This is a genomic window from Bradyrhizobium manausense (genome assembly GCF_018129685.1).
Lineage (GTDB): Bacteria > Pseudomonadota > Alphaproteobacteria > Rhizobiales > Xanthobacteraceae > Bradyrhizobium > Bradyrhizobium manausense_D.
In genome coordinates this window covers 162501-219305 of record NZ_JAFCLG010000002.1, presented here as the reverse complement: position 1 = coordinate 219305, position 56805 = coordinate 162501, and the positions used below count along the sequence as shown (strand labels likewise).

The following is a 56805-nucleotide window of genomic DNA, read 5'->3' as shown; positions in this document are numbered from 1 at the left end:
GGCTCCCGGGGATCCGTTTTCCGAACTGGCGACCAATCCGAACGTGCCACCCGAAGTGCAAGCTGCGCTTCGGGCCCGGTTCGGCCTGGATGATCCGATCTACCTTCGCTACCTGCACTGGCTGTCGGCCATGTTGCACGGCGACTGGGGTTTTTCGTTCGTCAGCCGCATGAACGTCGACACACTGATCCTCCAGCGTCTTCCGACAACGCTGTATGTGATCGGTTCGGCGCAGATCCTGGCGTTGCTGATCGCGATCCCAGTCGGGGTCTATGCGGCGACGAAGCCGTATTCTCTGTTCGACCAGGTCGCCAACACGCTCGCCTTTGTCGGCTTCTCTCTGCCGACCTTCTTCACCGGCATCCTGTTCATTCTGATCTTCTCGGTCACGCTGGACTGGCTGCCGTTCGTCTATTCCACCGACGTCAAGGGCACCGGGGTCCATTGGGTGCTCGAAATGATCCGGCAGGCGATCATGCCAGTAGCGGTGCTCGGCCTGTTCCAGGCGGCCTCGATGACGCGCTTCGTGCGTTCGGCGATGCTCGACGTCATCAGGCTCGACTACGTCACCACGGCGCGCGCCAAGGGCCTGGGACAGGCCACGGTCATCGTCAAGCATGTGATGCGCAACGCCATGATCCCGGTCGTCACGCTGATCGCGCTGCAGATGCCGGCTGTGTTCGGCGGTGCCATCGTCACCGAGCAGATCTTTCGCATCCCCGGCATCGGTTCCCTTCTGATCACTTCCATCCTTTCCAACGACACGCCGGTGGTGATGGCCGTGACCTTCGTGTTCGCGTGCCTCGTGGTGCTGTTCAATCTCATTGCGGACGTCCTGTATGGCTGGCTTGACCCTCGCATCTCCCTCCGCTGAGCGGGGCGTCTACTCGCCCTGGCGCGAGACGTGGCGGCGCTATAGCCGCCACAAGCTCGCCGTGGTCAGCGCGTTCCTGCTTCTCATTCTGATTTTGGCGGTGGTCGTCGGCCCCTTCATCTGGCGCGTCAAGATCAACGACATCGACATCCTGGCCGGCATGCAGGGGCCTTCGCTGGCGCACCCCTTCGGCACCGACGATCTCGGCCAGGACATCCTGGCGCGCATGATCTATGGCGGGCGGATCTCGCTTGCGGTCGGGCTCGCGGCGATGTTGGTCTCGGTGGTCATCGGCACGCTGGTGGGCGCGCTTGCCGGCATGTCACGTGGTGCGGTCGGACACGGTCTAATGTGGCTCACCGACCTCTTTCTGTCGCTGCCGCAGCTGCCGCTGCTCCTGATGCTGATTTATCTTTTTCGCGACGGGTTGAAACAGGTGTTCGGTCCTGAAGGCGGCATCTTCATCCTGATCGTGCTCGTGATCGGTGGCCTGCGGTGGATGCCCGTCGCGCGTCTCGTCCGCGCGCAGTTTCTGTCGATCCGCGAAAAGGAGTTCGTCGAGGCGGCGCGCGCGCTTGGCGCGAGCCCGGTGCGGCAGGTGGTGAAGCACATCCTGCCCAATGCGCTGGGTCCGGTAATCATCGCCGGCACCATCGACGTTGCCGCCGCGATCATCGCGGAATCGACGCTGTCCTTCCTCGGTCTTGGTTTTCCGCCCGACACCCCGACCTGGGGGCGGCTGCTCTACGACGCCAAGGATTTCCTCGACATCGGCCCGCACTGGGCACTGTTTCCCGGGGCTGCCATTTTCATCGCGGTGGTGGCCATCAACTTCATCGGCGACGGCCTGCGTGATGCGCTCGATGCGCGGCGGGTGATCTGATGGCGCCGCTGCTCGAGATCAAAGGTCTCAAGACTCACTTCTCCACCGACGACGGCATCCTCCAGGCCGTCGACGGCGTCGACATCACCATCAACAAGGGCGAAACCCTCTGTGTCGTCGGCGAGTCCGGCTGCGGCAAGACCGTCACCGCGATGTCGATCCTGAAGCTGATCGCGATGCCGCCGGGCCGCATTGCGGCGGGCGAGATCATCTTCGAGGGCCGCGACCTGGTGCCGCTGACGAGCAACCAGCTCGACGAAATCCGCGCCAAGGAGATCGGCTTCATCTTCCAGGAGCCGATGACCTCGCTCAATCCCGTGCTCACAATCGGCGAGCAGATCGCCGAAAGCCTGCGCCGTCATGAGAATGTCACCAGGAAGCAGGCGCTCGAGCGCACCATCGAGATGCTGAAGCTGGTGCAGATTCCCAACGCCGAAGGCCGTGTGTACAACTATCCCCACCAGTTCTCCGGCGGCATGCGCCAGCGGGTGATGATTGCGATGGCGCTGGCCTGCAAGCCCAAGCTGATCATCGCCGACGAGCCGACCACCGCGCTCGACGTCACCATCCAGGCGCAGATCCTTGACCTGCTCCAGGATATGAAGGAACGCTTCGGCATGGCGGTGATGCTGATCACCCATGCCATGGGCGTCGTCGCCGAAACGGCGCAGCGCGTCGTCGTGATGTATGCCGGCAAGGTGGTGGAGGAGGCCGGTGTCGACGATCTCTTCGCCGATCCGCGCCATCCCTACACGCAGGGCCTGATCCGCTCGATCCCGCGCATCGATCTCGACAGCGAGCACAAAACGCGGCTCGAGGCGATCGCTGGCACGGTGCCGATCCTGATCAATCCGCCGGTCGGCTGCCGCTTTGCTCCACGTTGCCGTCATGCCATGAGCATCTGCACCGAGAAGGAGCCGCTGCTGCGCGAGGTCACGCCCGGCCATCGCATGGCCTGTCATCTCGGCGATACGCAAGTGGGAGGCGCGGCATGAGCGAGCCCTTGCTCCGCGTCAGCGGCCTGAAGAAATATTTTCCCGTGCTGGGCGGCCTTTTGTCGCGTCAGGTCAGCACCGTCTATGCGGTCGACGGCGTGTCGTTCTCCGTCAATCGCGGCGAGACGCTTGGTCTCGTCGGCGAATCCGGTTGCGGCAAGTCGACGACCGGGCGCTGCGTGCTGCGCCTGATCGAGCCGACCGACGGCGAAGTCACCTTCGACGGCCAGGACGTTCGTAGCCTTGGCGGCAACGATCTGCGCGCGATGCGGCGGAACATGCAGCTCGTGTTCCAGGACCCGTTCGCCTCGCTCAATCCCCGCATGACGGTCGGTACCATCCTCGGCGAGGCGCTCGTCATCCATAAGCTCGGCTCATCTGCCAAGGAGCGCGAGGAGCGTGTCGCCAGCCTGCTCGTCAAGGTCGGCCTCAAGGCCGAGCACATGCGCCGCTATCCCCACGAATTCTCCGGCGGTCAGCGCCAGCGCATCGTGATCGCGCGTGCGCTCGCGGTCGAGCCGAAGCTGATCGTCTGCGACGAGCCGGTGTCCGCGCTCGACGTCTCGATCCAGGCGCAGGTCATCAACCTCCTGGAGGATCTCCAGGCCGAACTGAACCTCACCTATCTGTTCGTCGCGCACGACCTCTCTGTGGTCGAGCACATTTCCGACCGTGTCGCCGTGATGTATCTCGGCCGCATCGTCGAGATGGCGAAGGCGAGCGACCTCTACCGCAATCCGCAGCACCCCTATACCAAGGCGCTGCTCTCCGCGGTGCCGGTGCCGGATCCCAAGCTGAAGCGCAACCGCATCCGCCTCAAGGGCGATGTGCCGAGCCCGATGAAACCACCGTCAGGCTGCCACTTCCACACCCGCTGCCCGATCGCCCAGCCGCGTTGTGCTGAGGTTGCGCCCGAGCTCAGGGAAGGGTCGGCGGGTCATGCCGTGGCATGTCATCTGGCGTAGTGGCTCTACGAGATCCGTGCCCTAGCCTTCCAGCGTGAACCCGACACGCAGCGTCACCTGGTAATGGCGGACTGTGCCGTTCTCGATGTGGCCGCGCGTCTGCACGACCTCGAACCATTTCATCTCGCGGATGGTCTTGGAGGCGCGCCTGACCGCATTCTTGATGGCATCCTCGATCGAGGTCTCGGACGATCCGACCAGTTCCAGGATCTTGTAGACATGGTCGTTCTCGGCTGCGGGCATCATGGCCTCCCTCGGTTACGTCGTGGCGTCGACCGCCGTGTGGACGTTGAACAGAACGGGCCTCGGTGCTCTCGGGTTCCGTGTGCGCGTGAAACTACGCGGGTTCGCGGCGCAGGCGGACTTCGGCGGACCTGACTTCGCGCAGCAAGATCCAGAGCAGCATCACCAGCACGGCCATGAGCGCGAAGCCGCCGACCGCCGGCGCCACATAGCGATCCAGACCGCTCGCACCGACGCTCCCCGTGGACAGCCGCGCTGATTGCAGCAGCCCGTAGGCGTTGGCCAGCAGCAGGAGGGCGTAGATCGCACCACGTTCACGCGGGCTCGCCAGGCTGACAAGGTCCGGAAGCAGCAGCGCGAGGCCGATTCCCACGATTGGCAAGTCGTAGTCGTAGGCGTAGGGGCTGATCATCACGGAGGCGACCGCGACAATGCCGAGCGAGAAGCGGGGGGACGGTCCGCGGGCAACCGCGAGTGCAACGGCGACAAGCGCCAACGCTGCCATCGCCATCTGTCCCCAGAACGCTCCGGCCGGGGGTAGTCCGGCATTGAACAAGGCGGCATAGGCCGAGATCATCCGGAACAGCTGATAGCGGCCGTCCTCCAGATAGCCCGCGGCTTCCCGGACGCTGCCGAGCCACGCCATCCAGATCTGCGGGCCGAAAGCGAGCGTGCAGACGAGCGAGCTCGCGACCACAACGATCGCGGCGCTCAGCACCGCCGGCCAGCGACGGGTCAGCAGCATGTAGATGCCTGCTGCGACCGCCAGATGCGGCTTGACGACCATGACGCCGAGCGCGATGCCGGCCAGCACAGGACGCCGTTCCGCGGCGATGCAGATCAGACCAATCAGCGCGCCGGTCAGGAGGCCGTTCTGGCCGGTGCTGATCGTGATTGCGATGGCCGGAAAGAAGACGACGAGCACGAGCGCGAAATTGTTTCCGGCGATGGCGCGAAGCGTCATCAGATAGGCAATGAGGGTGACAGCCGTGAAGACAAAATAGGCCGCCCAGCCCGGCAGGAATGCCAATGGCGCCAGCAGCAGATCGAATTGCGGCGGGTAGGTCCAGGGCATGACGCCGGTGGTGCCGCCGGCAGCTGCCATCTGCATCTTCGTGAACGCGGCGAACTGGTACGTCAGGTCGAGACCGCCGAGCCAGATCCGCTGTGCGACAATATGGAAGGCAGAGAAATCCGCGGTCTGGCCGCCGTACCAGAGGCCGCCTTCGAAGAAGCGGAAGGTCTTGAAACCGAGAATCGCGATCAGCAGCAGGAGAATGACGCAGACATAGATCGTGCGTTTCTTCGGCGAGGCCTGGATCTGCTCCAACGTTGCGGTGAGCATCGGTGACGACCTTGGGACGGAGATGGCTGGCCTTGCGCCTCGGCCGCCCAGATTGCCGAGCGAGCCTTAAGGGACGGTAACGAAGGCATAAGGTGCTTCCATTCGCGATGGGAAAGCCGATCCGTGCCCTTGTCGGCGCGGCGTTTCCCCTCGTCTCCGCCGAGGTTCCCAGATCGACGGGTGAAGAAGATTTTCAAACGCCGGCGCTTCTGGCCGCTCAGCTTCTACATCGACTGGGATCGCGCCAAGCCGGCTCGGAACGAATTGGAGGACGTCGTCGCGCCGCTCCTACGGATCCAGCTCCGTATCCCAGTAGAGGTAGTCCAGCCAGCTGTCGTGGAGGTAGTTCGGCGGGAACAGCCGGCCGTTGCGGTGGAGCTGGTGCACGGTCGGTGCAAACGCGCTCTGCCGCGGAAACATCTTGGCCTGCGCCGGCGTCAGATTGCCCTTGCGCAGGTTACAGGGCGAGCACGCCGCGACCACGTTCTCCCACGTGGTCTGGCCGCCTTTGCTGCGCGGGATGATGTGATCGAAGGTGAGGTCTTCCGGCGAGCCGCAATATTGGCAGGCGAAACGATCGCGCAGAAAGACGTTGAACCGGGTGAAGGCGGGGTGGGTGGTCGGCTTGACGAAGGATTTGAGCGAGACCACGCTCGGCAGCTGCATTTGCAGCGTGGGACTGTGAACCGCCTGATCGTAATGGGCAACGATATTGACGCGGTCGAGGAACACCGCCTTGATCGCGTCCTGCCACGACCAAAGAGACAGTGGGTAGTAACTCAGCGGCCGGAAGTCCGCGTTCAGGACCAGCACCGGCCAACTGCCTTGCGAGACATGTGCGTTCAAGTAACGCTCCCGGCCTCCAACATACGCTGCGAAGCAGCAAGTACTGACATACTACATGCAGCGTGACGGGATTGTGAAGCCCGTTGAGCGACTTATTCAGGCGCAAGCAATACGGCGGCGGGGTGGCAGAAGCTCAAAAACGCCGCGATTGGGGAGCTTGGAGTTGGGGGCGGGGGCCGCTTGCGCCTTGCCTCGCTGTGCCGCTCGCGGCCGTATTTGGCACCATGCCGATTCGCTGGGCTGACTAATCCCGCACCCGTTCCAGCTTCTGCAAGCATCGCGTCGCGCGCACCACGGCCGGCATCTCCTCGTTGGGGAAGCTGGTCGTCCAATTGGTGACGCCGACTTCGCCGACATAGATGTCGCCCTTCGAATCCAGCGCGATGCCGTGTGGCGCGAGGAACCTGCCGCTGGCAACGCCGGGGCCGTTCTCGCCGCCGAGCCGGGCGATGCGGTTGCCCGTGGCGTCCACGATCGAAAGCCGCGGGCCGAGATTGGGCACGTTGCGGTTGATGTCGAGACCAGGACCGAGCTCGCCGATCACGAAGGTCGGGCTCCTGCCCTCACCGCAGCAGCACAGCGCGCAGGGGCGGTGCAGATTGTTCCACTGCGTCTCGTATTGTCCTTCGCCGTCGAACACCTGCACGCGGTGGTTTTCGCGATCGGCGACATAGACCCAGCCTTCGGCATCGGTGGCGATGTTGTGCACGATGTTGAACTGGCCGGGATCGGTGCCGGGCTCGCCCCAGCTTTTAATCAGCTTGCCGTCCGGCGTGTATTTGTGCACCCGGGCATTGCCGTAGCCGTCGGACACGTAGATCTCGCCCTTCGGCGACAGCGCGGTGTGGGTGCAGCGGTGAAAGGGTTCGCCGCTCATGAACGGCGCCGGCTTCCTGGGGATACCGATCGTCAGCAGCACCTTGCCGTCGGTGGTGCATTTGCGCACGGTATGGTCGCCGTCGTCGGTGCAATAGAGATTGTCGTCGGCGTCGATATGCAGGCCATGTGCGCGCGAGAACAGGCCCTCGCCAAAGCTGCGCAGGAAATTGCCCGCGCGGTCGAGCACCACCATTGGATGTTCGCCGCGGTTGAAGACGTAGACCCGGTCCTTGCTGTCGACCGCGACGGAGGCGACGTCGGTGAGCTGCCAGCCGTCGGGAAGCTTTGCGAAGTCGTCGACGACGCGGTAGCGGTGCTCGCCGCTGCCGAGGATGGCTGGCATGGGTGGTCCCTTCATTTAACTCTCTGTAGAGCTCATCAGTATCCGCGTCGTCATTGCGAGCGCAGCGAAGCAATCCAGGGTCTTTCCGCGGAGGCAGTCTGGATTGCTTCGCTGCGCTCGCAATGACGCGAGGCTTAAGCTGTGCCTACCTCACGCCCCAAAATCCCTTCCTCGATCGCCTTGATCTGAAGTGCGAGGAATTTCGAGTTGATCCGGCACTGTGCGAGGCTGCCGGCGATGAACCACAGGCCGGGCTGGTTCGTGCGTACGTACATGTTGCGCAGCTCATAGCCGTCGCCAAAACCCCAGACCGGGCCGAGGCGGTCGGCGACGGCATCGCCGAACAGGTTTCGCACGAGATATTCCTGCGGCTTGTAGCCGGTGGCGAGCACGATCAGGTCGGCCGGAACGGCCGTGCCGTCCTTCATCTGCGCGCCGTCGGCCGTGAAGCCTTCGATGTCCTCGAATTGCTTCAGCTTGATCGCGCCCTCGACGATCAGGTTGGAGCAGCCGACGTTGAAATAGTAGCCGCCGCCGCGGGTGAGATATTTGAACTGCCAGCCGGTGCCGGCCTCGCCGAAGTCGAGCCTGAAGCCGACGCGGCGCAGGCCGTCGAGCAGCTCCTTGTCGAGCTCTTTCGATTGCTCCGTCAGCATCACATGGGTCTTCTTCGCGAGCGGCGTCGGCATCGAGGCGGCGATCAGATCGTTGTCGTCCAGCGTGCCCTCATTGTAGGTCGCGTAGGCCAGCTGTGCCGACGGCTCGATATTGGTGACCAGCGTCGGCGAACGCTGGACCAGCGTCACGTCGGCGCCGCTGGAATAGAGATCCTGCGCGATGTCGTGGCCGCTATTGCCGGTGCCGATGACGATCGCGCGCCGACCGCGCCAGTTCTCGCCATCCTCGTAGCGGCTCGAGTGCACGAGCGTGCCCCTGAAACGATCGAGCGTCGGAATGTCGGGGATGTTCGCGATCCCGCTGACGCCGGTCGCCATGATCACATGGCGCGGATGCATCGTGCGCCTGTTCCCGTCGGCACGGCGCAGCGTCACCGTCCATTGCCCCTTGACCTCGTCATAGGCGCCGCCTTCGAACTCGGTGCCGGTCCAGAAATTCAGCTCCATGGCGTCGACATAGGCTTCGAACCAGTTCGCGAGCTTGTCCTTGGGGATGTAGGTCGGCCAGCTCGGCGGGAACGGCATGTAGGGCATGTGATTGACCTGCACCTGGTTGTGCAGGGTCAGCGCGTGATAGCGCTTGCGCCAGACATCGCCGATCCGCGCCCCGCGATCGACGATCAGCGTGTCGATCTGCAACTGCTTCAACCGCGCCGCCACCGCAAGCCCGGCCTGGCCGCCGCCGACCACCAGCACGTTGGGGTCGCGGTCGGCATAGTCGCGCGAGGCGTTGCGCAGGTCGAGCCAGTTCGGCCCGCGGAAATCGCGCGAATAGGCTTGTCCCCGCGGTCGTGACATGCCGAGCTGCTCTTCGAACCCTTTGAGCTCTTCGAGCGCCGTCAGCAGTGTCCAGGCCTTCAGACTGTCACCGTCCGCGGTATCGGGCGCAAGCCGTACGATACCGCTGCCTCGGCCGAGCGCGGTTTCGAAATTGAAGATGGCCTCGATGGAGTTCGTGCCGGCGCGCGTGACCCAGCGCGGCGCCGCGCGGGTTGGCGCGATCCTGAACTTCGTCGGCACCGCCTTGGGCGCGAACGTCGCCAGGGCCTGTGTGACGGCATCGCGGCCGGCGAGCGTCTGCAGGTTCCAGCTCAGCGCCAGCACATCGCGCCAAAAGCTGTCGGTGAGGAAGAGGCGGTCCAGCGATGCGCGATCGGGCTGGCCCAGCGTGCGCTCGAACTCGTCGAGCCAGGCTTGTACGGAGACGGAAATATCCTTCGTCCTGTCCAGCATGCTCGACCTCGTGCCGTCTTCGCGGCGTTTCCTCTCGAACATGATCCGTAAACGTGCAGGGCCGTTTTCCGAAGCGATCATGCTCCCATCATAAAGATCGAAGCTATACCGGTTCGACCGTCGTCCAAAGCGATTTGCCCGAGCGCTGAGAGCATGTGGCCGTGCTCAGGCGGAATGCGACAGCGTTACGCCGAGAGCGCGCCCTCGCGCTTCTTCACCGCGCGGTAGTAGCTCCACCACAGATGTGCAGCGGCGCCGCGCAGGGGGCGCCAGGGTTCGGCAAGCGGTGCCATCTGCTTTTCCGTCGGTCGCGCCTTCAGGCCAAGGCCGATTTTGACGCCCTCCTGCACCGCGAGGTCGCCGGCGGGCCAGGCATCGCCATGGCCGAGGCAGAACAGCAGATAGACATCGGCGGTCCAAGGCCCAATGCCGGGCAACGAGATCAGCGTGTGATGCGCGGCATCCGCGTCCTCCTCCGCAAGCACGTCGAGGTTCAGTCGCTCCGCGGTGATTTCGCGCGCGAGGTGTTTCAGCGTCTTGATCTTTGCGGCGGAAAGACCAAGCCGTCCCAGCCGGTCGGTGCGGGCGCGGCGCACCGCCTCGTGGTCGAACGGATCGAACGCCGCGGACAGCCGTCCCCAGATCGCCGCCGCGCTCGCGGTCGAAAGCTGCTGCCCGCAGACGATGTGCGCCAGGCCCGCAAAGCCCGGCTCGCGCCGTCGCAATGCCGGCATGCCCGCAATCTCCAGCACGGGCTTGAGCCGCGGATCGCGCTTGACCAGCGTGTGAACAGCTTCTTCAAGGTCGGACTGGGCTTCGAGGTGGATGGTCATGGTGATTTGGCAAACTCTCTCCGGCGTCATGGCCGGGCTTGACCCGGTGTCGAATATCTTACTCCGTCATTCCGGGGCGATGCGAAGCATCGAACCCGGATTCTCGAGATTCCGGGTTCGGTCCTGCGGACCGCCCCGGAACGACGGCCGCTGCGGTCAAGCCCGGCCATGACCAGATCTGCTGCATGATGCCACCCGTTTTCCGATTTGCTCCCAGCCCGAACGGCCATTTGCATCTCGGCCACGCCTATTCCGCGCTGCTCAATTTCGACCGCGCACGCGAGAGCGGAGGGCGGCTGCTGCTGCGCATCGAAGACATCGACGCGACGCGCTGCCGGCCGGAATATGAGACCGCCATCTACGAGGACCTCGCCTGGCTCGGGATCGAATGGGAGATGCCGGTGCGTCGCCAGTCGGAACATCTTGCCTGTTATCGCGCCGCGCTGGACAAGCTCTCCGAACTCGGTCTCGTCTATCCCGCCTTCGAAAGCCGCGCCGAGATCGCAAGGCTCATCGCCGCGCGCGAGACCAATGGGCCATGGCCGCGCGATCCCGATGGTGCGCCGCTCTATCCTGGGGATGCGAAATCGCTGCCGGCCGACGAAAGGTCGCGTTTGATCGAGTCCGGCTTGCCTTACGCGCTGCGGCTCGACATGGCGGCGGCCTGCCGGCGGGTCTCCGGCCTCAGCTGGAACGAATTGGGCGAGGGGCCCGATGGCGAGCGCGGCCCGGTTACCGCGCGGCCCGAAGCCTGGGGGGACGTGATCCTGGCCCGCAAGGAGACCCCGACGAGCTACCATCTGTCCGTGGTGGTCGACGACGCGCTTCAGGGCGTGAGCGAGATCGTCCGCGGCCAGGACCTGTTTTACGCCAGCTCGGTCCACCGTCTGCTCCAGATCCTGCTCGATCTGCCCGAGCCCGCTTACCGTCACCACGCCCTGATTCTCGGCGTGGATGGCCGAAAGCTGTCGAAATCAGATCGCGCGACCGGCCTCCGTGACTTGCGCGCCGCGGGTGCTTCGCCCACCGGTATCCGCATGTCCGTGGGATTAGGCTAAGTTTCTCTGGGGGTTAGCAATACGCCGCCGTGACTCCGGGGGCTATGCCGTGCCATTCTCGCGGTCGAGTCCGGGGTTCGAAGAGGTACTCCGAAGGGGATTTATGGCGGCGAAAACGCGCCTAGCGCGCACCACGCGAAAGTCCAGGCAGCCGCCCCGGAAGCGGTCCGGGGCGGTCGGCAAAGTGCGCAAGCGCAGCACCGGGGACGTCGCACCCGACGTGATCCAGGCGGCGCTCGCCGCCTTTGCTCACGAGGTTCGCACGCCTCTGACCGGTATTCTCGCGATCAGCGACCTGCTTGCGACCTCCGATCTCGGCGAGCGGGAGCGTCGCTGGGCCGACACCATCAAGGCCGGCGCCGAGCATCTGGCCAACCTCGCCACGCTGTTCGTCGATGCCGCCAAGACCGGCAAGGGCAAGAGCGCCGGCATGCTGCGGCAGGATTTGTTCGACCTGCGGGCGCTTGCCCGCAGCACCGGTGATTCGCTCGCTGGCCGCGCCGCCGCCAAAGGTCTGCAGGCTACGGTCGAGATATCCGACAAGCTCGCGGGGCTCGTGGTCGGAGATCCCGTGCGCCTCCGTGCTGCGCTCGAGAACCTGATCGACAATGCGGTGAAGTTCACCGAGCGGGGCGGCGTGGCGATCTCTGCCGCGCCCTGGCGTTCCGCCAAGGGCAAGGCAGGCGGAACGGGCGGAGAGAGGGACAAGCGCCGGATTGGCGTCGCCTTCTCGATCTCCGACAGCGGCATCGGTCTGACCGTGGCCGAGATCAAGCGGCTGTTCCGCCCGTTCACCCAGGCCAATGTCACCATCGCCTCGCGCTTCGGCGGCGCCGGGCTCGGTCTGTCTTCAGTGAAGCAACTGGCGCGCGCGATGGGCGGCGACATCACGGTCGCGCCGCGGCGTGGTGGCGGCGCCACCTTCACGCTGACTGTCACGCTCGATGCGGCGGGGCCGGCGAAATCGCACAAGCCCGACGATGGCGAGGTGGGTGCGCTGTCGGCGCTGCGTGTGCTCAGCGTCGAGGACAATCCGTTCGGCCGCGTCGTGCTCAACACGATCCTGACCGAACTCGGCCATCAGGCCGAGTTCATCGGCCGCGGCGAGGACGCGGTGAACAGGCTCGCGCAGGGCGGTTTCGATGCGGTGCTGATGGACATGGTGTTGCCCGGCATCGACGGGGTCGAGGCCATCAGGCGAATCCGGACGATGCCGGCGCCGCTGGCTCAGATCCCGATCATCGGTGTATCCGGCCGCGGCGAGGACGAGGCTGCGTCGCGCGAGGCCGGCGCCGATGCCTTTCTGGTCAAGCCTGTGTCTCCGCGCGCTTTAGCGACTGCGCTGCTTGAAGCGAGACGCCGTGAGGAAGCCGAAACTTGATGATCGCGGCGTTGAGCTCGCCGCCGAAAACGAAGATCGCGGCGATGAAATACAGAAACACCAGCGCGATGATCACCGAAGCGAGCCCCGCATACATCGTGACGTAATTATTGGCGAAGCGCGCCAGGTACTGGCCGAACACGATGCCCGAGATCAGCGACGCCACGATCGTGAAGACGATGCCGGGAAGGATCTGGAAGAAGCCGCGCCGCCCGGCAGGCAGCCAGGCGTGCAGGATGAGCAACGCCACCACCAGCGCGCCGATGGTGATGCCGTAGCGTAGCCAGTTGAGGATGCTCTCGTTGGATTCGACGAACAGCGGAATGTGGCGCCGAGCCGCCTCGATAAAGAGCGGACCGAGCACGATGAGGAACGCCATGGCAAGCGCGGTGAAAGCTGCAACCAGCGTATAGCCGATCGATTCCAGCCGCAGCCAGTACCAGCGCCGCATCTCCACCACTGCGTAAGCGCGGTTCAGTGCGACCCGCAATGCCTCGACGCCGTTGGAGGCGAAGTAGACCGAGAGCACGGCGCCGATCGTCAGCACACCGGAGCGGGTGGTCGTCAGCACGTCGTGGATCTCGCCGGAGAGCGAATCTGCAACTTGCCGCGGCCAGACCTGGAGCATCAGTCCGGCCGCCTGGTCGGCGAGCTCCTTGGAGCCGAAGAATCCAGCCAGAGACGTCAGCACGATCAGGAACGGGAACAGCGCCATCAGCGTCGACAGCGCGATGTGGCTCGCGATCGCCCAGCCGTCATCGGCCAGAAACGTGTAGAAGGCGTCTTCCACGACGACATAGATGTAGCGGATTGCTTTCACAGCTTGCTCCGGATCCGCCTCTCCCCGCTTGCGGGGAGAGGCCGGAATGCGCGCGTAGCGCGGATTCCGGGTGAGGGGGAGCTTCCGCGAATCCCTCGATCTCCGTCCTCGCGGCGAGCCCCCCTCACCCGCCGCGCGTTCCGCGCGTCGGCCTCTCCCCGCAGGCGGGGAGAGGCGAAGAGGGCCGGCGGCGAGCGCAAATTGGAAATCATCTCAAGAGCTTCTGATATTATTGGCCTAAAAGCCAGATTGGGAACGCCATGGCGGAGCGCCGCACACGGTGTTATCACCCCCAAATGGCACCTCTCCTGAGTACTTTCATCCTGCCGATCGCCGTGGCCGCCGTCGCGGTCGTGCTGCTGCTCGGCCTCGTCAACATGATGCGCGGCGGCTCGCCCAACACCTCGCAGAGATTGATGCGCTGGCGCGTGCTGCTTCAGTTCATCGCGATCGTCATTGCCATGACCGCTGTGTGGGCGATGGGGCGCTAACATGGTCCTGCTCAACCGCATCTATACCAAGACCGGTGACGACGGCACGACAGCGCTTGGAACCGGCGAGCGCCGTCCGAAATACGATCTGCGCATCACGGCCTATGGCACCGTCGACGAGACCAATGCCGCGATCGGCGTGGTGCGCCTTCATACCAGGGACGCCGTGGAGCTCGATGCGATGCTCGCCCGCATCCAGAACGATCTGTTCGATCTCGGCGCCGATCTTGCGGTGCCCGAGCGGGACGGCAAGGCGGAACGGCTGCGGGTGGTGGCAAGTCAGGTCGAGCGGCTCGAGCATGACATCGACGCACTGAACGACAAGCTCGCGCCGCTGACCTCCTTCGTACTCCCGGGCGGCACGCCGGCCGCCGCCTACCTCCACGTCGCCCGCACGATTTGCCGCAGGGCGGAACGTGTGATGGTGGAACTGGCAGCCCAGCCCGGCGAGACGGTCGGCGCCGCTGGCATCCAATATATGAACCGCCTGTCGGACTTCCTGTTCGTGGCCAGCCGCACCGCCAATCATAATGGCGCGGGCGATGTGCTTTGGGTTCCAGGCCAGAATCGCTGACCCCATTGAGATCAGCATTTCAGGGGGCTAAAATTAGCTCCCTTCGCGCGTTGACCAGGCCGGATCAGGCCTTTAGGTTCCGCGCCAGTTGAAATACCCCCCTCCCAAATTGAGTGAAAGAGGATCGATGAAGGTCTTAGTGCCGGTAAAGCGGGTGGTCGATTACAACGTCAAGGTCCGCGTCAAGGGCGATGGATCGGGCGTTGAACTCGCCAACGTCAAGATGTCGATGAACCCGTTCGACGAAATCGCGGTCGAGGAAGCGCTGCGCCTCAAGGAAGCCGGCAAGGCAACCGAAGTCGTGGTGGTGTCCATTGGAGCTGCGCAGGCATCGGAGACAATCCGCACTGGTCTTGCCATGGGCGCCGATCGCGGCATCCTGGTGAAGGCCGAGGGCACCGTCGAGCCGCTCGCTGTCGCCAAGATCCTGAAGAAGGTCGCTGAAGAAGAGCAGCCGGGCCTGATCATTCTCGGCAAGCAGGCGATCGACGACGACAGCAATCAGACCGGCCAGATGCTGGCCGCGCTGCTCGGCTGGTCGCAGGCGACTTTCGCCTCGAAGCTCGAGGTCGAAGGCGCCGACTTCAAGGTCACCCGCGAAGTCGACGGCGGCTTGCAGACCGTCAAGCTGAAGGGACCGGCAATCGTCACCACCGATCTTCGTCTCAACGAGCCGCGCTATGCCTCGTTGCCCAACATCATGAAGGCCAAGAAGAAGCCGATCGCCGAGAAGACCGTCGCGGATTACGGCGTCGATGTTACCGCACGTCTCGAGGTTCTGAAGACGACTGAACCGGCAGGCCGCAAGGCTGGCGTCAAGGTCAAGGACGTCGCCGAGCTGGTGTCGAAACTCAAGAACGAAGCCGGGGTGCTCTGATGACGACGCTGTTGATCGCCGAACATGAACACGAAGTCCTCAAGGACTCCACCAACAAGGCGTTGACCGCAGCGTCCCAGCTCGGCGGTGACGTCCATGTGCTGGTCGCCGGCGGCGGGCAGGGCACCAAAGCGGCGGCCGAGGCGGCCTCGAAGCTCGCAGGTGTTGCCAAGGTGCTGCTCGCCGAAGGCGAGCCTTACGCGCACGACCTCGCCGAGCCGCTGGCCGCGCTGATCGTCTCGCTGGCGCCGTCCTATGACGCGATCGTTGCGCCTGCGACCTCGCGCTTCAAGAACGTGATGCCGCGCGTCGCCGCGCTGCTCGACGTCATGCAGGTTTCGGAGATCACCAAGGTGGTCGCGCCCGACACCTATGAGCGCCCGATCTATGCCGGCAACGCCATTCAGACGGTGAAATCGAAGGACGCCAAGAAGGTCATCACGGTCCGCACCTCGACCTTCGCGGCGGCCGCTGCCGGTGGCAGTGCGCCGGTCGAGAGCGTCGCCGCAGTGGCTGATCCCGGCCTGTCGACCTTCGTCGGCGAGGAAGTCGCCAAGAGCGACCGTCCCGAGCTGACCTCGGCCAAGATCATCGTCTCCGGTGGCCGCGCCATGCAGAGCCGCGAGAACTTCGCCAAGTATATCGAGCCGCTCGCCGACAAGTTGGGGGCCGGTGTCGGTGCCTCGCGCGCGGCGGTGGACGCCGGCTATGCGCCGAACGACTGGCAGGTCGGCCAGACCGGCAAGGTCGTGGCTCCTGAGCTCTATGTCGCGGTCGGTATTTCCGGCGCGATCCAGCATCTGGCCGGCATGAAGGACTCCAAGGTGATCGTCGCGATCAACAAGGATGAGGACGCGCCGATCTTTCAGGTCGCCGATTACGGCCTGGTCGCCGACCTCTACCAGGCGGTTCCGGAGCTGACGGCCGAACTCGGCAAGCTCGGCAAGTAAAACGCGTTCAAAACACCGGCCGGAGGTATACACTCCGGCCGGTTTTTCTTTTTCGAGGCGTTTTCTTTGGCGTGGGGCGCGCTGGGGGAGCGATCCAATCTAGGTTTCGAGCCAGGGTTCTGATTAAATCAGACCTCCCGGCTCGGGGGATAGGCAGGGCGCGATATGCGCGCCGTTCCGGTGGATGACATGATGGCGGCAGTAATCAAGAAGGTCGGCGTGATCGGCGCGGGTCAGATGGGCAATGGAATCGCGCATGTCGCGGCCCTGGCCGGCTTCGATGTGGTGCTCAACGACGTCTCGGCCGACCGCCTCAAGTCGGGCATGGCCACCATCAACGGCAATCTGGCGCGCCAGGTCTCCAAGAAGGGCGTCACCGAGGACGACAAGGCCAAGGCGATCGCGCGGATCAAGCTCGCCGAGAAGCTCGATGACCTCGCCGATTGCGATCTCGTGATCGAGACCGCGGTCGAGAAGGAAGAGGTCAAGCGCAAGATCTTCCACGACCTCTGTGCGATCCTGAAGCCGGAGGCGATCGTCGCCTCCGATACGTCGTCGATCTCGATTACCCGCCTTGCGGCCGCGACTGATCGGCCCGAACGTTTCATCGGCATTCACTTCATGAATCCGGTGCCGCTGATGGAGCTGGTCGAGTTGATCCGCGGCATCGCCACCGACGATTCGACATTCGAGGCGTCCAAGGAGTTCGTTGCCAAGCTCGGCAAGCAGGTCGCCGTCTCCGAGGATTTCCCGGCCTTCATCGTCAACCGCATTTTGTTGCCGATGATAAATGAGGCGATCTACACGCTGTACGAAGGCGTCGGCAATGTCGAGGCGATCGATGCGGCGATGAAGCTCGGTGCGCACCATCCGATGGGCCCGCTGGAGCTTGCCGATTTCATCGGCCTCGATACTTGCCTGTCGATCATGCAGGTGCTGCATGAGGGGCTTGCCGACTCCAAGTACCGCCCGTGCCCGCTGCTGGTGAAATACGTCGAGGCCGGCTGGCTCGGCCGCAAGACCCAGCGCGGCTTCTACGACTACCGCGGCGCCAAGCCGGTTCCGACCCGCTGATCCATGTGACAATTCATGTCGCGTTAACCCATCGCGCCTAGGCTGCCGCCGGTACGAGGGTTTTTCGTAATGGACACGATGGCGATGGTCAGCACCATGCTGGCCTCTCAGCAAGGCGCGCTGCAGTCGAACATCTCGGCGACGCTCATGAAGCAGAACGCGGATGCGGAGAAATCCGCCGTCCTGACGCTGCTGGGCGCCGGTCAGCCCTCGCTCGCCAATGTCGGCCCTGGCGTCGGCGGCAATCTCAATATCTCGGCTTAAGGAATCAAAGCGACGCGGCAGCCGGGCCTAAGGCCGCCCGAAGCAGCTTGAGCGCATCTTCGCTCGCCCATTCGGCTGGTCCCGCGATCGTCGCGATCTCGCAACCCTGCGGGTCGACCAGCACCGAGGTCGGCATGCCCAGCGCCCGACCTATCGACTTAAGATCCTGGAAAACTTTGGCTTTCTGGTCGGTAAAATAGCCGAGCCTGGTCAGATTGGCATCTTTCAGGAAGTTCTTCGGCTTCTCGGGGTCGCGGGTGTCGATATTGATCGCCACCACCTCGAAATTTGGCCCCGACAGCTTGGTCTGGAGCTGGTCCAGCGCCGGCATCTCTTTTCGGCAGGGCACGCACCATGTGGCCCAGAGGTTGACCAGCAGGGTCTTGCCGCGGAAATCGGACAGCTTCTTCGGTTTGCCCTCGGCATCCTCGAAGGTCAGGTCCGGCAGCTTCAAGGGCGCGCTCGCCATGGTCAGCGCCGCCACCTCGCCATGGGCGAGCGGGGCGATCTTCCGGGCCGTGGCCACCGCCGCCCGGCAGGCCGGGTCGCCTGACGGAGCCCGGCTCAGGCCGAGCCCGTACAGCGCGGCGAAACCGGCCAACCCGCCGACCACCACGGTGGCGATGACGATGGGGATCCGGCGCGTGGCGGAGGGCTTCTGGTCCAGCATATCGTTTGTCATCCGGTCGCAGATATGGCTATCAGGGGCCTCTTAATACGGCTGGCCTCCGCCAGCAAACATGCGGCAAAGCAAGGCGTGAGCAGGGGATCATGAGCAACAAGATGTGGGGCGGCCGGTTCTCGGAACGTCCCGATGAGATCATGGAAGAGATCAACGTCTCCATCGACGTCGATCGTCACCTGTTTGCCCAGGACATTGCCGCGTCCAAGGCCCACGCCGCGATGCTTGCCAGCCAAGGCATCATCACGGCCTCTGATGCGAAAAATATCGGCAAGGGTCTAGACACGATTTTGTCAGAGATCGGCAACGGCCGCTTCGAGTTCAAGCGCGCGCTCGAGGACATTCATATGAATGTCGAGAGCCGCCTGTCGGAGCTGATCGGCCCCGCTGCCGGCCGTCTGCACACCGCTCGCTCGCGCAACGACCAGGTCGCGACCGATTTCCGTCTCTATGTCCGCGACGTTCTCGATGAGACCGATGCCGCGCTCGCCGCATTCCAGCAGGCGCTGGTGGAGCGCGCGCTCGAGCATGCCGGCACGGTCATGCCCGGCTTCACGCATCTGCAGACCGCGCAGCCCGTGACCTTCGGCCACCATCTGATGGCCTATGTCGAGATGGCAGCGCGCGACCGCGGCCGTTTCCAGGATGCGCGCAAGCGGCTCAATGAATCGCCGCTGGGTGCCGCTGCGCTCGCCGGCACCTCGTTCCCGATCGACCGCCACGCCACGGCCAAAGCGCTCGGCTTCGATCGTCCGATGGCGAACTCGCTCGACGCGGTCTCCGACCGCGACTTTGTGTTGGAGACGCTGTCAGCCGCATCAATCTGCGCCGTGCACATGTCGCGCTTTGCCGAGGAGATTGTGATCTGGACCTCGCCGCTGGTCGGCATGATCCGCCTCAGCGACAAGTTCACCACCGGCTCCTCGATCATGCCGCAGAAGCGCAATCCCGACGCCGCCGAGCTGGTGCGCGCCAAGACCGGCCGCGTCATCGGCGCGCTCAATGGTCTCCTGATCGTGATGAAGGGCCTGCCGCTCGCCTATCAAAAGGACATGCAGGAGGACAAGCAGGGCGCCATGGAGGGCTTTGCCGCGCTGTCGCTCGCGATCCGCGCCATGACCGGCATGGTCCGTGACCTCGTGCCTGATGAGGCCAGGATGAAGCTTGCTGCCGGCGAGGGCTATGCCACCGCGACCGATCTTGCCGACTGGCTGGTGCGGACGCTGAAGATGCCGTTCCGCGAGGCCCACCACGTCACCGGCCGCATCGTCGCCAAGGCCGCCGAGGGCGGCGTGGTGCTGCACGAGCTGCCGCTGAGGGAGATGCAGGCGATCGAGCCCAGGATCACCAAGGACGCGCTCGGTGTGCTCTCGGTCGAATCGTCGGTGAAGAGCCGCACTAGCTTCGGCGGCACCGCGCCGAAGAACGTGACGTCGCAGGCGAAGGCCTGGGCGAAGCGGCTGGAAAAAGAGCGAAAATTGGGCTGAAGGCAAAATTTCGCTTATGTTTCATGATCATCCGGCTCTCGCCAGAGCGCGCCAATCTCTGTATGGTGCGCCCCGCGTAGTGGGGATTTCGTCGTGACGTCAAAGTTTCGCCCGGCCGGCTCGGGTTGGGCCATCATTGTCTTGAGCCTGAGCGCGCTTGCGCTCGCCGGCTGTGGCCGCAAGGGCCCGCTCGACCTGCCGCCGACCGCCTCCAACGCGTCCACGGCCAATATCGCCGCGCCTGCCGATACCGAGACCGAAGCCCAGAAGACGCCGAGCGTGTTCAATCCGACCTATGGTGCGGATGCCCCGCCGGCGGCGACCAAGGGCAAGAAGAAACCGTTTATCCTCGATCCGCTCCTGGACGAAAAGCCCAGCCGATAGGCTGGGGTAACTGAGCCAACGCCATGAACCATTTCGACTATCGCAACGGCGTGCTGCACGCCGAGGCGGTGAACCTGTCCGAGCTGGCCGCGACAACAGGCACGCCGTTCTATTGCTATTCGACCGCGACGCTGGAGCGGCACTACCGCGTCTTCGCCGATGCCTTTGCCGGCGAGAAGGTGCTGATTTGCTACGCGATGAAGGCGAACTCCAACCAATCGGTGCTGCGCACGCTTGCGAAGCTTGGTGCGGGCGCTGACGTCGTCTCGGGCGGTGAGCTGAAGCGCGCGCTGGCCGCCGGTATTCCCGCCAGCAAGATCGTGTTCTCGGGCGTCGGCAAGACCGAGACCGAGCTGCGCGCGGCGCTCGCCGCCGACATCCTCTGTCTCAACGTCGAATCCGAGCCCGAGCTCGAATTGCTGTCGCGCCTCGCCACCGAGACGGGCAAGACCGCGCGCATTTCCATCCGCGTCAATCCGGACGTCGATGCCGGCACGCATGCCAAGATTTCGACCGGCAAGTCCGAGAACAAGTTCGGCATCCCGATCGTGCACGCCCGCGAGGTCTATGCGCGCGCTGCGAAGCTGCCCGGCATTCAGGTGACCGGCACCGACGTTCACATCGGCAGCCAGATCACCGATCTGTCCAAGATGGAGACGGCGTTCCGCATCCTGTCCGAATTCGTGCAGACGCTGCGCGCCGACGGCCACAACATCAGCCACGTCGATTTCGGCGGCGGGCTCGGCATTCCCTATGACATGGACCGCGAGGCGCCGCCGGCGCCGGATGCCTATGCCGCGATGGTCAAGCGCGTCAGCCACAATCTCGGCTGCACGCTGATGTTCGAGCCGGGCCGCATGATCGTCGGCAATGCCGGCATCCTGGTCGCCAAGGTGATCTATGTGAAGCATGGCGACGGCAAGAACTTCGTCATCATCGACGCCGCGATGAACGACCTCATTCGTCCGACGCTGTACGAGGCGCATCACGACATCCTGCCGGTGACGGAGCCGGCGAAGGGCGCAGCGACCATCATGGCCGACGTCGTCGGACCGGTGTGCGAGACCGGCGACTACCTCGCGCTCGACCGCACGCTGCCGACGCCCAAGCCGGGCGATCTCATCGCCATCATGACCGCAGGCGCTTACGGCGCCGTCCAGGCCGGCACCTACAACACGCGGCCGCTGGTGCCGGAGGTGATGGTGAAGGGCGATCAATACGCGGTCGTGCGCCCGCGCATCGAGGTCGAGCAGCTCATTGCGATGGATACGCCGGCGCCGTGGCTGTGAGCCGGCGCCGCGCCGGTTCGCGCGGCCAACTCAAAACGCGAAAACAACCCCATGCACAGTAGCCTTGGGAGACCCGCCTGACGCCGGGTGGTCCTGCGAAACTGCTTGATAGGCCACGCGAATCGGCCGCCTCGGCGCAATCGCTAGCTTTTTCGGCCCACGACGACCCCGGCCTTCTGCTCGATCGGCTTGATCGCCGCGGTGAAATCGGATCCCGCGCCCTCCGCGGCGATCACGGTCTCCCAGAGTCGACCAACGGCGTCCGCAACCTCCATCGACAGGCCGAGCTGTTTCATCTCCTCCAGCGCCAGCCGGACGTCCTTCACCATCAATCCGGTGGCGAAGCCGAAGTCGAAGGTCCGCGGCAGCACCGAGCGCGGAAACTTGTCGCGGCTCGCCGTGTTCATGCCGGAGCCCGCATTGATGACGTCGATCATGACGGCGGGATCAAGCCCGGCCTTCACGCCCATCACCACGGCCTCCGAGGTCGCCACGATCGCGGTGGCCGAGAGGAAATTGTTGGCGAGCTTCATGGTCTGCGCAGCGCCCGGCTTCTCGCCGATGAAGAACACCTTTCCGATCACGTCGAGCGCGGGCTTGAGCAGCTCGAACTCCGCTCTTGGCCCTGACACCATCACCGCGAGCGTCCCCTTCTCGGCGCCCCCGACGCCTCCCGAGACCGGGCAGTCGATCTGCACGATGTTTCGTTTCGCCAGCAGGCCGTGAATCTTCGCGGCCATCGCCGAGCCGACGGTCGACAGATCGATGAAGCGTTTGGCGCGGCTGCCCTCGATCACGCCGCTGGCGCCTGTGGCCACCTCGAGCGAGGCCTGCAGCGACGGCAGGCTCGCCATCACCGTCTCGACCTTGTCGGCAACGTCCTTCGGCGACGTCGCAGCGGTTGCGCCGCGCGCGACAAGCATGTCGACGGCCTCCTTGCGGGTGTCGAACACGACGAGCTTGTGCCCGGCCTCGATCAGCCGCCGCGCCATCGGGAAACCCATGTTTCCGAGGCCGATGAATCCGATGTCCATGGTGTTTCCTTGTGTTCTTGTCTTCATTATTTTGTCGAACGACCCCGCGCAACTCTCGGTGTCGTCCTGGCGAAAGCCAGGACCCATTACCCCAGGGAGAAGTTGTGGCGCGAAGTGGTCACTCCGAGTCCCCATAACCACATCCGCCGGTGGCTATGGGTCCTGGCTTTCGCCAGGACGACGAGGGGGAGGGATGCTGGGTCCCTCACTCTCATCGTCCCTCACGCCTTCCCATCGATCTCCGCGAACACCTCGCGCGCGATGCGGAAGCTGTCGACGGCGGCCGGCATGCCGCCATAGATCGCGACCTGCATCAGGATCTCGCGGATCTCGTCGCGGCTGACGCCGTTGGTCAGCGCGCCCTTCAGATGCGCGCGGAACTCGTGCTGGCGGTTCAGGATCGCGATCATCGCGATGTTGAGCATGCTCCGGGTCTTGCGCGGCAGCTCCTCGCGGCCCCACACCGTGCCCCAGCAATATTCGTTGAGCATCTCCTGGAACGGCCGGTTGAAGTCGTCGACGTTCTTCAGCGCGTTGTTGACATAGGCTTCGCCCAGCACCGCTTTGCGGACCTCCAGGCCCTTGTCGTGCATCTTCTTGTCCATGGCGTTTCCTTATTCCCCTCAGGTTTTCTCTTGGGATGGCGCCGCGGAAATTACGGGGTTGCCCCTTGCCAGTCACGTCCTCGTGTTATGCGGGAAAAGGGGTGTCTCCCGTACAGGAACGGATGCCTCAGTGCTGCCGTTGTGGTACGCTCCTCTCCGCCGGGTAACCTGGAGAGTTGATTGAACGGCGTCACCCCCGACCCGTCAGACCCGATCCGCGATGGCGATGCTCTGTCGCGGCTGAAGCTGGCGCAGGCCCTCGAGCGGTCCACCTATGCCATCGCGTGGGAGCGTGCCTGGCCCGGTCTGGCGCGTGTTTTCACCGTTATCGGCCTGTTCCTGGTGGTGTCCTGGGCTGGCATCTGGCTGGCGCTGCCCTCCGTCGCGCGTGCGATCGGCCTCGTCCTTTTCGCAGGCCTTGCGGCCGCCGCCCTGTTCCCCCTGATTCGGTTTCGCTGGCCGAGCCGCGCAGAGGCGCTCGCCCGGCTCGATCGCGGTTCGGGCATCCGTCACCGCCCGGCCACCACGCTCACGGACACGCTGACGTCGCAGGACCCTGTCGCGCAGGCGCTCTGGCAGGCCCAGCGCGAGCGCACGCTGGCCTCGCTCAAGCGCATCCGCGCCGGTTTGCCGCGTCCGCGCCTTGCCATCCACGATCCCTGGGCGCTGCGTGCGCTGGTCATGATCATGCTGGTCGCGACCTTCTTTGCCGCCGGCGACGAGCGCGCGATGCGGCTGGGCGCAGCCTTCGACTGGAACGGAGTGCTGGCGCCGACCAACATCCGCGTTGATGCCTGGGTCACGCCGCCGCTCTACACCGGCAAGCCGCCGGTGATCCTGTCGGCGGCCAACAAGGAAGCCGCGGCCCTTCCGTCCTCCGGCCCGCTCTCGGTTCCCGCGGGCTCGACCCTGATCGTGCGCTCCTCCGGCGGCAGCCTGGATGTCGTCGTCTCCGGTGGCCTCAAGGAGGCCGAGCCGAAGGAGGCTGCGCCGAAGGGCACCAACGAGAAGCATTTCACCATCACAGGCGACGGCACTGCGCATGTCCGTGCGCCCTCGGGTCAGCCGCAATGGGCGTTTGCGGCGAGCCCGGATCGTCCGCCGACGATCGCGCTCGCCAAGGACCCGGAGCGCCAGGCGCGCGGTGCGCTCCAGCTCGTCTACAAGATCGAGGACGATTACGGCGTCACCGGCGCCGAAGCGCAGGTCGCCGCGCGCAGCAATGATGCCGGCAAGGACGGCGATGGACGAACCGCGGCGCGGCCGCTGTTCCAGCCGCCGCAATTCCCGCTCGTGCTGCCGAACGCGCGCACCCGTAACGGTGTCGGTCAGACGGTGAAGGATCTCAGCGAGGATCCCTATGCCGGCGCCGACGTCACGCTGACGCTGACCGCCAAGGACGAGGCCGGCAACGAGGCTCGAAGCGAACCCTTCAACATGCGCCTGCCCGAGCGGCTGTTCACCAAGCCGCTCGCACGCGCGCTGATCGAGCAGCGCCGCATCCTCGCGCTCGATGCCAACAGGAATTCCGACGTCTACACGGCGCTCGACGCGCTGATGATCGCGCCCGAACTGTTCACGCAGGAGACCGGGCAATATCTCGGCCTCTACAGCGTCACCCGCCAGCTCGAGGCGGCGCGCACCGACGATGCATTGCGCGAGGTCGTGGCAAGCCTGTGGGCACTCGCGGTGACGATCGAGGATGGCAACATCTCCGACGTCGAGAAGGCGTTGCGCGCGGCGCAGGAGGCGCTGAAGCAGGCGCTGGAGCGCGGCGCCAGCGACGAGGAAATCAAGAAGCTGACCCAGGATCTGCGCGCGGCGCTCGACAATTTCATGCGCCAGCTCGCCGAGCAGTTCCGCAACAACAAGGACGCGCAGAATCTCGCGCGGCCGCTCGATCCAAACACGAAAATCCTGCGCCAGCAGGACCTGCAGAACATGATCGACCGCATGGAGCGCCTGTCGCGCTCCGGCGACAAGGATGCGGCCAAGCAGTTGCTCGACCAGCTCCAGCAGATGCTGGAGGGCCTGCAGATGGCGCAGCCCGGACAGTCCGGCGAGAGCGACATGGAGCAGGCGCTCAACGAGCTCGGCGACATGATCCGCAAGCAGCAGCAATTGCGCGACAAGACCTACAAGCAGGGCCAGGACTCCCGGCGCGATCGCATGCGCGGCAAGCAGCAGGGCGACCAGTCGATGTCGGATCTGCAGCAGGACCAGCAGGCGCTGCGCGACCGCCTGAAGAAGCTTCAGGACGAAATGGCCAAGCGCGGCCTTTCGCAGAAGGGCCAGCAGGGACAGAAAGGCCAGAAGGGGCAGCCTGGCGACCAGGGCCAGGACGGCGATCAGGATGCCGACCAGGGTGATGACGAAGGCGGGCTCGATTCCGCCGACAACGCCATGGGCGATGCGGGTTCGAAGCTCGGCGAAGGCAATGCCGACGGCGCCGTGGACTCCCAGGGCAAGGCGCTGGAGGCGATGCGCAAGGGTGCGCAGAAGATGGCCGAGGCGATGCAGCAGGGCGATGGCGACGGTCAGGGTGACGGTCCCGGCAATCGCACCGGCCGCCAGCAAAGCGGTGCCAACCAGACCGACCCGCTTGGCCGTCCGATGCACGGCCGCGAACTCGACGATTACACGGTCAAGATCCCGGGCGAGATCGACGTGCAACGTGTTCGCCGCATCCTCGAAGAACTCCGCCGCCGCCTCGGCGACCCTTCGCGCCCGCAGATCGAGCTCGACTATATCGAGCGGCTGCTGAAGGATTTTTGAGGGCAGGCCCTCACCTCATCCTCCGTCATTGCGAGTGCAGCGAAGCAATCCAGAATCTCTCTGCGGAAAGATTCCATCTCCGTCACCCTGAGGTGGCCGCTTCTTCAGCGGCCCTCGAAGGGCGACGGCCCATCTGCATCTGGGCCGTTCATCCTTCGAGGCTCTGAGCACAGTGCAGATCGCACTGCGCTCCTCGCACCTCAGGATGACGGATCACGAGCTTGCGCTGCTTGCGGCGTCAGGCCTTCTTCGCTGCAAGCGCGTCCGCAACCGCCGTGCGGATATCGGCGATCGAGAATGGCTTGGTCACGACATCATGCACCAGCGCATTCAAATTCGATGCGCGTTCGCGCTGATCGGCAAAGCCCGTCATCAGCAGGATGGTCAGCTGGGGAAAGTCGCGCGCGACGGAGAGCGCGAGCGCGATGCCGTCCATGACCGGCATCTGGATATCGGTGAGCAAGAGGTCGAACGCGCCGTCCTCGCGGGTCAGGATCTCAAGCGCCTCGGCACCGTCCTGTGCGGTGACGGTCTCGTGGCCGTCCATGGCGATGGCGCGCGCCACCAGCTGGCGCATCGAATCCTCGTCATCGGCGATCAACACTTTTGGCATGACAGCAACCTTGGGACCAACCTCCCGTGCGGACTCCATCAAGCCTGACTATACGCTGCCGCCGGCAATGTCGCGCCGGTTGAAGAAGCGAACGTCGATATTGCGGCCTTCCGGCGGCGGCGAGGCCAGCCGCGAGCGGAAGAAGGCGCGTTCGCCGGGTTGCAGCACGGTCTGCTCCAGCACCGAATTCCAGGCGTAGATCTCGGCGCCTTGCGCGTCGCGCACCGCAAAACGGAGCCGCGGAATATCGACCGGCTTCTTGCCCTGGCCGACGATCACGCCCTCGATCACCAGCACCTGCTTACCGTCCACGGTCTCGGTCGAGAGCTTGACGTCCTTGAAGGAGAGCCCGCGCAGGTTCACCTCCAGCCCGACCATCTTGTAGAACGCCGCGGTCTGCGGCAGCAGGCGGACCATGTCGCCGCGCCAGATCACCAGCGCCAGGACCAGCGCGCCCATGGCGGCGCACGCGGTCGGCAGGCCGTAATGGGATTTGCGCGAGGCGATGGCGGGCTTCGGCCGGCTCACCTTGGCCCCGCGACGGCTGAACAGGCTACGGAACCAGGATTGGTGCTGGACGCCGACGACGTCCTCTTCCGCGGCCCGGGCCGCCGCCGACCATTCGTCTTCGGGCTCGGCAGTGTCCTCCGTCGGCCAGTCGCTGGCGATCGAGGGACTTTCGACCACCGGGGTCTCGGCGGCCTCGTCCTGGGCGTAGGTGTTCCACTGCGCGGCAAGGTCGGACTGGTCGTCGGCCTGGCCGGCCGCGGCCATGGCCGGAACGGCCGCCTCCTCGATGGCATCCTCGGGATGCGCCATCCATGTCTCCTTGCAGCGGGAGCAGCGGACCGTCCGGCCGTTAGCCCCAAGGCTGGCAAGCTTGATGGCGTAGGATGTCGTACAATGGGGGCAGACGATATGCATGGACGGCCTCGACGATGACCTTGTCGCCCGGAACTGGGCGCCAATGGTACTCCATGAAGGGTACTTCAAAGGATGCTGCCGGGGATGCTACAGGGCGACCGTTAACGAACCGGAAACCATAACGGTCGCACAACCCCCTGATCGCACGTGGCGAAACTTCGCTGGCGTGCGGCCTACGCCCCTCGAACGGAGCTGAACGTGGTTCGGTTCGAAAATGTCGGATTGCGTTACGGTCTGGGGCCGGAGATCCTGCGCGACCTCAATTTCCAGATCCCGGCGCATTCCTTCCAGTTCCTCACCGGCCCGTCGGGCGCCGGCAAGACGTCGCTGCTGCGCCTGTTGTTCCTGTCGCACCGGCCGACGCGCGGCCTCGTCAATCTGTTCGGGCACGACATCTCCCAGCTCGGCAAGGACGAGATCGCGGACCTGCGCAAGCGCATCGGCATCGTGCTCCAGGATTTCCGCCTGCTGGACCACATGACGACCTACGAGAACGTGGCGCTGCCGTTCCGCGTCATGGGTCGCAGCGAATCGAGCTATCGCAAGGAGGTCATCGACCTCCTGCGCTGGGTCGGCCTCGGCGACCGCATGGACGCGCTGCCGCCGATCCTGTCGGGCGGCGAGAAGCAACGCGCGGCGATCGCGCGCGCGGTGATCTCGCGGCCGCAACTGCTGCTCGCGGACGAGCCGACCGGCAGCGTCGATCCGACGCTCGGGCGACGCCTGCTTCGGCTGTTCATCGAGCTCAACAAGTCAGGCACCGCCGTCATCATCGCAACCCACGACATCGCGCTGATGGACCAGTACGACGCGCGCCGCTTCGTGCTGCATCAGGGACGGCTGCACGTCTATGAGTAGAACCGACGATCGCGGCGTATTGGTCGATCTCGGACAGGAGCGTCCGCAGCTTCCCGCGCGGGCGCGCAACATGTCGCCGATCGTGCCGCGCGCCTCGATCCACGGCCGCGCGCTGGTCGCCGTCGTCGCCATCATGACCTTCCTCGCCTCGATGACGACGGGCGCGGTGCTGCTGGTCAGCGCCTCGGCTGCGGAATGGCAATCGGATGTCGCAAGCGAGATCACCATCCAGGTCCGTCCGCAATCCGGACGCGACATCGAGCGCGATACGGCTGCCGTCACCGAGGCGCTGCGCGCGCAGGCCGGCGTCGTCGAGGTCAGGCCGTTCAGCAAGGACGAAAGCGGCAAGCTGCTCGAGCCGTGGCTCGGTACCGGCCTGTCGATGGACGATCTGCCGGTGCCGCGCATGATCATCGCGCGCGTGCAGCCGGGAACGGTGCTCGATCTCGGTGCCTTGCGCGCTCGCGTGACGCAAGCGGCGCCGAGTGCCAGCGTCGACGATCACCGCGCCTGGATCGAACGGATGCGCTCGATGACCAATGCCACCGTGCTCTCCGGCATCGGCATCCTCGCGCTCGTCATCGTCGCGACGATCATTTCGGTGTCGTTCGCAACGCGCGGCGCCATGGCGGCGAACCGCCCGATCGTCGAAGTGCTGCATTTCGTCGGCGCCGGTGACCGCTACATCGCCAATCACTTCCTGCGGCACTTCCTCAGGCTCGGTCTCGAAGGCGGCGTCATTGGCGGGGGCGTCGCCATGCTGCTGTTCGGCTTCTCCGAGTCGATCGCCGGCTGGTTCTCCGGCACGCCGGTCGGCGACCAGTTCGCCGCGCTGCTCGGCACCTTCTCGCTGCGGCCCTCAGGTTATGTCGTGCTCGCGGTGCAGGCCGTCCTGATCGGCGCGATCACGGCGGTCGCCTCGCGTCAGACGCTTTTCGCCACGCTAAATGATGTGGATTGAGTTCCTTTCTTCCTTCTCCCCTTGTGGGAGAAGGTGGCATAGGCGGCCTTCGGCCGCCGTTCTTAGAGAACGCCGAAGCGAAGCTTCGGCTATGGCGCCGGATGAGGGGTATCTATCCACGAGCTCACTGCGAGCTTCACTTGCGGAGAGAACCCCTCACCCGTCTCGCCGCTTCGCGGCGAGCCACCCTCTCCCACAAGGGGAGAGCCCGACAAACCGGACTCCACATCGCCTCAAAACGTCTTAAAATCATCCGGGGAAGGGATCACCGATATCGCATGACCTCGCCGACCGACGATCAATCGCCGAACCTGCCGCGCGGCTGGCTGCGCGCGACCATCGTCTCGACGGTCGCGTTCGTGTTCGTCGGCGTGGCGGCGGGCTTTGTTGCGTTCTTGACGCAATTGCGCGGCGCCGAGATCGCCCCTGGCCGCAAGGCGGACGGCATCGTGGTGCTGACGGGCGGCTCCTCGCGGGTCTCGGACGCGATGGAGCTGCTTGCGGCCGGCTACGGCAAGCGGCTGCTGATCTCGGGCGTGCACCCGACCTCGACCGCAAGCGACATCTCCCGGACACTGCCGGAGAACCAGTCCTTCATGACCTGCTGCGTCGATCTCGATCGCACCGCGCTCACCACCCGCGGCAACGCGGCGGAGGCGCGGCGCTGGGCCGAGGGGCGCGGCTTCAAATCGCTGATCGTGGTCACCTCGAACTATCACATGCCGCGCGCGCTGGTGGAGTTCTCGCACGCGATGCCGGAGACGACGCTCGTTCCCTTCGCGGTGGTCGGCGACAAATGGCGCGAGGAGCCATGGTGGACCTCGGCCTCGACGCTGAGGCTGCTCATGTCCGAATATGTCAAGTACATCGCCGCGGAGGTCAGGGTGCGGCTGGAAGATTTCGGGATTGACCTTTCCCCCGAGATGTCGGAGCAGCCTGCGGGTCTGCAATCCAGGCGGCCTGCCACGGCACAGGCCAATTGATCGGATTCCTGATGTTCCTGATTTTCCTGCGCTCGCTCGTCTTCAACGTGCTGTTCTACGCCGTGCTGGTGTGCCTGATCATCGTGGCGCTGCCGACCTTCGCCCTGCCGCCGCGCACCACGTTGACGGTCGCCAAGTGGTGGGCGAACGTCACGCTGGTCCTGATGCGCGTGGTCTGCAACATCAAGGTGGAGTTCCGCGGGGTCGAGAAGATCCCGCAGGGGCCGCTGGTGGTCATCGCGAAGCATCAGTCGTTCTGGGAAACGTTCGTGTTGCCGGGCTTCTTTCATCATCCGATCTTCATCCTCAAGCGCCAGCTCATGCAGATCCCGGTGTTCGGCCAGTTCCTGGTCAAGACCGGGATGATCGCGATTGATCGCAATGCAGGCGTGAAGGCGCTGCTGGACATGACGCGTCGCGCGCGAGAGGCGGTTCGCGCCGGCCGCCAGCTCGTCATTTTCCCGGAAGGCACCCGCCGCGCGCCTGGGGCGCCGCCGGACTACAAGACCGGCTTTGCGCAGATCTATTCGTCCTGTGGGGTGCAATGCCTGCCGATCGCGCTCAATTCCGGCCTGTTCTGGCCGCGCCGGACGTTCATGCGCTATCCCGGCACGTTGGTGGTGGAGTTCCTCGATCCGCTGCCGCCCGGCCTGCCAAAGGACCAGTTTCTCACGCGCGCGCAAGCCGCGATCGAGGGTGCGACCGGGCCGCTCGTCGAAGCGGGACGCAAAGAGCAGGAGCAGTTGATCGGACGCGCGCCGAGCTACGCGTCGTCGGGACGTTAGCGGCTCTCTCGGGTCTCGTCCGGAGCCTGGGCGTGCACCGGATGCGCCTCGCCATGCAGCATCGTTGCGAGCTGATGCAGCTGCGTGTCGCGAAAGCCTTCGGCCTCGATCGCCTTCACGGTCGCCGTCACATAGTCCCTGTTGGCACCGGACTGGCCGTGACCCTGCAGCACATGGCGATGCTGATCGGCGAGCGACAGCCGGCCGGCATATTGCACGTGACCCCGGTCGACGACATAGGCGAGCGCCGAGACGCGCTCGCGCGCCTCGTTCTCCAGCCACACCGAGCGCATCACCTCGCGATAGACCGAGGTCACCTGCTCGCGCGCGCGCAGATAAGCGACAACGTCGGCGCGGTTCTTCTCGGCGACGCGGAAGGCGATGCCGCGGCAGGCGCCGCCGCGGTCGAGTCCCAGCACCAGACCAGGCTGCTCCGGCGTGCCACGATGCACGAAGGAATAGACGCAAAGCGCGCGATGCTCGCCGACCAGCCGGGCCGGGACGCGCTCCTCGAATGCGAAGCCCGGTCGCCACATCAGCGAACCGTAGCCGAACACCCAGAGGTCGCCCTTGGCGGTGGCCACGTTGGGGAGGGTGATTTCAGACATTTCGGGCACGGCTACCAGAACCAGCCCTCCAAGCGAAGCGAATTCTCCGCCTTTTGTTGGGGGCAAAGCCCGCTTACATTTGACAAAATCTGGGGTCAAAGGGTCGCCGCATGTCCGATATGACCGTTGCCGCAGGCCGGCGCTCCCGCCGGGGGCTCTTCATCGCTCCCGTCCTCCTCCTGATCCTCGCAGCCGCCTGGAGCGGCTTCTGGTTCTATGCGGCCTCGCAGGCCGAAATCGCGGTCGATGCCTGGCGCGCGCAGGAGGCCAAATCCGGCCGCATCTATGACTGCGCCAAGCGATCGGTCGCGGGTTTCCCGTTCCGCTTCGAGGTCCAGTGCTCCGGCGCCAGCGTTGCCCTGGTCTCGCAGAACGCGAGCAAGACGCCGTTCACGGCGCGGCTCGACAACATCCTCGTCGTCGCCCAGGTCTATGACCCCAGGCACGTCATCGCCGAATTCTCCGCGCCGGCAACGCTGGTCGACGGCGTCACGCAAAACACCTTCGTGGTGAACTGGAGCAAGGGCCGCAGCAGCGTGATCGGCTTGCCGGCCATCCCGGAGCGCGCCTCGATCGTGTTCGACGATCCCAGCCTCAACAGGCTTGACGGCTCCGTGCAGGTGCCGCTCGCGCGAGCCAGGCAGATCGAACTGCACGGACGTCTCGCCGATGGATCACCGGCCGATCATCCGGTGATCGAAACCGTGCTCCAGGTCTCGCAAGCCAGCATCCAGGGCGTCCATCCGCTGCTCGCCGAGCCGTTCGAGGCGGATACGCGCGCGAAGATCACGGGCCTGTCGGATCTCACGCCAAAGCCGTGGCCGCAGCGTTTCCGTGAGATCCAGGCTGCCGGCGGTCATATCGAGATCGTGCAGTCGCGGATCCAGCAGGGCGAGATGATCGCGGTCGCGGCCGGCACGCTCGGCCTCTCGGCCAATGGCCGACTGGACGGCGAATTGCAGATGACGGTGACCGGCCTCGAGCGCGTCATCCCGGCGCTCGGCATCGAGAAGATGCTCGAAGACGGCGTGCCTCAGGCAACGCTCGATCGTGTTGCGCCCGGTGTGAAGACGAAGGACCTCAACAATCTGTTCGGTGCGCTCGATCGCGCCGTCCCCGGCCTTGGCAAGGTGATCAAGCAGAACGCCAACGCGGGTGTTGCCGCCGGCATCAACTCGATCGGCACCGAGAGCACGCTCGAGGGCAGGAAGGCGCGAAGCTTCCCGCTGAAATTTGTCGACGGCGCTGTCCTGCTCGGCCCGATCAAGGTCGGCGAGATTCCGCCGCTGTACTGATTCCCGTAGCCCGGATTGCGCTTCGCCCCATCCGGGCTACGAACCTCTGAACGCACGTCACGATCTCTTCGCCAGATCGTGATCACGCATCGGGAATGCGAAGCCGCAACGCCCGTTCTCTCTCCATGCCGCCCGCATGATGCCGCGGGCTCCTCAGGCAGGAGAGACATTCTTGACCACATCAAAACTGTTCGTTGCCGCCATCGGCGCCACGGCCGCGTTCGCGACGCCTGCGTTCGCGCAGTGGCAGCCGCGGCAGCCGGCCGCTTCTGATCGCAATCACGCGAGCCCGGCAACACGCGATTCCATCGCCTATGCGCCTTCCGCGACATCACCGCGCCCCACGGTGATCCGCACGACCAAGGGCCACTAGCCGCCATCCCTTGAGACGCGCATCGCGGAGTTGGGCCCGGCCATGTCCCGGTCGGGCCCAACGCGCGTTGCGTCAGATGCGCAACGATCGCGCGCGTGCGGATCGGGGAAGCCGCAAAAATATTCCGAACATGATCGTCAGGAAAACGTGATGCAGAAGATGCGCCTCGCCGAGAATAACAGCACGCTTATTCGCATCACTCCACACCAGGGAAGCACGCACGCGCCGGGGGCGCGACGACCAGAACCTGCTTCCCCAGTGGAGGGAGGCTTACGTGCGGATCATCAACTACGGACTGATGCTGGGACTACTCGCTGCCTGTTCGGGACAGGCGCGTGCCGACGACAATGTCACGTCGGAAATCCAGGCGTTGAAGGCGAAGCTCAGGGAGCTGCAACAGAAGGTGGATTCGGAGGCGCGTAAGACGCGCCAGGTCGAGGCGGCGCAGTCGAGGTCCGTGCCGGTGCCGGCGACCTACAAGGCGCTGCCCGTCGATCCCTGCGCGTCAGGCAAGATCTGCTACAAGGGCATCACGCTGACATTCGGCGGCTGGGTCGATCTCACCGGCATCTACCGCTCGCGCAACATCGCCTCCGACACCGGCTCGGTCTACAATTTCATCCCCTACCAGCAGGCCCACAATTTCTATGTCCCGGAGACACGGTTCTCCGCGCGCCAGAGCCGGTTCTCCGTGCTCGCCGAAGGCAACGCCGATCCCGATACGCATCTCGCCGGTTACGGCGAAATCGATTTCGAGGGCGCGGCGCAGACGGCAAGCTCGGTTGCGACGAACTCCTTCAATCCGCGCATGCGGCAGCTCAGCCTCGAGCTCGACCGCACCGATCTCGGCCTGCACTTCCTCGCCGGCCAATCCTGGTCGCTGAACGCGCCGACCAAGACGGGCATCGATCCACGCGGCGTCGACGCGCCCGGCGTGATCGATTTCGAATCCGTTCCGGGATTTTTGGCGGCACGGCAGCCCGGCTTGCGCGTCTGGCAGGATATCGGGCCCGAATTCAAGATCGCGGCATCGGTCGAAAATCCGCAGACCGCGTTCTTCGGCGGCAACACGCCGACGGTCGGTACGCCCGCGGTGGGCCCGCAAGGCGTGCTCAACCCGAACCTCCAGGTCAACCTCACCGGGCCGGGCGGCAGCTTCTTCAACAACCTCAACAATGTCAGCCTGAACCAGGTGCCTGACGTCACCGCGAAGGCGGCGTGGGATCCGCGGCTCGGGCCCTACAAGCTGCATGTCGAAGCCTGGGCGCTCTATCGCCAGCTGTTCGACCGCTTCAACGGCGCCAACCACACCTACGACACCGGCAGCTTCGGCGGCCACGTCTTCGCGGAGCTGATTCCGAAGACCCTCGACCTGCAGCTCTATGGCGCGCATGGCGTGCTTGGTCGCTTCACGGCGACGCCGTTCCCCGATGCCGCCGTGGCGCAGGACGGCACGGTGCTGCCGCTGACGATCACGGCGGCCGCCGTCGGCCTGATCTGGCACGCAACGCCGAGCCTCGACGTCTACAGCTACGCGGGTCTCGAAAAAGCCAAGGCCAATTTCGCCAATGTCGGCACCGTGCCATTTGGCTACGGCAATCCGCTCTACAACAACACCGGCTGCTTCACCGAGAACACGCCGGCCGCGACCTGCAACGGCAACACCAGGGAAGTGCGGCAAGTCACCGCCGGCATCTACGACACCATCTACCAGGGCAATTACGGCACGCTCAAAGCCGGCGTGCAGTACTCCTACACGCAGCGGCTCGCCTTCGCCGGTGTCGGCGGCGCGCCCAAGACCGACGACAACATCGTCATGACGCAGATCCGCTATTATCCGTTCTGATCTCCTGTGAGTGGCAATTGTCCGGCGGTGTTCTGATGCTTCGGCTCGCGCATGTCGTCGCCCGGCTTGGCCTGGCGATGACGGGCGCGGTCGGCGCCACCTTCGTTGCCGCCTTGCTGATGCGGGCCGAGCTGCCCTGGTTCGACACCGTCGAATTCACGGTGCTTCTGATCGTGCTCGGAATGATCGGCGCCTGTCTCGGGACCGACATCCCGCGCTGGCCGCAGCTTCAGGCCGGACCGGCCCATCGATCGCCTGCAATCGGTCTTGCCGGCGCGACCGGCACGTTCCTAGCGGCTGGCGCGGGTCTGCTCGCGCTCTATGCCTTCGTGTTCGATGAGACGTCCGATCCCGCCGGCAATTTGTTGTTTGGCGCAACCTGGATGCTGGGCGTATCCATGCAGATCGGCGCCGGCCTGATCGGTCGCCGCCGTATCGCGCAGGTCAAAGACGGCTAGCTCGACTTCTTGTCGAGCTGCCCGTGCTGTCGGCCGAAGTCGGGCGCGGCCGAATCCTGGCCGATCTCGACGATGCCGCGGCGAATGGCGCGGGTCCGGGTGAAATGGTCGAACAGCGCCTCGCCATCACTGCGGCGGATGGCGCGGGTGAGCTTGGCCAGATCCTCGGTGAAAGTGCCGAGCATCTCCAATACGGCGTCCTTGTTGGCAAGGAACACGTCGCGCCACATGGTCGGATCGGAGGCCGCGATACGGGTGAAATCGCGAAAACCGCCGGCGGAGAATTTGATGACTTCCGACTCGGTCACCTGCTGCAGCTCGTCGGCGGTGCCGACGATGGTGTAGGCGATCAGATGCGGCAGATGGCTGGTGATCGCGAGCACGAGATCATGATGATCCGGCGTCATCACCTCGACCTTGGCGCCCATCGCCGCCCAGAAGGCGCGCAGATGCGCGACAGCGTCGGCATCGACGCCTTCCGGCGGTGTCAGGATGCACCAGCGGTTGATGAAGAGCTCGGCGAAGCCGGAGTCGGGTCCCGAATGCTCGGTGCCCGCCACCGGGTGCGCAGGCACGAAATGAACGCTCTTCGGCAGATGCGGCGCCATGTCCTTGATGACCGCGCCCTTGACCGAGCCGACGTCGGAGATGACGGCGCCGGGCTTCAGATGCGCGGATATCTCCTGCGCGACCTCGCCGCAGGCGCCGACGGGAATGCAGAGGATGACGAGATCGGCATCCTTCACCGCTTCCGCATTGGTCGCGACGACCCGGTCGACGATGCCGAGCTCGAGCACGCGCGCGCGCGTCTTCTCCGAGCGCGCGGTGGTGACGATCTCGCCAGCCAGGCCCTGGAGCTTCGCGGCGCGCGCGATCGAGCCGCCGATCAGGCCGAAGCCGATCAGCGCGACGCGCTGGAAATGCGGGTCCACGCTCATTTGCCGGCCATGAAGTCGCGCAGGGCCTCGACGACGAGGCGGTTGGCCTCCTCGGTGCCGATGGTCATGCGCAGCTGATGGTGCAGGCCATAGTTCTTCAGCGCGCGCAGCACCAGGCCGCGCCTGGTGAGATAGGCATCGGCGGCATCCGACGTCTTGCCGGTTTCCGGGAAGTGGATCAGCACGAAATTGGCGACGCCAGGCGTCACCTTCAGCCCGAGCTTGGTGATCTCCTCGGCGAGCCAGTTGCGCCAGGTCTCGGTGAACTGCTTCGACATCGCCTGGTGCGCGGTGTCCTCGATCGCGGCGACTGCGGCGTACATTGCCGGCGTCGACACGTTGAAGGGGCCGCGAATGCGGTTGACGGCGTCGATGATGTGCTCGGGGCCGAACATCCAGCCGACGCGCAGCGCGGCGAGGCCGTGGATCTTGGAGAAGGTGTGCGTCACCACCGTATTCTCCGTGGTGGCGACCAGCTCGATCCCCATCTCGTAATCGTTGCGCGAGACGTAGTCGCAATAGGCGGCGTCCAGCACCAGCAGCACATGCGAGGGCAGGCCGGCGCGCAGGCGCTTGACCTCGTCGAACGGGATGTAGGTGCCGGTCGGGTTGTTGGGGTTGGCGAGCCAGACCAGCTTCGTTTTCGGCGTCACCGCTTTCAGGATCGCGTCGACGTCGCAGGTCAGGTTCTTCTCGGCTGCGATCACGTTCCTGGCGCCGACCGCCATGGTCGCGATCGGGTAGACCAGGAAGCCGTGCGTGGTCGAGATCGCCTCATCGCCGTGGCTGAGATAGGTGTGGGCGAGCAGATTGAGGATCTCGTCCGAGCCGGCGCCGCAGATGATGCGATTTGGATCGAGGCCGTAGTGGCGGCCGATCGCCTCGCGCAGCACGCGCGAGGTCCCCTCCGGATAATCCTCCAGATGATCCGCGACGCGCTTGAAGGCCTCGATCGCCTTGGGCGAGGGTCCGAACGGCGTCTCGTTGGCCGAGAGCTTGAACACCTTGCGGCCCGGTTCCGGCACCGGGGTCTTGCCGGGCGTGTAGGGCGCAATATCGAGAATGCCGGGATTCGGCACGGGGCGGGACATCTTCAACTCCGAAAGTGGCTCAGGCGGTACGCGATTTACGATTTCGGCCCGGTCTGGGGCACCGTATAGCGCGTTGCGTGGCTGCCGACGAGGGCCGTGGACCGCACCGAGGCCCCCGCTTCGATCAGGGCAGCCTTGATCTTGTCGATACTGGTGGCTGACGTGACCGAGACCAGCAGCGCCGCGCCGTCGAAGGCGGTATCGGGCACCGCCACGATCTCGGCGAGCGGCGACAGCGCGCGCGCAACGTCGGCGTTCCACCCCGACACGCGCACGCTGAAGGTCTCGACCTCCGTCACCACGGCGCTGTCGGCAACACGCGAGATCGCGAACACGGGCAGCGCCGCCGGATGGTCGGCGCGCTCGACGAACGGCATGCGCGCGATGATCTTCGGCGCGCCTTTCGCTTCGAGCTCCAGCCACCACGGCGTGCGGCTCGATGTCGCCGAGACCAGCGCCAGATCGCCCTTGGATTTCGCCACCGCCTCGACCGCGGCCTGCGCGCTGAAATGCGCGACGTAAGGCACCGTGAAGCCGAAATGGAAGCGCACGGAATCGCGCATGGCAGGTTCGCTCACCGAGATGTCGGCATGCACGGAGAACGGCGCCTGGACATAGGTGAAGGTCGAGATGATGACGCGCCAGATGCTCTCGACCGTGTCGAGCGGCAGGATGCCGCGATGGCGCCGCACGATGTCGCGCATCATCGCAGCCTCGCGCGCCGGGCGGAACGCCGAACCGACCTCCTGGGTCTGCTTCACCTGGATCAGGCGGTCGATGATGTCGCCGCGCTGCATCAGGAGGCGGTGCATGTCCGCGTCGATCGCGTCGATCTCCTTGCGCAATTCCTGGAGCGATGGTGGCGCGGGCGGACGTTGGGACATATCTGAAAGGAGCTGTTGCGGGGCTGAGGGCTGGGTTCTGATTAGGCAGGATGGGCGGCGAAAGCAAAGAGAAATGACGAACCTGCCGTGCCGCCCGCAAACAGGCGATTTTGGTTAATCCGGACCACGACTTGACGAAATCAGCCCAAGCCGGTAGGTTTTTGCCTGTTCCGTGGTCATTTGAGCCGGCCGGCTTGCAGCCACGTTAAAAAACTCGCTAAACAGGCCGGGGACGCTTCCGATCCCGGCCGAACCTATCGTTCAGGCCGGGTTTTTCATGGCCTGATGTCAGTCGCGATCGGAAAGTCCGATCGCAAACGAGGTCGATGGTCAGAGATGGTTGGCGTCAAGTCCGTACCCAGTCCCGCGATCAGTGCCGACGATCGGTCGCATGAGGTCGATCATCCGAGTTCGGAGGTCGCGCGGTTCGGCGCCGACCAGCCGCTGCGGCTCGACTGCGGCATCGATCTCACCCCGTTCCAGATCGCCTACAAAACCTACGGCGAGCTCAGCGCCGACCGCTCCAACGCGGTCCTGATCTGCCATGCGCTGACCGGCGACCAGCACGTCGCCAATGTGCATCCGGTCACCGGCAAATCAGGCTGGTGGGACACGCTGGTCGGCCCCGGCCGGCCGCTCGATCCCGCCAAATACTTCATCGTCTGCTCCAACGTGATCGGGGGCTGCATGGGCTCGACGGGACCTGCCTCGATCAATCCGGCGACCGGCAAGGTATGGGGTCTGGATTTCCCCGTCATCACCATCCCCGACATGGTGCGCGCTCAGGCGATGCTGATCGATCGGCTCGGCATCGACACGCTGTTCGCCGTCGTGGGCGGCTCGATGGGTGGCATGCAGGTGCTGCAATGGACCGCCGCCTATCCGAAGCGCGTGTACTCTGCGCTGGCGATCGCCTGCTCGACGCGCCACTCCGCGCAGAACATCGCGTTCCACGAACTCGGCCGCCAGGCCGTGATGGCCGATCCCGACTGGCACAATGGCGCCTATGCCGATCGGGGTATCCATCCGCATCGCGGCCTCGCGGTCGCGCGCATGGCCGCGCACATCACCTACCTGTCGGACGCCGCGCTGCATCGCAAATTCGGCCGCCGCATGCAGGACCGCGAACTGCCGACCTTCTCGTTCGACGCCGATTTCCAGGTCGAGTCCTATCTGCGTTATCAGGGCTCGTCCTTCGTCGAGCGCTTCGACGCCAATTCCTATCTCTATCTGACGCGCGCGATGGACTATTTCGACATCGCCGCCGACCATGGCGGTGTGCTGGCGAAGGCGTTCGCGGGCATCCAGACCCGGTTCTGCGTGGTCTCCTTCACCAGCGACTGGCTGTTCCCGACCGCGGAATCGCGCGCGCTGGTGCACGCGCTGAACGCGTCGAGCGCGCGAGTCTCGTTCGCCGAGATCGAGACCGATCGCGGCCACGACGCCTTCCTGCTCGACGTGCCCGAATTCTTCGACATCTCCCGCGCCTTCCTGCAATCGGCTGGCAAGGCGCGCGGGCTCACCAACAAGGACGGCTAGCGATGTCTGTGCAGGAAGTGCTGCCGCTCGAGGGCCTCGTGTCCGAGCCGTCGGGGTCGTTTCGCGCCGACCATCTGCTGGTCGCCGAAATGGTCAAGCCGGGCTCGAAAGTGCTCGACGTTGGCTGCGGCGACGGCGATCTGCTTCAACTGCTGGAGACCCGCGGCATCGACGGCCGCGGCATCGAACTGTCGCGCGAGGGCGTCAACCGCTGCGTGGCCAAGGGCCTGGCGGTGGTGCAGGGCGATGCCGACACCGACCTCGTCAATTATCCGGACGATGCTTTCGACTACGTGATCCTGTCGCAGACGCTGCAGGCGACGCGGCAGCCCAAGGTCGTGCTGGAGAATCTCCTGCGCATCGGTCGTCGCGCCATCGTCTCGTTCCCCAATTTCGGTTTCTGGCGGATGCGGCTCCAGCTCCTGGTCGGCGGTCACATGCCGCGCACGGAGAATCTGCCGGCGAGTTGGTACGACACCGCCAACATCCATTTCTGCACCATCAAGGATTTCGTCGAGCTCTGCGACGCGATCGGCGTCAAGATGGAGCGCGCCGAAGCGCTCGACCTCTACGGCCGCCCGCTGCGACTGCGCTTGCCATGGTGGGTGTGGAACCTGTTCGGCGAGCAGGGCGTTTTTCTGCTGAGCCGCGGGCAGGGGAAGTGATCCAGCGTTGCCGTCCCTGGAGTTCGGACGATGCGAAGGCCGGCAAGCCCGCAAAACTACGGGCTCAATGGAGTTGCGAGCCGATTTTTTTGCGTCGGGCGCCTCGCGTCGCTAAAATCTTGAGAGCGATTCGTGTTTTGCTCTTGATGTGCATCAACTCGCACGGCGTTTGCAGGACTAGACTTTGAATTTCTTTGAGGTCGCGTTTCGACCACAGGTCCACTTGCAATTGGGGATTCTGTGAAGCGTCTTTGCGGGCCAGATCGGCCAGCGGGCGTCTGGCATCATTGTCGGAACACGGTCGATGCCGATGGCTTTCGAGCAGGAATTTGGGGTACGGCAACTCGTCGAGGAATTGCTCGGCGCGGGGCATTTTTCCTGGGACCTGAATAGCGGCAGCGTGCGATGGTCCCGCGGTCTTTTCGCATTGTTGGGGCTTGATGCCGCAGGCGCAGAGCCGCGCATCGAGCAACTCGAACGAGCTATATATCCTGACGACAGGCATCTGTTTGTCGGCATGGAGCAGTTGCTGCTGCGATCGATCGCCGTCGAGCGGGAATTCCGGATCGTCGGCGCCGGCGGCCGGCTGCGATGGATCATGCTCAAATGCGAGCCGCTCGTCGGCCCGGATCGCACCTTGAGATGGGCGGTCGGCGTCTGCTGGGATGTGACGCGCCACCGCGAGGATGTTCTGCTGCTGCAGCAAAATCAGCTGCGGCTTCAATCAATCGCGAACCTGGCGAACGTGCTGTGTTGGGTGGCGAAACCAGACGGCAATCTGGTCGATTTTCTGAACGCGTCGGAGCGGGGTCATTTCGCCGGACTCGGCACGTCTCCCGATTGGACCAGATTGGTTCATCCCGAGGACGTCGAGACATTTCAGGAGGCATGGCGACGCGGCATTGAACGCCGAACCCGGTTGTCGATCGAGTTCAGAATGCTCGGCACGGACGGTGCTTCCTTTGTTTGTTGGCTCCTGGGGGCGCCCAGTCTCGATTCGTCAGGCGCTATCATCGAATGGAACGGAATTTTACGAAGGCTCGACGATCCCGACGAACTTCTCGTGGCGGATCGGGGATTTCTGTCGGGAGCGCAATTGCGGGGCGCGCGCGGAATTCTCAGTTGGTCGGTCGAGCGCCTGGCGCAAGAGAGCGGGGTTCGGCCCGGCACCATCAGACGTCTCGAGGAATTTGACGGACAATCCCCGAACGATCGTCCCGAACTGCAAAGGCTCGAACAAGTGCTGTCCAATTCCGGCATCGAGTTCGTGTTTGCCAGGGACGGAAAGCCGGGGCTGCGGCCGAGGTGACGTGGCGGCGCGAGACGATTGCGGGTCGCGGTATGGCCGATCACGCAGGATCAAAAATTGATCTCGCAGCCGCTCAATCGACTAAATTCTTCTTAGCCAATCTGCAAGGCCGGAAGTGTAAACGTGATGGAGTCAGATCATGAAATCATTTGCATGAGCTTCGTGGCCTGGATCGGAGCCTTTAGTCGTATCTGCCGTAGCATGGCGCAGTTCGAATCGGTTTTCGAATGGCCTCATGGCGGATGGGCAAGCGCTCCGATCGTCGGCTTTGCTCTGCCGCTCGGAAAATTTGGGAGTGAAGATCATGTCGGATTCCAGCATTGCAAAGCGGCTTTCATTCCATCGAATCGACGCGGATGCGATCGACGCGCTGCGCGCGGCCAAGCCATTCGTTTTGCAGGTTCTGCCGGGAATACTGGACGAATTCTACCAGCACGTCGGTCAGTATCCCGAAACCGTCAGGTTCTTTCGCAATCGCGAGCACATGGCTCATGCCAAGGAGATGCAGCTTAAGCATTGGGGAATCATTCTGGACGGTGGATTCGACGATGCCTACGAGACTTCGGTGACGCGGATCGGTGAAGTGCACAACAAGCTCGGCCTCGAGCCACGCTGGTACATCGGCGGATACAATGCGCTCGTGTCCAGCCTGATTGCCGCCATTGCGGAGCGCATGTCCGTTCGCTGGTTTGATCGACAGGGGCAGATCAGGAAGGTGACGTTGCAACGCGCCATCGTGAAAGCGGCGATGCTCGACATGGACATCGCAATCTCGGTCTACATCGAGGCCGGACGACGCGATCGAAAGGCGCTGCTGAACAGGCTGGCGATTGAATTCGAATCGGCGGTTGGCAGCGTCGTGTCGATCGTGGCATCGGCCGCCACCGAACTGGAAGCTTCAGCCCGGAGCCTGCAGGCGGCAACCGACCTGACCTCGAGCGGATCGGGCGCGGCGGCCGCCGCGTCCGGCGATTCCATGGCCAACGTCAACGCCGTGGCCGCGGCTTCCGAACAACTCTCCAGTTCGATCTCGGAGATCAGCAGGCGGGTCAACGAATCGTCTGTCATCGTCAGCAAGGCGGCCGAGGGGGCAGAGCAGGCGGCGCATAAGATCGACATGCTGTCCGCAGCCGGCCAGAAGATCGGAACGATCGTCGACCTCATTACGAATATCGCATCGCAGACCAATCTGCTGGCATTGAATGCCACGATCGAGGCCGCCCGGGCGGGAGAGGCGGGGCGGGGCTTTGCCGTCGTCGCATCCGAGGTCAAGGGGCTGGCCGAGCAAACCGCCAAGGCAACGGCGGACATCGCAAGCCAGGTCGGAGACATCCAGAGTTCGACGACGGATTCGGTGAAGGCAATTTCCGAGATCAACGAGGTGATCCGGTCCATGTCTGAAGTCTCGACCGCGATCGCGTCGGCGGTGGAGGAGCAGAGCGCCGCTACGGGCGAGATCTCCCGCAATGCGCAGCTTGCCGCCAGTGGAACGCTGAGCGTATCGCAGAGCGTCGAGCAGGTGAAGCGAGCCGCAGGTGATGCCGGAGCGACCTCGGCGCACGTGCTGACCGCCGCGGGCGAGCTTTCGCAGCAATCCGAGTTGTTGCGAGCAGAGGTTTCCAAGTTTCTGAATACGGTCCGGGCCGCTTAGGGAATATCCCTAAAGCACGATGTTGTTTTGGTTGAATCGACGCGAACCGAGAGCTCAGATCACCTCTCCCGCGGGGAGAGGTCGGATCGCATCGAAGATGCGATCCGGGTGAGGGGTTTCGGTCTCACTGGGTGCCGCGGCCCCTCACCCGGACGCCGATCGAACCTGACTCCATCATGCTTTTAGCCTCCCGCCAGCGAGCGCGGATCGCGTACCGGCCAGCGGCCGGCTTCCACCAGCGTCACGAACCGCTCCACGCTCTCGTTGAACAGAGCCGGCTCTTCGAGATTGAGCACGTGGCCCGACTTCGGAAACATCGCAAGGCCAGCGGCGGGCAGATGCTTCTTCAAGAACAGGCTCGCCCCGACGCAAGGATCATCCTCGTCGCCGCAGATGATCAGCGCGGGCGTTGCCACCTTCCTGATTGCATCTGTCAGCGTGTAGATCGACGGACGGCCGCCCTGAAAGCCGCGCATCGTGTTTGCCGATCCCTTGGAATCGTGCCGCGCCAGGGCGGCGTAGAAATCGGCGTGGCCGCGCGGGTCCTTCACCAGGAAGGGAATCCGGCTCGGCGCCTCGCGCGTGACCTTTGCGACTTCGGCGGCGCCCAGCGTCTCGAACTGCTCGGCATTGGCGTGACATTGCTTGCGCCAGGCTTCCAGGTTCTGAAGCTCCGAGCCTGAGCCGACGCCGGCGAGCGTCATCGACAGCGCGCGCTCCGGGGCGTTCAGTCCGATCTGCAGCGATGAGTAGGCGCCCATCGAGAGGCCGACGAGATGCGCGCGCTCGATTCGGAGATGATCGAGCACGGCAAGCGCATCGGTATAGAAGCGCGTATAGCTGTAAACGTCGCCCGCCGGCACGTCCGACGGCGCGTAGCCGCGTGCGGAATAGGTGATGCAGCGGTGACCGCGCGAGAAGTAACGCATCTGCGGCTCCCAATTGGTGTAATCGGCCGCGAACTCGTGAAGAAAAATGATCGGCGTTCCCTGACCCGCTTCTTCGAAATAGATGCGGACGCCGTCCCTGGTCGTGGCGTGGGGCATTGATTGTTTCCCTCTCTGCAAGCCGTGGCCTCAGGATCGCAGTTAATGCTGATGTCCGCAATGAGGCAGCATCGAACCAGCATTGCCGCAAAATCATCGCAGCTATTCGCGCTCGCCGCGTCTTTTTCTCGCCACATGGGGCGGCTTAACGGCCCTATCGATGTTGGCCATCGCACGGGCCGACTTGGGAAGTGGGGGTGTCAACGAAGGATGAAGAATGGTTGAGTTGTTTGCGTCGCGCCTGTCGCGTTGTGGTATCGCGCCGGCGCTGTTCCTCGCGGCTTTTGTCGCGTTCGTTTCTCCGGCCTCAGCGCGGCCGCATCATCGTCATAGCGCAGAGCGGCACGCTTACGTGCATCACGCCAGCAGATATCATCACGTCAGGCATACGGCGAGCGGCTCGCGCTTCGAGCGCAGCGCGGCGGCGTTGCAGGCCGGCGGATTCATGAACACGCAGGCCAGCTATGATCCGAGCGCCAATGCCGGCGCGAGCATGGGCGGTGGCTTCGGCGGCGGGTCGGGCCTCGTCTCCGAGGCGCGCCGCTATCTCGGCGGCAACCCCACCGGGCGCGGCAGCCTGTGGTGCGCGCGCTTCATGAACATGGTGCTTGAGAAAACCGGCCACCACGGCACCGGATCGGACATGGCGAATTCGTTCGCGCATTACGGCACGCGTGTCTCGGGTCCGCAGGTCGGCGCCATCGCGGTGATGTCGCGTGGCGGCCGCGGCGGCCATGTCGGCATCATCACCGGCATCGACGCGCAGGGAAATCCGATCATGATCTCCGGCAACAACGGCAACCGCGTCCGCGAAGCGCCGATCTCGCGCGGCCGGATCTATGCGTATGTGATGCCGAACTAGCGACGAGGTCGCCGCAGGGCGGGCAGAGGCAAGAACCGCCGTGCCCACCTGTGGCGTGTCGACGCTCGAGAGCAAGCGTGGTGGGCGCGCGTTTGCTGTGCCCATTGCGGCAGCCTGGCCCTGATGTTGCGACGCTATTGTTGAAGGCGTGCGGTGATGTGGCCTTTGACGGGCATCGGCATGTCGCTTGCCGGTGCCGGCAGCGCCAATCTGGGCAGGACTTCGTTCCGCAGGGCGGCGTCGATGTCGGCGTCGCCGGATGGTTTGGCCAGCTCAACCCGGGTGACGTGTCCCTTCGGATCGACCCATATCTCGCACCGGACCTCAAAGGATTTGCCGCGGGTCCTGGCGTTCGCTTTCATCCCCGCCTCCAGCGCGCTCTGGACGGCGCTGGCATAGGCTCCCCAGCGATTGCCACGTGACCTCGGCGCATCAGACTGAGCCGGATTGTCCGAACCGCCAAGGTTGAGCGGTGGTGGTTGGTCCGGAGACCGATGGCTGGGTTCGGCGAGAGGCTTGCCGATCGCCGGCGGTGGCGGCAGGTCATCGTCAGGCGGCGCTTTGCCGGCATCCTGCGCCCACGACGGCAGGCTCAATGCCAGCAGGCCAACGGCTGGCGCCAATGGCCAGCGCCGCGACCGGGTCGGCGTAGCAGCGATCTTGCAGTCTCGCAGGTACGAAGGAAGCATGCGCACCGTTGGCCAACGTTGATTGGGTTCTCAACGTTAGACGACCGGGACGGGAACAATCCGCAAAATGAGACGGGCCTTGCGGCTCACACCAGCTTCGGCGCTTCCACGGCCACCGCATCGCCCACACCGATCTCGCCGTCGGCGGTAACTTCGGCATAGATGCCGCAGTCCATATGGCCGAGATGGCGCGACAGCGTCGGCGGTATATCGAGGTCGCGCTTTGCGGTCTCCGGATCGACATTGGTGGCCGGGCAACGGACGATGCGCTTGACCACTTTGAGCCGGGCCTGCCCGATCGCAAGCGTCTGGCCGACGAGGTCGAGCTCGGACCAGGCCGGCCACCCCGTCACGTAGAGATTGCCGCGGAAGCGCAGCGGATGCACGGCAGTGCCGCCGAGCATGGTTTCGATGGCACGGACGCTGTTGATATTGATGATCGAAACGACCTTGCGGGCGACGTCGGAGAAGCTGTGGTCGCGGCCGGACAGCACTTTGGGCGGCCCCTTCAGCTCCGGTTGAAAGTTCTTCGTGAAGTAGTCCTCGATCGCGGCGCGCCCGGCGGCGGTCTCGAGATCGCCACTGGCGACGATCTGGCCGTCCTTGCGGATGGTCAGGCGGTTGGTCGCGTCCTCGAAACGGCTCTCGAGGGAGGCCAGCCGCTCATAGCGGGCCAGCATCAGAAACTGGATCTTCGGCTTCCACTCGGGAGCCTCCGGATCGAAACCGCTCGGGCCGTTCTCGATCGCATAGCGGCGGTCGGCTGGGAAGGTCTGGCCGGTTCGCAGGGCAACCCGAGGCAGGGGTTCCGGCGTCAGGCCCTTGATCGGGTAGCGGTAAAGGCCGGTGATTTCGGCCGTCTGGCTCGATGGCTTTGCGTTGAGGTTCATGGGCCTACTTAGGAGATTCTGACCGCGTCCGCCAAGCATGCTGATCGGCGCACGAAATTGTGAACGCACCTCTTCCGATCCGAGAGAATGCTTCCCACATCTCGGTCAGGCCGGCGCCAGCGCCGGCTGATAACGACCGTCTGATGCGTTGAGGAACGTCAACGTATCGAGCGGGAAACCCAGTGAAGATGCTGTTTGGGGTGCCTGAGAGGGCCCCAAGGGCAGGCCGAGGGAAAGACAACGAAATGAACATCGATAAATATACCGAACGCTCCAGGGGCTTCATCCAGTCCGCGCAGTCGCTTGCGGTGCGCGAGGGGCATCAGCAGTTTTCGACGCTTCACGTGCTGAAAGTGCTGCTGGACGACAATGAGGGCCTGGCTTCCGGCCTGATCGACCGCGCCGGCGGCAATTCCCGTGCAATTCTGAAGGCGACCGAGGAGGCCCTCGGCAAGGTGCCGAAGGTCTCTGGCGGCGGTGCCGGCCAGATTTATCTGGCGCCCGAGCTCGCGCGCACTTTCGATGCCGCTGAAAAGGCCGGCGAGAAGGCCGGCGACAGCTTCGTCACCGTCGAGCGGCTGCTGCTTGGCCTCACGCTGGAGAAGACCAGCGAGGCCGGCGCGATCCTGAGCAAGGGCGGTGTCACCCCGCAAAATCTCAACGCGGCGATCGAGGCGCTGCGCAAGGGCCGCACAGCCGATTCGGCGACGGCAGAGAACGCCTATGACGCGCTGAAGAAATATGCCCGCGACCTGACGCAGGCTGCGCGCGACGGCAAGCTCGACCCCGTCATCGGCCGCGACGAGGAAATCCGCCGAACGATTCAAGTGCTCTCGCGCCGGACCAAGAACAATCCCGTCCTGATCGGTGAGCCCGGCGTCGGCAAGACCGCCATCGCCGAGGGCCTCGCGCTGCGCATCGTCAACGGCGACGTGCCGGAGAGCCTCAAGGACAAGAAGCTGCTGTCGCTCGACCTCGGCTCGCTGATTGCGGGTGCGAAATATCGCGGTGAGTTCGAGGAACGGCTGAAGGCCGTGTTGCAGGAGGTCACGTCTTCCGAAGGCGGCATGATCCTGTTCATCGACGAGATGCACACGCTGATCGGTGCCGGCAAGGGCGATGGCGCGATGGACGCGTCCAACCTGCTCAAGCCGGCGCTGGCGCGTGGCGAACTGCACTGTATCGGCGCGACCACGCTCGACGAGTACCAGAAGCACGTCGAGAAGGATGCGGCGCTGGCGCGGCGCTTCCAGCCGATCTTTGTCAGCGAACCCTCGGTCGAGGACACGATCTCGATCCTGCGCGGCCTGAAGGACAAGTACGAGCAGCACCATGGCGTGCGGATCACCGATTCCGCGCTGGTGGCGGCGACGACCCTGTCCAACCGCTACATCACCGACCGCTTCCTGCCGGACAAGGCGATCGACCTGATGGACGAGGCCGCGGCGCGGCTGAAGATGCAGGTCGATTCCAAGCCCGAGGAGCTGGATTCGCTCGATCGTGAGATCATCCGGCTCAAGATCGAGCAGGAGGCGCTCAAGAAGGAAAGCGACCTCGGGTCCAAGTCCCGGCTCCAGACGCTGGAGAAGGACCTTGCCGAGCTCGAGGAGAAGTCGGCCGCACTGACGGCGCGCTGGAGCGCAGAGAAGAGCAAGCTCTCCGACGCCCAGAAGCTGAAGGCCGAGCTCGATGGACTACGTGTCGAGTTGGCCAACGCCCAGCGGCGCGGCGAATTCCAGAAGGCCGGCGAACTGGCCTATGGCCGGATCCCGCAGCTCGAAAAGCAACTGGCCGAGATCGAGGCGAAGGAGAATTCCGGCGAGATGATGGAGGAGGCTGTGACCGCCAACCACATCGCGCAGGTGGTCTCGCGCTGGACCGGCGTGCCGGTCGACAAGATGCTGGAGGGTGAGAAAGAGAAGCTCCTGAAGATGGAGGAGCAACTCGGACAACGCGTCGTCGGCCAGGCCGAGGCCGTCCGTGCGGTCGCAACCGCCGTGCGCCGCTCGCGTGCAGGCCTGCAGGACCCGCACCGGCCGACCGGCTCGTTCATGTTCCTGGGGCCGACGGGCGTCGGCAAGACCGAGCTGACCAAGGCGCTCGCCGAATATCTCTTCAACGACGAGACCGCCATGGTCCGCCTCGACATGTCCGAGTACATGGAGAAGCATTCGGTCTCGCGGCTGATCGGCGCGCCTCCGGGCTATGTCGGTTATGATGAGGGCGGCGCTCTCACCGAAGCGGTGCGGCGCCGGCCTTATCAGGTCGTGCTGTTCGACGAGATCGAGAAAGCGCATCCCGACGTCTTCAACGTCCTGTTGCAGGTGCTCGACGACGGCCGACTGACCGATGGCCAGGGCCGGACCGTCGATTTCCGCAACACGCTGATCATCATGACCTCGAACCTCGGTTCGGAGTATCTGGTGAATCAACCCGAGGGCGAGGACACCTCGGCCGTGCGTGAGCAGGTGATGGGGATGGTGCGGGGACATTTCCGCCCCGAATTCCTGAACCGCGTCGACGAGATCATCCTGTTCCACCGCTTGCAGAAGAGCGAGATGGGCCGGATCGTCGAGATCCAGTTCGCACGGCTGCAGAAGCTGTTGACCGATCGGAAGATCGTGCTGACGCTCGATGCTGCGGGCCGCGACTGGCTCGCCGCCAAAGGCTGGGATCCCGCCTACGGCGCAAGGCCGCTCAAGCGGGTGATCCAGCGTTATCTGCAGGATCCGCTCGCCGAGATGATCCTGGCGGGCGACGTCAAGGACGGCGATCATGTTGCGATCTCGTCCGAAGGCAATGTGCTGACCTTCAACGGCAAGGCGCCGCAGACCGCGGAGATTGCCCAGTTCGAGGCGCCGGTGCCAAAGCGCAAGCTGAACTGAGCCCCGATTGCCGACGTGAAGTGAAAAACGCCCCGGAGAGGATGTCCACTCCGGGGCGTTTCGTTCAGCGTCGTCGGAAAATCTAGCGGTTGGTGACCTGGAGCGGGCCGCCGGTGGCGTCCGACATGCGGGCGATGGCGCCGCCCCGGCCGCTCATCATGCCGTCGAGCCGGTCGCGCTCCTTCTCGAAGCCAGCGAGCATCGGGCCTTCCAGCGAACGGCCGCGCGGCAGCTTCACGCGCATCGGGTCGACGAAGCGGCCGTTGACCAGGATTTCGTAGTGGACATGCGGGCCGGTCGACTGGCCGGTCGAGCCGACGAAGCCGATCACCTGGCCCTGGCGCACCTTCTTGCCGGGCTCCATGCCCTTGGCGAAGGCCGACATATGGCCGTAGGCCGTCTCGTAGCCGTTGTTGTGCTTGATGCGGACGTATTTGCCGTAGCCGCCTTCGAGCTGGGCCTTTTCGATCACGCCGTTGCCGGCGGCGAAAATCGGCGTGCCGTAGGTGGTGGCCCAGTCGACGCCGGTGTGCATCTTCACGTAGCCGAGAATCGGATGGCGGCGGCCGCCGAAGCCGGAACGCATGATCGCGCTGTTGACGGGCTTGCGGACCAGGAACTTCTTCGCGCTCTTGCCGGTCTCGTCGTAGTAGTCGACGACGCCGTCGTCGGGGCTCTGGTAGCGATAATATTTCTTGGTTTCGCCGCCGACGGTGAGCGAGGCGAACAGCACTTCGCTCTTGTCGACCGCCGCCGAGCCTTCGTCTTCGCCGGCGTAGAACACGTCGAACGAGTCGCCAGGCTGAACCTTGCGCTGGAAATCGACGTCGTAGGAGTAGATCTTGATCATGTCGTCGATGACCGGCATCGGCACTTTGTTGCGCATCGCGGTCTCGTAGATGCTCTGGTAGAGCCTCACGCCGCTGCCGTCATCATCGTCATCGTCTTCGCTGCTGGTGTTGGCCGCAGCATCGGCGACGGTGTTCATGCTGGAAACGTCGACCGCGACGTATTTGCCGAGATCGGACAGCGCCGCGATCGCCTCGACCACGGTGTCGTTGGCGACGACGACGCGATAGGGCTGCAGCCTCGCGCCGGGGCTTGCGGGCGCCATCAGGATGCGAAGCTTTTCGCCGTCCTTGAGGCCACCATCGCGGCCGCGCGGACCGAGGGTTGCGGCGATCGATTTGATTTCGTCAGGCGTGGCGCCGAGATCGCGCAGCACGGAGGAGACCGAGTCGCCCTTCTTGACGACGTGGACACGCTCGCCGGTGGGATTGCCGCCGGTGATCTGCTCCTTGGTCTTCGGCAGCAGCGTGACGTTTTCCGGCACCACGCGCGTCTCGAAACCCGCGTACGGATCGGACGGCGACACCTCGGTGGCGTAGGCCATCTTCATCTCGGACCTGTTGGGATCAGGCCTGCCGGTCGCGCCGGAGACGTCGGCAGCCGCATTGGCGAGCGAAGCGTAGCGCACCCCGCCATTGCCGCGCCAATTGGCGGCATCGCGCACCCGCATCAGGATGTCGTCGAGCGCCACCACCGCGGCAATCTTGGCCTTCGGCAGCACCGGCGAGAGATCCTTGGTGACGAAGGAAACCTCGGCGTCGGGCTCGACGGCCTCGGGGTTGTTGGGATCGTCGGTCGCGGTCTTCGGATCGGAGCCGACATCGGTGAGCATGCGCTGCGCGTTGAACGGCGGAATTTTCGCCGACAGATCACTCGTCGTCATCGACAGATTGCCGGCGATCCGCACGAAGGGGCGCACCCGCATCACGTCGCGGTTGCCGACGCGGGCGACCGTCGAGACGCGCACGATATTGCGCGAAGCGGTCGAGTCGTTCGGCGGCGGCAGACGGTCGCTCTTGTGCAGCGTCGCCGTGCGATCGGCCGCGCCGAAGGCACCACGCAGCGCGCCCTCGACCCGCTCGGGCACCTTGGCGAAGGTCATTTCGCCGTCGAGAGACGCGAAAACGGCGCCGCCGATCAGGGCTGCGCCGCAGAGTCCGGTCAGAATTGTTCCGCTGAACCATTGCACCGAGACGCGGCGGCGATCGATGACGGCAGCTTCCGAACCATCGACGGATAGCGGCGGCTCGTGGCCGAGATCGATGATCCCGGTCTCACGCCCGTAAGCGCCGCGTGACGTCCTCTGGTTCAACCCAAGTCCCCCAATCAACGACCCGAGCCCCTTCGCCTCAAACCTTCCCAGGTCGCCCTCTTGAAGGGGCATCGCAGGAAAAGTCATAACCGCACAGGTGCTCGCGCTCAGAAGGCCCCAAGACAGGGCCCGGCCGAAATTACGAACAGCAAGGCAGGTGAAGGTCTCTCGATGTCTTTCGAATGTCCGAAGAAGGTCGCGTCATTGTCAGATCGCCTTCTCTGAACCCCACGAAAATCGCTGGCAGCCCCCACTGGCGTCCCCGCGATTCAAGCTTGTGTCATACCAGAACGCCGCGGGATTGTGGCTCTAGTACGGCGCACAGTATGGAAAAAGTTTCCTGAACGACGGGGCTTAGGAACGGGCGGCAGGAGAGGCGCCCCGGCCCGCATCGGCCCCATTCGCATCCCCTTGAGGGACCCCTCAAGAGCCTCTCCTGGGCCCCCTTCCGAGCCCTCCGGGGCCCAATTTTTTTTCAGAATTTTTGCCGTGCGCCTCCGCCTCGCGCCGCCGACGGCCTTCTAATCGATTGGAATCGCTGTATCTTTTTCGACAATCCACTGTGCGACGATTTGTTGACGATTGGCGTTGACAGCCCGGAAGGTGGGGCCTATAACCCCAACCACTGAGCGCGGCGCCGCCGGGTCACTGACCAAGGCGAGCGAACGCGCCACTGATGCTCCTCACCTTGTTGAGTGACACAACAACCGACACCATCGGTTGGAGTCATTCGGCGTCGGTAAGGGTGTCGGAACCCTTCCACTCTGGAAGGTTGGGGCCTCCTGGTCCCGGGCTGTTTGACAAGTGAAGATGAAGAAAGAGAAACGTGGACGGCGGAGTCCTTGCGCCTCTCGGACTACTTGAGAGCTTCGGCTTTTGAGTTCTGAGAGGGGACGAAAGACTTCGGCGGTACACGTTTTAAAGGAAACACCATCGTTGCCCGCGATGTGAATCGCAGGCAGCTCGTCGATTTCGGTCGACAATGGTGGGACCTCGTCAAACGTTGTGATCAGCCGGTTCAAAGTTCAAGTCCAACTTGAGAGTTTGATCCTGGCTCAGAGCGAACGCTGGCGGCAGGCTTAACACATGCAAGTCGAGCGGGCGTAGCAATACGTCAGCGGCAGACGGGTGAGTAACGCGTGGGAACGTACCTTTTGGTTCGGAACAACACAGGGAAACTTGTGCTAATACCGGATAAGCCCTTACGGGGAAAGATTTATCGCCGAAAGATCGGCCCGCGTCTGATTAGCTAGTTGGTAGGGTAATGGCCTACCAAGGCGACGATCAGTAGCTGGTCTGAGAGGATGATCAGCCACATTGGGACTGAGACACGGCCCAAACTCCTACGGGAGGCAGCAGTGGGGAATATTGGACAATGGGGGCAACCCTGATCCAGCCATGCCGCGTGAGTGATGAAGGCCCTAGGGTTGTAAAGCTCTTTTGTGCGGGAAGATAATGACGGTACCGCAAGAATAAGCCCCGGCTAACTTCGTGCCAGCAGCCGCGGTAATACGAAGGGGGCTAGCGTTGCTCGGAATCACTGGGCGTAAAGGGTGCGTAGGCGGGTTTTTAAGTCAGGGGTGAAATCCTGGAGCTCAACTCCAGAACTGCCTTTGATACTGAAGATCTTGAGTCCGGGAGAGGTGAGTGGAACTGCGAGTGTAGAGGTGAAATTCGTAGATATTCGCAAGAACACCAGTGGCGAAGGCGGCTCACTGGCCCGGTACTGACGCTGAGGCACGAAAGCGTGGGGAGCAAACAGGATTAGATACCCTGGTAGTCCACGCCGTAAACGATGAATGCCAGCCGTTAGTGGGTTTACTCACTAGTGGCGCAGCTAACGCTTTAAGCATTCCGCCTGGGGAGTACGGTCGCAAGATTAAAACTCAAAGGAATTGACGGGGGCCCGCACAAGCGGTGGAGCATGTGGTTTAATTCGACGCAACGCGCAGAACCTTACCAGCCCTTGACATGTCCAGGACCGGTCGCAGAGATGTGACCCTCTCTTCGGAGCCTGGAACACAGGTGCTGCATGGCTGTCGTCAGCTCGTGTCGTGAGATGTTGGGTTAAGTCCCGCAACGAGCGCAACCCCCGTCCTTAGTTGCTACCATTTAGTTGAGCACTCTAAGGAGACTGCCGGTGATAAGCCGCGAGGAAGGTGGGGATGACGTCAAGTCCTCATGGCCCTTACGGGCTGGGCTACACACGTGCTACAATGGCGGTGACAATGGGATGCTAAGGGGCGACCCTTCGCAAATCTCAAAAAGCCGTCTCAGTTCGGATTGGGCTCTGCAACTCGAGCCCATGAAGTTGGAATCGCTAGTAATCGTGGATCAGCACGCCACGGTGAATACGTTCCCGGGCCTTGTACACACCGCCCGTCACACCATGGGAGTTGGTTTTACCTGAAGACGGTGCGCTAACCGCAAGGAGGCAGCCGGCCACGGTAGGGTCAGCGACTGGGGTGAAGTCGTAACAAGGTAGCCGTAGGGGAACCTGCGGCTGGATCACCTCCTTTCTAAGGATGGCTCTTCAGAAGCTTGCTTCTATCGAGCTGTTTTAGAAACATCAGGGGCCAACAGATCGCCAGATCGTTGAGCTCCATTGGCGGGATTTCGCCGTCTACGTTTCTCTTTCTTCGCGGACGAACACGCGCTGGGCCTGCACGCAGCAGGATCCGGGGTCCTTGACGGGATATGCGTTAGGGGCTTGTAGCTCAGTTGGTTAGAGCGCGCGCTTGATAAGCGTGAGGTCGGAAGTTCAAGTCTTCCCAGGCCCACCAGCCTTCGCGCTTCGCTGCTTCGGCTAGGCAATCCCTTCGAGACGAAGGCTGCCGCGCCGTAGCTTTGGCGAAGGCGGGCTAATCAAAAGAGCATTCGTCTTCTGGTTACGGGGCCATAGCTCAGCTGGGAGAGCGCGTGCTTTGCAAGCATGAGGTCGTCGGTTCGATCCCGTCTGGCTCCACCAGATGGTTTGATCATCGACTGATCGTGCACCTGAATCGTCCGCGAAACATCGCTTCGCATCCTGCTCGTCTGGATAGACAGCAAGATGCGTGTTTTCTGACATCGTAAAGAGGAGATCGATCCGAGTTGGGTCGTGCAGCAGATTGTTGCGCGAATCCTTCATTATCTCCGGATCATTTTCGGCGCTCGCGCGTCCTTCAAGGTCAAACTTGAAAGACATGTGGGTTGTAAAATGATCCTTTTAGCGAAGCTTGACCGCCTCGCTATCGGAACGATCTTACGAAGCAAGCTGGTCTTTCTAATCATTGTCCGGCTGTACGTAGCGTTCATCGAGGGCGCGCGCCGCAAGGCAATCGTACAGACAACATTCTGCCGAGTGTGTGGACATTGATAATGAGAGCAATCAAGTGCCTTAAGGGTGTTCGGTGGATGCCTTGGCGCTGAGAGGCGATGAAGGACGTGCTACGCTGCGATAAGCCGTGGGGAGCTGCGAAGAAGCTTTGATCCGCGGATTTCCGAATGGGGAAACCCACCTTCGATAGCCGGAACTCCAAGACCTCTGGTCTTGGTGTTCGACCAGAAATGATCGGGACCATGACCGCGAGGTTTTGGATTTCCGGTTATCAAGAGAAGGTATGAGACTTCTGAATACATAGGAGGTTTCAAGCAAACCCAGGGAACTGAAACATCTAAGTACCTGGAGGAAAGGACATCAACAGAGACTCCGTTAGTAGTGGCGAGCGAACGCGGACCAGGCCAGTGATACATCAAAGACAATCGGAACCAGTCAGGAAAGCTGGGCCTCAGAGGGTGATAGCCCCGTACGAGTAATGCGATGATGTATCCACGAGTAAGGCGGGACACGTGCAATCCTGTCTGAACACGGGGGGACCACCCTCCAAGCCTAAGTACTCCTCAGCGACCGATAGTGAACCAGTACCGTGAGGGAAAGGTGAAAAGCACCCCGACGAGGGGAGTGAAATAGACCTGAAACCGGACACCTACAAACAGATGGAGCCCAAGATACGTTCTGGGTGACATCGTACCTTTTGTATTATGGGCCAGCGACTTAATTTAACGAGCAAGCTTAAGCCGATAGGCGAAGGCGTAGCGAAAGCGAGTCTGAATAGGGCGCCAAGTTCGTTGTATTAGACCCGAAACCTAGTGATCTAGCCATGAGCAGGTTGAAGGTGAGGTAACACTCACTGGAGGACCGAACGGGTGCCTGTTGAAAAAGGCTCCGATGACTTGTGGTTAGGGGTGAAAGGCCAATCAAACTGGGAAATAGCTGGTTCTCCGCGAAAGATATTTAGGTATCGCCTCGGATGAATACCTCAGGGGGTAGAGCACTGGATGGGCTAGGGGGACTTACCGTCTTACCAAACCCAACCAAACTCCGAATACCTGAGAGTACTATCCGGGAGTCACACGGCGGGTGCTAACGTCCGTCGTGGAGAGGGAAACAACCCGGACCTACAGCTAAGGCCCCTAATTCGTGGCTAAGTGGGAAAGGATGTGGAAATCCCAAAACAACCAGGAGGTTGGCTTAGAAGCAGCCATCCTTTAAAGAAAGCGTAACAGCTCACTGGTCTAAATAAGGGTTTCTGCGCCGAAGATGTAACGGGGCTCAAGCCACGAGCCGAAGCTTAGGGTGTAGTCCGCA

50 protein-coding genes, 2 tRNA genes, 2 rRNA genes and 1 riboswitch (2 of these 55 running past the window's edge) are annotated in these 56805 nt (G+C 63.9%); of the genes, 34 read left to right on the top strand and 20 right to left on the bottom strand.

What is annotated here, in order from left to right:
• The 4 genes in view from JQ621_RS08645 to JQ621_RS08630 are tightly spaced (each overlapping or abutting the next) and all read left to right on the top strand, a layout consistent with a single transcriptional unit that may run on beyond the window.
• Positions 1–874 carry the 3' portion of an ABC transporter permease gene (locus tag JQ621_RS08645; protein WP_212234018.1) on the top strand. 86 nt of this gene lie to the left of the window's left edge, so only the last 874 of its 960 coding nucleotides appear in the window; the start codon falls outside the window, past its left edge; it ends in the stop codon at positions 872–874.
• Entirely contained in the window at positions 840–1757 is a 918-nt protein-coding gene (locus tag JQ621_RS08640) for an ABC transporter permease (protein WP_212234017.1), read from the top strand. The genes JQ621_RS08645 and JQ621_RS08640 overlap by 35 nt, the downstream gene beginning before the upstream one ends.
• Positions 1757–2752: an ABC transporter ATP-binding protein gene (locus JQ621_RS08635; RefSeq protein ID WP_212234016.1), complete on the top strand. Its 996-nt coding sequence runs from the start codon at positions 1757–1759 to the stop codon at positions 2750–2752. The genes JQ621_RS08640 and JQ621_RS08635 overlap by 1 nt, the downstream gene beginning before the upstream one ends.
• Complete coding sequence (locus JQ621_RS08630) at positions 2749–3717, top strand: ABC transporter ATP-binding protein (RefSeq protein WP_212234015.1); 969 nt, start codon at positions 2749–2751, stop codon at positions 3715–3717. The genes JQ621_RS08635 and JQ621_RS08630 overlap by 4 nt, the downstream gene beginning before the upstream one ends.
• 21 nt (positions 3718–3738) lie before the next feature.
• On the opposite strand, the gene JQ621_RS08625 is transcribed toward JQ621_RS08630, so the two are convergent.
• From JQ621_RS08625 to JQ621_RS08600, 6 genes are all read right to left on the bottom strand, one after another.
• On the bottom strand, positions 3739–3960 hold the full coding sequence (locus tag JQ621_RS08625) for a dodecin (protein ID WP_212234014.1): 222 nt from the start codon (positions 3958–3960) through the stop codon (positions 3739–3741).
• A 94-nt stretch (positions 3961–4054) separates the two neighbouring features.
• A complete protein-coding gene (locus tag JQ621_RS08620) occupies positions 4055–5305 on the bottom strand; it encodes a glycosyltransferase family 87 protein (protein WP_212234013.1) in 1251 nt (416 codons plus the stop codon).
• Positions 5306–5593: 288 nt separating this feature from the next.
• Positions 5594–6151 carry an HNH endonuclease gene (locus tag JQ621_RS08615; protein ID WP_008142962.1) on the bottom strand — a complete coding sequence of 186 codons (558 nt, stop codon included), beginning with the start codon at positions 6149–6151 and terminating at the stop codon, positions 5594–5596.
• A 244-nt stretch (positions 6152–6395) separates the two neighbouring features.
• The gene (locus JQ621_RS08610) at positions 6396–7373 is read right to left on the bottom strand and encodes a peptidyl-alpha-hydroxyglycine alpha-amidating lyase family protein (protein ID WP_212234012.1); all 978 of its coding nucleotides are present in this window, start codon (positions 7371–7373) and stop codon (positions 6396–6398) included.
• A gap of 134 nt (positions 7374–7507) precedes the next feature.
• Positions 7508–9283, bottom strand: a complete 1776-nt coding sequence (locus JQ621_RS08605; protein WP_212234011.1) for a flavin-containing monooxygenase — start codon at positions 9281–9283, stop codon at positions 7508–7510.
• 185 nt (positions 9284–9468) lie between these two features.
• Positions 9469–10116, bottom strand: a complete 648-nt coding sequence (locus JQ621_RS08600) for a DNA-3-methyladenine glycosylase family protein (protein WP_212234010.1) — start codon at positions 10114–10116, stop codon at positions 9469–9471.
• Between the two features lie 185 nt (positions 10117–10301).
• On the opposite strand from JQ621_RS08600, the gene gluQRS reads away from it, so the two are divergent.
• Entirely contained in the window at positions 10302–11174 is an 873-nt protein-coding gene (gene gluQRS, locus JQ621_RS08595) for a tRNA glutamyl-Q(34) synthetase GluQRS (protein WP_212234009.1), read from the top strand.
• Between the two features lie 103 nt (positions 11175–11277).
• Entirely contained in the window at positions 11278–12555 is a 1278-nt protein-coding gene (locus JQ621_RS08590) for an ATP-binding protein (RefSeq protein ID WP_212234008.1), read from the top strand.
• Here JQ621_RS08590 and JQ621_RS08585 read toward each other — a convergent pair.
• Positions 12482–13375, bottom strand: coding sequence for a YihY/virulence factor BrkB family protein (locus tag JQ621_RS08585; protein ID WP_212234007.1), 894 nt, complete (start codon positions 13373–13375; stop codon positions 12482–12484). The genes JQ621_RS08590 and JQ621_RS08585 overlap by 74 nt on opposite strands.
• Positions 13376–13671: 296 nt before the next feature.
• Between JQ621_RS08585 and JQ621_RS08580 the strand changes: the two genes are divergently transcribed.
• The 6 genes from JQ621_RS08580 (at position 13672) to JQ621_RS08555 (ending at position 17605) form a co-directional block, all read left to right on the top strand.
• Positions 13672–13866, top strand: a complete 195-nt coding sequence (locus JQ621_RS08580) for a twin transmembrane helix small protein (protein ID WP_212234006.1) — start codon at positions 13672–13674, stop codon at positions 13864–13866.
• Position 13867: 1 nt separating this feature from the next.
• Complete coding sequence (locus JQ621_RS08575) at positions 13868–14440, top strand: cob(I)yrinic acid a,c-diamide adenosyltransferase (RefSeq protein WP_212234005.1); 573 nt, start codon at positions 13868–13870, stop codon at positions 14438–14440.
• Between the two features lie 127 nt (positions 14441–14567).
• Positions 14568–15317, top strand: a complete 750-nt coding sequence (locus JQ621_RS08570) for an electron transfer flavoprotein subunit beta/FixA family protein (RefSeq protein ID WP_212234004.1) — start codon at positions 14568–14570, stop codon at positions 15315–15317.
• A complete protein-coding gene (locus JQ621_RS08565) occupies positions 15317–16267 on the top strand; it encodes an electron transfer flavoprotein subunit alpha/FixB family protein (RefSeq protein WP_212234003.1) in 951 nt (316 codons plus the stop codon). Before JQ621_RS08570 ends, JQ621_RS08565 begins: the two co-directional genes overlap by 1 nt.
• 192 nt (positions 16268–16459) lie before the next feature.
• A complete protein-coding gene (locus JQ621_RS08560; RefSeq protein WP_212234302.1) occupies positions 16460–17341 on the top strand; it encodes a 3-hydroxybutyryl-CoA dehydrogenase in 882 nt (293 codons plus the stop codon).
• Positions 17342–17410: 69 nt separating this feature from the next.
• Positions 17411–17605: a putative motility protein gene (locus tag JQ621_RS08555; RefSeq protein ID WP_212234002.1), complete on the top strand. Its 195-nt coding sequence runs from the start codon at positions 17411–17413 to the stop codon at positions 17603–17605.
• 4 nt (positions 17606–17609) lie between these two features.
• Here JQ621_RS08555 and tlpA read toward each other — a convergent pair whose 3' ends face one another.
• A complete protein-coding gene (gene tlpA, locus JQ621_RS08550; RefSeq protein ID WP_212234001.1) occupies positions 17610–18275 on the bottom strand; it encodes a thiol:disulfide interchange protein TlpA in 666 nt (221 codons plus the stop codon).
• 101 nt (positions 18276–18376) lie between these two features.
• Here tlpA and argH point away from each other — a divergent pair, with 101 nt between their 5' ends.
• The 3 genes from argH to lysA all read left to right on the top strand — a co-directional run bounded on the left by argH (position 18377) and on the right by lysA (position 21447).
• Complete coding sequence (argH, locus tag JQ621_RS08545) at positions 18377–19774, top strand: argininosuccinate lyase (protein WP_212234000.1); 1398 nt, start codon at positions 18377–18379, stop codon at positions 19772–19774.
• A 93-nt stretch (positions 19775–19867) separates the two neighbouring features.
• On the top strand, positions 19868–20158 hold the full coding sequence (gene lptM / locus JQ621_RS08540) for an LPS translocon maturation chaperone LptM (RefSeq protein WP_212233999.1): 291 nt from the start codon (positions 19868–19870) through the stop codon (positions 20156–20158).
• 23 nt (positions 20159–20181) lie between these two features.
• Positions 20182–21447: a diaminopimelate decarboxylase gene (gene lysA, locus JQ621_RS08535; protein WP_212233998.1), complete on the top strand. Its 1266-nt coding sequence runs from the start codon at positions 20182–20184 to the stop codon at positions 21445–21447.
• Between the two features lie 143 nt (positions 21448–21590).
• On the opposite strand, the gene JQ621_RS08530 is transcribed toward lysA, so the two are convergent.
• Both JQ621_RS08530 and JQ621_RS08525 read right to left on the bottom strand, forming a co-directional pair.
• A complete protein-coding gene (locus tag JQ621_RS08530; protein WP_212233997.1) occupies positions 21591–22481 on the bottom strand; it encodes an NAD(P)-dependent oxidoreductase in 891 nt (296 codons plus the stop codon).
• A gap of 221 nt (positions 22482–22702) precedes the next feature.
• A complete protein-coding gene (locus JQ621_RS08525) occupies positions 22703–23086 on the bottom strand; it encodes a carboxymuconolactone decarboxylase family protein (RefSeq protein WP_014491654.1) in 384 nt (127 codons plus the stop codon).
• 180 nt (positions 23087–23266) lie between these two features.
• On the opposite strand from JQ621_RS08525, the gene JQ621_RS08520 reads away from it, so the two are divergent.
• Positions 23267–25861, top strand: coding sequence for a TIGR02302 family protein (locus JQ621_RS08520; protein WP_212233996.1), 2595 nt, complete (start codon positions 23267–23269; stop codon positions 25859–25861).
• A gap of 238 nt (positions 25862–26099) precedes the next feature.
• On the opposite strand, the gene JQ621_RS08515 is transcribed toward JQ621_RS08520, so the two are convergent.
• Together JQ621_RS08515 and JQ621_RS08510 are read right to left on the bottom strand one after the other, a co-directional pair.
• The gene (locus JQ621_RS08515; RefSeq protein ID WP_212233995.1) at positions 26100–26474 is read right to left on the bottom strand and encodes a response regulator; all 375 of its coding nucleotides are present in this window, start codon (positions 26472–26474) and stop codon (positions 26100–26102) included.
• A gap of 48 nt (positions 26475–26522) precedes the next feature.
• On the bottom strand, positions 26523–27398 hold the full coding sequence (locus JQ621_RS08510; RefSeq protein WP_212233994.1) for an MJ0042-type zinc finger domain-containing protein: 876 nt from the start codon (positions 27396–27398) through the stop codon (positions 26523–26525).
• Positions 27399–27596: 198 nt separating this feature from the next.
• On the opposite strand from JQ621_RS08510, the gene ftsE reads away from it, so the two are divergent.
• The 4 genes from ftsE (at position 27597) to JQ621_RS08490 (ending at position 30985) form a co-directional block, all read left to right on the top strand.
• Positions 27597–28256 carry a cell division ATP-binding protein FtsE gene (gene ftsE / locus JQ621_RS08505; RefSeq protein WP_212233993.1) on the top strand — a complete coding sequence of 220 codons (660 nt, stop codon included), beginning with the start codon at positions 27597–27599 and terminating at the stop codon, positions 28254–28256.
• Positions 28249–29217: a cell division protein FtsX gene (locus JQ621_RS08500; protein ID WP_212233992.1), complete on the top strand. Its 969-nt coding sequence runs from the start codon at positions 28249–28251 to the stop codon at positions 29215–29217. Before ftsE ends, JQ621_RS08500 begins: the two co-directional genes overlap by 8 nt.
• 278 nt (positions 29218–29495) lie before the next feature.
• Entirely contained in the window at positions 29496–30200 is a 705-nt protein-coding gene (locus JQ621_RS08495; RefSeq protein WP_212233991.1) for a YdcF family protein, read from the top strand.
• A gap of 11 nt (positions 30201–30211) precedes the next feature.
• Positions 30212–30985 (top strand): lysophospholipid acyltransferase family protein, encoded by a 774-nt coding sequence (locus JQ621_RS08490; RefSeq protein WP_212233990.1) that lies wholly within the window; start codon positions 30212–30214, stop codon positions 30983–30985.
• Here the strand turns inward: JQ621_RS08490 and JQ621_RS08485 are convergent.
• Positions 30982–31593 (bottom strand): gamma-glutamylcyclotransferase, encoded by a 612-nt coding sequence (locus tag JQ621_RS08485; protein WP_212233989.1) that lies wholly within the window; start codon positions 31591–31593, stop codon positions 30982–30984. The two genes, JQ621_RS08490 and JQ621_RS08485, sit on opposite strands and share 4 nt — an antisense overlap.
• Before the next feature lie 110 nt (positions 31594–31703).
• Here JQ621_RS08485 and JQ621_RS08480 point away from each other — a divergent pair, with 110 nt between their 5' ends.
• The 4 genes from JQ621_RS08480 to JQ621_RS08465 all read left to right on the top strand — a co-directional run bounded on the left by JQ621_RS08480 (position 31704) and on the right by JQ621_RS08465 (position 35565).
• Complete coding sequence (locus tag JQ621_RS08480; RefSeq protein WP_212233988.1) at positions 31704–32888, top strand: DUF2125 domain-containing protein; 1185 nt, start codon at positions 31704–31706, stop codon at positions 32886–32888.
• A gap of 172 nt (positions 32889–33060) precedes the next feature.
• A complete protein-coding gene (locus tag JQ621_RS08475; RefSeq protein ID WP_212233987.1) occupies positions 33061–33261 on the top strand; it encodes a hypothetical protein in 201 nt (66 codons plus the stop codon).
• A 274-nt stretch (positions 33262–33535) separates the two neighbouring features.
• Entirely contained in the window at positions 33536–35107 is a 1572-nt protein-coding gene (locus tag JQ621_RS08470) for a hypothetical protein (protein WP_212233986.1), read from the top strand.
• A gap of 17 nt (positions 35108–35124) precedes the next feature.
• The gene (locus JQ621_RS08465; protein ID WP_212233985.1) at positions 35125–35565 is read left to right on the top strand and encodes a hypothetical protein; all 441 of its coding nucleotides are present in this window, start codon (positions 35125–35127) and stop codon (positions 35563–35565) included.
• On the opposite strand, the gene JQ621_RS08460 is transcribed toward JQ621_RS08465, so the two are convergent.
• The 3 genes from JQ621_RS08460 to JQ621_RS08450 are packed head-to-tail and all read right to left on the bottom strand — an operon-like array spanning position 35562 to position 38478.
• A complete protein-coding gene (locus JQ621_RS08460) occupies positions 35562–36503 on the bottom strand; it encodes a prephenate/arogenate dehydrogenase family protein (RefSeq protein WP_212233984.1) in 942 nt (313 codons plus the stop codon). The genes JQ621_RS08465 and JQ621_RS08460 overlap by 4 nt on opposite strands.
• Positions 36500–37594 carry a histidinol-phosphate transaminase gene (gene hisC / locus JQ621_RS08455; RefSeq protein WP_212233983.1) on the bottom strand — a complete coding sequence of 365 codons (1095 nt, stop codon included), beginning with the start codon at positions 37592–37594 and terminating at the stop codon, positions 36500–36502. Before hisC ends, JQ621_RS08460 begins: the two co-directional genes overlap by 4 nt.
• 35 nt (positions 37595–37629) lie before the next feature.
• Positions 37630–38478 carry a chorismate mutase gene (locus tag JQ621_RS08450; protein WP_212233982.1) on the bottom strand — a complete coding sequence of 283 codons (849 nt, stop codon included), beginning with the start codon at positions 38476–38478 and terminating at the stop codon, positions 37630–37632.
• Positions 38479–38640: 162 nt separating this feature from the next.
• Positions 38641–38720, top strand: a riboswitch (SAM riboswitch).
• A gap of 94 nt (positions 38721–38814) precedes the next feature.
• On the opposite strand from JQ621_RS08450, the gene metX reads away from it, so the two are divergent.
• The 4 genes from metX (at position 38815) to JQ621_RS08430 (ending at position 43642) form a co-directional block, all read left to right on the top strand.
• Entirely contained in the window at positions 38815–40017 is a 1203-nt protein-coding gene (gene metX / locus JQ621_RS08445; RefSeq protein ID WP_212233981.1) for a homoserine O-acetyltransferase MetX, read from the top strand.
• A 2-nt stretch (positions 40018–40019) separates the two neighbouring features.
• Complete coding sequence (metW, locus tag JQ621_RS08440) at positions 40020–40682, top strand: methionine biosynthesis protein MetW (protein ID WP_212233980.1); 663 nt, start codon at positions 40020–40022, stop codon at positions 40680–40682.
• Positions 40683–40986: 304 nt separating this feature from the next.
• Entirely contained in the window at positions 40987–41991 is a 1005-nt protein-coding gene (locus JQ621_RS08435; protein WP_212233979.1) for a PAS domain-containing protein, read from the top strand.
• Positions 41992–42295: 304 nt separating this feature from the next.
• Entirely contained in the window at positions 42296–43642 is a 1347-nt protein-coding gene (locus tag JQ621_RS08430) for a globin-coupled sensor protein (RefSeq protein ID WP_249124974.1), read from the top strand.
• 182 nt (positions 43643–43824) lie between these two features.
• Here JQ621_RS08430 and JQ621_RS08425 read toward each other — a convergent pair whose 3' ends face one another.
• Positions 43825–44688, bottom strand: coding sequence for an alpha/beta fold hydrolase (locus JQ621_RS08425; protein ID WP_212233978.1), 864 nt, complete (start codon positions 44686–44688; stop codon positions 43825–43827).
• A 217-nt stretch (positions 44689–44905) separates the two neighbouring features.
• Here JQ621_RS08425 and JQ621_RS08420 point away from each other — a divergent pair, with 217 nt between their 5' ends.
• Positions 44906–45550: an NlpC/P60 family protein gene (locus tag JQ621_RS08420; protein ID WP_212233977.1), complete on the top strand. Its 645-nt coding sequence runs from the start codon at positions 44906–44908 to the stop codon at positions 45548–45550.
• Between the two features lie 134 nt (positions 45551–45684).
• Here JQ621_RS08420 and JQ621_RS08415 read toward each other — a convergent pair whose 3' ends face one another.
• The gene (locus tag JQ621_RS08415) at positions 45685–46173 is read right to left on the bottom strand and encodes an energy transducer TonB (protein WP_212233976.1); all 489 of its coding nucleotides are present in this window, start codon (positions 46171–46173) and stop codon (positions 45685–45687) included.
• Between the two features lie 152 nt (positions 46174–46325).
• A complete protein-coding gene (locus JQ621_RS08410) occupies positions 46326–47129 on the bottom strand; it encodes an MOSC domain-containing protein (protein WP_212233975.1) in 804 nt (267 codons plus the stop codon).
• A 245-nt stretch (positions 47130–47374) separates the two neighbouring features.
• On the opposite strand from JQ621_RS08410, the gene clpB reads away from it, so the two are divergent.
• Entirely contained in the window at positions 47375–50014 is a 2640-nt protein-coding gene (clpB, locus tag JQ621_RS08405; RefSeq protein WP_212233974.1) for an ATP-dependent chaperone ClpB, read from the top strand.
• 82 nt (positions 50015–50096) lie between these two features.
• On the opposite strand, the gene JQ621_RS08400 is transcribed toward clpB, so the two are convergent.
• Positions 50097–52175 (bottom strand): M23 family metallopeptidase, encoded by a 2079-nt coding sequence (locus JQ621_RS08400; protein WP_212233973.1) that lies wholly within the window; start codon positions 52173–52175, stop codon positions 50097–50099.
• Positions 52176–53207: 1032 nt separating this feature from the next.
• On the opposite strand from JQ621_RS08400, the gene JQ621_RS08395 reads away from it, so the two are divergent.
• The 4 genes from JQ621_RS08395 to JQ621_RS08380 all read left to right on the top strand — a co-directional run.
• A 16S ribosomal RNA gene (locus JQ621_RS08395) occupies positions 53208–54694 on the top strand.
• Positions 54695–54881: 187 nt separating this feature from the next.
• Positions 54882–54958, top strand: a tRNA-Ile gene (locus JQ621_RS08390).
• Between the two features lie 109 nt (positions 54959–55067).
• Positions 55068–55143, top strand: a tRNA-Ala gene (locus tag JQ621_RS08385).
• Positions 55144–55543: 400 nt separating this feature from the next.
• Positions 55544–56805: ribosomal RNA gene (locus JQ621_RS08380) — 23S ribosomal RNA — on the top strand; it runs 1584 nt beyond the window's last position.
• Together the 16S and 23S rRNA genes with 2 tRNA genes alongside form the textbook arrangement of a ribosomal RNA operon.

Coding starts and splice junctions, on each gene's coding strand:
- JQ621_RS08640 (WP_212234017.1), top strand. CDS start 840: ATGGCTGGCTTGACCCTCGCATCTCCCTCCGCTGAGCGGGGCGTCTAC.
- JQ621_RS08635 (WP_212234016.1), top strand. CDS start 1,757: ATGGCGCCGCTGCTCGAGATCAAAGGTCTCAAGACTCACTTCTCCACC.
- JQ621_RS08630 (WP_212234015.1), top strand. CDS start 2,749: ATGAGCGAGCCCTTGCTCCGCGTCAGCGGCCTGAAGAAATATTTTCCC.
- JQ621_RS08625 (WP_212234014.1), bottom strand. CDS start 3,960: ATGCCCGCAGCCGAGAACGACCATGTCTACAAGATCCTGGAACTGGTC.
- JQ621_RS08620 (WP_212234013.1), bottom strand. CDS start 5,305: ATGCTCACCGCAACGTTGGAGCAGATCCAGGCCTCGCCGAAGAAACGC.
- JQ621_RS08610 (WP_212234012.1), bottom strand. CDS start 7,373: ATGCCAGCCATCCTCGGCAGCGGCGAGCACCGCTACCGCGTCGTCGAC.
- JQ621_RS08605 (WP_212234011.1), bottom strand. CDS start 9,283: ATGCTGGACAGGACGAAGGATATTTCCGTCTCCGTACAAGCCTGGCTC.
- JQ621_RS08600 (WP_212234010.1), bottom strand. CDS start 10,116: ATGACCATCCACCTCGAAGCCCAGTCCGACCTTGAAGAAGCTGTTCAC.
- gluQRS (WP_212234009.1), top strand. CDS start 10,302: ATGATGCCACCCGTTTTCCGATTTGCTCCCAGCCCGAACGGCCATTTG.
- JQ621_RS08590 (WP_212234008.1), top strand. CDS start 11,278: ATGGCGGCGAAAACGCGCCTAGCGCGCACCACGCGAAAGTCCAGGCAG.
- JQ621_RS08580 (WP_212234006.1), top strand. CDS start 13,672: ATGGCACCTCTCCTGAGTACTTTCATCCTGCCGATCGCCGTGGCCGCC.
- JQ621_RS08575 (WP_212234005.1), top strand. CDS start 13,868: ATGGTCCTGCTCAACCGCATCTATACCAAGACCGGTGACGACGGCACG.
- JQ621_RS08570 (WP_212234004.1), top strand. CDS start 14,568: ATGAAGGTCTTAGTGCCGGTAAAGCGGGTGGTCGATTACAACGTCAAG.
- JQ621_RS08565 (WP_212234003.1), top strand. CDS start 15,317: ATGACGACGCTGTTGATCGCCGAACATGAACACGAAGTCCTCAAGGAC.
- JQ621_RS08560 (WP_212234302.1), top strand. CDS start 16,460: ATGGCGGCAGTAATCAAGAAGGTCGGCGTGATCGGCGCGGGTCAGATG.
- JQ621_RS08555 (WP_212234002.1), top strand. CDS start 17,411: ATGGACACGATGGCGATGGTCAGCACCATGCTGGCCTCTCAGCAAGGC.
- tlpA (WP_212234001.1), bottom strand. CDS start 18,275: ATGCTGGACCAGAAGCCCTCCGCCACGCGCCGGATCCCCATCGTCATC.
- argH (WP_212234000.1), top strand. CDS start 18,377: ATGAGCAACAAGATGTGGGGCGGCCGGTTCTCGGAACGTCCCGATGAG.
- lysA (WP_212233998.1), top strand. CDS start 20,182: ATGAACCATTTCGACTATCGCAACGGCGTGCTGCACGCCGAGGCGGTG.
- JQ621_RS08530 (WP_212233997.1), bottom strand. CDS start 22,481: ATGGACATCGGATTCATCGGCCTCGGAAACATGGGTTTCCCGATGGCG.
- JQ621_RS08525 (WP_014491654.1), bottom strand. CDS start 23,086: ATGGACAAGAAGATGCACGACAAGGGCCTGGAGGTCCGCAAAGCGGTG.
- JQ621_RS08515 (WP_212233995.1), bottom strand. CDS start 26,474: ATGCCAAAAGTGTTGATCGCCGATGACGAGGATTCGATGCGCCAGCTG.
- JQ621_RS08510 (WP_212233994.1), bottom strand. CDS start 27,398: ATGCATATCGTCTGCCCCCATTGTACGACATCCTACGCCATCAAGCTT.
- JQ621_RS08500 (WP_212233992.1), top strand. CDS start 28,249: ATGAGTAGAACCGACGATCGCGGCGTATTGGTCGATCTCGGACAGGAG.
- JQ621_RS08495 (WP_212233991.1), top strand. CDS start 29,496: ATGACCTCGCCGACCGACGATCAATCGCCGAACCTGCCGCGCGGCTGG.
- JQ621_RS08490 (WP_212233990.1), top strand. CDS start 30,212: ATGTTCCTGATTTTCCTGCGCTCGCTCGTCTTCAACGTGCTGTTCTAC.
- JQ621_RS08485 (WP_212233989.1), bottom strand. CDS start 31,593: ATGTCTGAAATCACCCTCCCCAACGTGGCCACCGCCAAGGGCGACCTC.
- JQ621_RS08480 (WP_212233988.1), top strand. CDS start 31,704: ATGTCCGATATGACCGTTGCCGCAGGCCGGCGCTCCCGCCGGGGGCTC.
- JQ621_RS08460 (WP_212233984.1), bottom strand. CDS start 36,503: ATGAGCGTGGACCCGCATTTCCAGCGCGTCGCGCTGATCGGCTTCGGC.
- hisC (WP_212233983.1), bottom strand. CDS start 37,594: ATGTCCCGCCCCGTGCCGAATCCCGGCATTCTCGATATTGCGCCCTAC.
- JQ621_RS08450 (WP_212233982.1), bottom strand. CDS start 38,478: ATGTCCCAACGTCCGCCCGCGCCACCATCGCTCCAGGAATTGCGCAAG.
- metX (WP_212233981.1), top strand. CDS start 38,815: ATGGTTGGCGTCAAGTCCGTACCCAGTCCCGCGATCAGTGCCGACGAT.
- metW (WP_212233980.1), top strand. CDS start 40,020: ATGTCTGTGCAGGAAGTGCTGCCGCTCGAGGGCCTCGTGTCCGAGCCG.
- JQ621_RS08435 (WP_212233979.1), top strand. CDS start 40,987: ATGCCGATGGCTTTCGAGCAGGAATTTGGGGTACGGCAACTCGTCGAG.
- JQ621_RS08430 (WP_249124974.1), top strand. CDS start 42,296: ATGTCGGATTCCAGCATTGCAAAGCGGCTTTCATTCCATCGAATCGAC.
- JQ621_RS08425 (WP_212233978.1), bottom strand. CDS start 44,688: ATGCCCCACGCCACGACCAGGGACGGCGTCCGCATCTATTTCGAAGAA.
- JQ621_RS08420 (WP_212233977.1), top strand. CDS start 44,906: ATGGTTGAGTTGTTTGCGTCGCGCCTGTCGCGTTGTGGTATCGCGCCG.
- JQ621_RS08410 (WP_212233975.1), bottom strand. CDS start 47,129: ATGAACCTCAACGCAAAGCCATCGAGCCAGACGGCCGAAATCACCGGC.
- clpB (WP_212233974.1), top strand. CDS start 47,375: ATGAACATCGATAAATATACCGAACGCTCCAGGGGCTTCATCCAGTCC.